General features: G+C 43.1%; 57 protein-coding genes (2 of these 57 only partly in view). 24 read left to right on the top strand and 33 right to left on the bottom strand.

Annotated features, from left to right (window positions below; translation table 11 throughout):
• A protein-coding gene (locus NST15_RS02310) for an FMN-dependent NADH-azoreductase (protein ID WP_024720223.1) crosses the window boundary here: on the top strand, positions 1–336 show its 3' portion. The gene continues 300 nt to the left of window position 1, outside the view; 336 of the gene's 636 nt are visible here — the last part of the coding sequence; its start codon lies off the left edge, out of view; it ends in the stop codon at positions 334–336.
• A gap of 34 nt (positions 337–370) precedes the next feature.
• On the opposite strand, the gene NST15_RS02305 is transcribed toward NST15_RS02310, so the two are convergent.
• From NST15_RS02305 to NST15_RS02270, 8 genes are all read right to left on the bottom strand, one after another.
• On the bottom strand, positions 371–1,144 hold the full coding sequence (locus NST15_RS02305) for an IclR family transcriptional regulator (protein WP_035703820.1): 774 nt from the start codon (positions 1,142–1,144) through the stop codon (positions 371–373).
• A 14-nt stretch (positions 1,145–1,158) separates the two neighbouring features.
• Positions 1,159–2,163: a biotin-dependent carboxyltransferase family protein gene (locus NST15_RS02300; RefSeq protein ID WP_342498810.1), complete on the bottom strand. Its 1,005-nt coding sequence runs from the start codon at positions 2,161–2,163 to the stop codon at positions 1,159–1,161.
• A complete protein-coding gene (gene pxpB / locus NST15_RS02295) occupies positions 2,160–2,906 on the bottom strand; it encodes a 5-oxoprolinase subunit PxpB (protein ID WP_035390432.1) in 747 nt (248 codons plus the stop codon). Before pxpB ends, NST15_RS02300 begins: the two co-directional genes overlap by 4 nt.
• A gap of 19 nt (positions 2,907–2,925) precedes the next feature.
• Positions 2,926–3,717 carry a putative hydro-lyase gene (locus tag NST15_RS02290; RefSeq protein WP_342498809.1) on the bottom strand — a complete coding sequence of 264 codons (792 nt, stop codon included), beginning with the start codon at positions 3,715–3,717 and terminating at the stop codon, positions 2,926–2,928.
• A gap of 4 nt (positions 3,718–3,721) precedes the next feature.
• Entirely contained in the window at positions 3,722–4,939 is a 1,218-nt protein-coding gene (locus NST15_RS02285) for an NRAMP family divalent metal transporter (protein ID WP_008347191.1), read from the bottom strand.
• 24 nt (positions 4,940–4,963) lie between these two features.
• Positions 4,964–5,722, bottom strand: a complete 759-nt coding sequence (locus NST15_RS02280) for a 5-oxoprolinase subunit PxpA (protein WP_008347192.1) — start codon at positions 5,720–5,722, stop codon at positions 4,964–4,966.
• A 173-nt stretch (positions 5,723–5,895) separates the two neighbouring features.
• Complete coding sequence (locus NST15_RS02275; RefSeq protein ID WP_008347194.1) at positions 5,896–6,651, bottom strand: Cof-type HAD-IIB family hydrolase; 756 nt, start codon at positions 6,649–6,651, stop codon at positions 5,896–5,898.
• A gap of 127 nt (positions 6,652–6,778) precedes the next feature.
• Positions 6,779–7,045 carry an excalibur calcium-binding domain-containing protein gene (locus tag NST15_RS02270; protein ID WP_008347196.1) on the bottom strand — a complete coding sequence of 89 codons (267 nt, stop codon included), beginning with the start codon at positions 7,043–7,045 and terminating at the stop codon, positions 6,779–6,781.
• 184 nt (positions 7,046–7,229) lie between these two features.
• Here NST15_RS02270 and NST15_RS02265 point away from each other — a divergent pair, with 184 nt between their 5' ends.
• From NST15_RS02265 to NST15_RS02255, 3 genes are read left to right on the top strand one after another with little or no spacing between them, the layout of a single operon-like run.
• A complete protein-coding gene (locus NST15_RS02265) occupies positions 7,230–7,607 on the top strand; it encodes a VOC family protein (RefSeq protein WP_342498808.1) in 378 nt (125 codons plus the stop codon).
• 25 nt (positions 7,608–7,632) lie between these two features.
• Positions 7,633–7,926, top strand: a complete 294-nt coding sequence (locus NST15_RS02260) for a DUF5316 family protein (RefSeq protein WP_019743141.1) — start codon at positions 7,633–7,635, stop codon at positions 7,924–7,926.
• A 31-nt stretch (positions 7,927–7,957) separates the two neighbouring features.
• Positions 7,958–8,200 (top strand): DUF2651 family protein, encoded by a 243-nt coding sequence (locus NST15_RS02255; RefSeq protein ID WP_065459858.1) that lies wholly within the window; start codon positions 7,958–7,960, stop codon positions 8,198–8,200.
• A gap of 243 nt (positions 8,201–8,443) precedes the next feature.
• Here the strand turns inward: NST15_RS02255 and NST15_RS02250 are convergent, their stop codons facing one another.
• Positions 8,444–8,836, bottom strand: a complete 393-nt coding sequence (locus tag NST15_RS02250; RefSeq protein WP_025206761.1) for a RidA family protein — start codon at positions 8,834–8,836, stop codon at positions 8,444–8,446.
• A gap of 342 nt (positions 8,837–9,178) precedes the next feature.
• On the opposite strand from NST15_RS02250, the gene NST15_RS02245 reads away from it, so the two are divergent.
• Genes NST15_RS02245 through NST15_RS02235 form a run of 3 tightly spaced genes read left to right on the top strand, consistent with a single transcriptional unit; the run spans position 9,179 to position 11,457 of the window.
• On the top strand, positions 9,179–9,643 hold the full coding sequence (locus NST15_RS02245; protein ID WP_007498114.1) for an FMN-binding protein: 465 nt from the start codon (positions 9,179–9,181) through the stop codon (positions 9,641–9,643).
• 15 nt (positions 9,644–9,658) lie between these two features.
• Positions 9,659–10,636, top strand: a complete 978-nt coding sequence (locus NST15_RS02240; protein WP_342498807.1) for an FAD:protein FMN transferase — start codon at positions 9,659–9,661, stop codon at positions 10,634–10,636.
• A complete protein-coding gene (locus tag NST15_RS02235; protein WP_342498806.1) occupies positions 10,594–11,457 on the top strand; it encodes an RnfABCDGE type electron transport complex subunit D in 864 nt (287 codons plus the stop codon). The genes NST15_RS02240 and NST15_RS02235 overlap by 43 nt, the downstream gene beginning before the upstream one ends.
• A gap of 46 nt (positions 11,458–11,503) precedes the next feature.
• Here NST15_RS02235 and NST15_RS02230 read toward each other — a convergent pair whose 3' ends face one another.
• The 4 genes from NST15_RS02230 to NST15_RS02215 form a co-directional block, all read right to left on the bottom strand.
• Positions 11,504–13,252, bottom strand: coding sequence for a methyl-accepting chemotaxis protein (locus NST15_RS02230; protein ID WP_108611485.1), 1,749 nt, complete (start codon positions 13,250–13,252; stop codon positions 11,504–11,506).
• A 96-nt stretch (positions 13,253–13,348) separates the two neighbouring features.
• Complete coding sequence (locus NST15_RS02225; protein ID WP_342498805.1) at positions 13,349–14,470, bottom strand: mannitol-1-phosphate 5-dehydrogenase; 1,122 nt, start codon at positions 14,468–14,470, stop codon at positions 13,349–13,351.
• A gap of 1 nt (position 14,471) precedes the next feature.
• Positions 14,472–14,906 carry a PTS sugar transporter subunit IIA gene (locus NST15_RS02220; protein WP_019743148.1) on the bottom strand — a complete coding sequence of 145 codons (435 nt, stop codon included), beginning with the start codon at positions 14,904–14,906 and terminating at the stop codon, positions 14,472–14,474.
• Positions 14,907–15,001: 95 nt separating this feature from the next.
• A complete protein-coding gene (locus tag NST15_RS02215) occupies positions 15,002–16,444 on the bottom strand; it encodes a PTS mannitol transporter subunit IICB (RefSeq protein WP_025206755.1) in 1,443 nt (480 codons plus the stop codon).
• A 506-nt stretch (positions 16,445–16,950) separates the two neighbouring features.
• Here NST15_RS02215 and NST15_RS02210 point away from each other — a divergent pair.
• The 3 genes from NST15_RS02210 (at position 16,951) to NST15_RS02200 (ending at position 19,943) form a co-directional block, all read left to right on the top strand.
• Positions 16,951–18,585 (top strand): copper resistance protein CopC, encoded by a 1,635-nt coding sequence (locus NST15_RS02210; RefSeq protein ID WP_046527415.1) that lies wholly within the window; start codon positions 16,951–16,953, stop codon positions 18,583–18,585.
• Positions 18,586–18,601: 16 nt separating this feature from the next.
• The gene (locus NST15_RS02205) at positions 18,602–19,216 is read left to right on the top strand and encodes a DUF1775 domain-containing protein (protein WP_017358509.1); all 615 of its coding nucleotides are present in this window, start codon (positions 18,602–18,604) and stop codon (positions 19,214–19,216) included.
• A gap of 130 nt (positions 19,217–19,346) precedes the next feature.
• Entirely contained in the window at positions 19,347–19,943 is a 597-nt protein-coding gene (locus tag NST15_RS02200; protein ID WP_025206752.1) for an NAD(P)H-dependent oxidoreductase, read from the top strand.
• 248 nt (positions 19,944–20,191) lie between these two features.
• Here the strand turns inward: NST15_RS02200 and NST15_RS02195 are convergent, their stop codons facing one another.
• From NST15_RS02195 to gabT, 3 genes are read right to left on the bottom strand one after another with little or no spacing between them, the layout of a single operon-like run.
• Positions 20,192–21,586, bottom strand: a complete 1,395-nt coding sequence (locus NST15_RS02195; RefSeq protein ID WP_342498804.1) for an NAD-dependent succinate-semialdehyde dehydrogenase — start codon at positions 21,584–21,586, stop codon at positions 20,192–20,194.
• A complete protein-coding gene (locus NST15_RS02190; protein ID WP_058214291.1) occupies positions 21,561–22,949 on the bottom strand; it encodes an APC family permease in 1,389 nt (462 codons plus the stop codon). The genes NST15_RS02195 and NST15_RS02190 overlap by 26 nt, the downstream gene beginning before the upstream one ends.
• A 21-nt stretch (positions 22,950–22,970) precedes the next feature.
• Positions 22,971–24,287: a 4-aminobutyrate--2-oxoglutarate transaminase gene (gene gabT / locus NST15_RS02185; protein WP_035390451.1), complete on the bottom strand. Its 1,317-nt coding sequence runs from the start codon at positions 24,285–24,287 to the stop codon at positions 22,971–22,973.
• A gap of 108 nt (positions 24,288–24,395) precedes the next feature.
• Between gabT and NST15_RS02180 the strand changes: the two genes are divergently transcribed.
• Positions 24,396–25,820, top strand: coding sequence for a PLP-dependent aminotransferase family protein (locus NST15_RS02180; RefSeq protein ID WP_025206750.1), 1,425 nt, complete (start codon positions 24,396–24,398; stop codon positions 25,818–25,820).
• A 66-nt stretch (positions 25,821–25,886) separates the two neighbouring features.
• Here the strand turns inward: NST15_RS02180 and NST15_RS02175 are convergent, their stop codons facing one another.
• Entirely contained in the window at positions 25,887–26,618 is a 732-nt protein-coding gene (locus NST15_RS02175; RefSeq protein WP_342498803.1) for a LysR family transcriptional regulator, read from the bottom strand.
• Positions 26,619–26,717: 99 nt separating this feature from the next.
• Between NST15_RS02175 and NST15_RS02170 the strand changes: the two genes are divergently transcribed.
• Positions 26,718–27,269 (top strand): DUF4865 family protein, encoded by a 552-nt coding sequence (locus NST15_RS02170; RefSeq protein ID WP_342498802.1) that lies wholly within the window; start codon positions 26,718–26,720, stop codon positions 27,267–27,269.
• Positions 27,270–27,349: 80 nt separating this feature from the next.
• Here NST15_RS02170 and NST15_RS02165 read toward each other — a convergent pair whose 3' ends face one another.
• The gene (locus NST15_RS02165) at positions 27,350–27,661 is read right to left on the bottom strand and encodes a metalloregulator ArsR/SmtB family transcription factor (RefSeq protein ID WP_007498144.1); all 312 of its coding nucleotides are present in this window, start codon (positions 27,659–27,661) and stop codon (positions 27,350–27,352) included.
• A gap of 123 nt (positions 27,662–27,784) precedes the next feature.
• Between NST15_RS02165 and NST15_RS02160 the strand changes: the two genes are divergently transcribed.
• The 5 genes from NST15_RS02160 to NST15_RS02140 all read left to right on the top strand — a co-directional run bounded on the left by NST15_RS02160 (position 27,785) and on the right by NST15_RS02140 (position 33,163).
• Positions 27,785–28,159, top strand: coding sequence for a hypothetical protein (locus NST15_RS02160; protein WP_282900396.1), 375 nt, complete (start codon positions 27,785–27,787; stop codon positions 28,157–28,159).
• Positions 28,160–28,297: 138 nt separating this feature from the next.
• Positions 28,298–29,164, top strand: a complete 867-nt coding sequence (locus NST15_RS02155) for a TetR/AcrR family transcriptional regulator (RefSeq protein WP_224559208.1) — start codon at positions 28,298–28,300, stop codon at positions 29,162–29,164.
• A 16-nt stretch (positions 29,165–29,180) separates the two neighbouring features.
• Complete coding sequence (locus tag NST15_RS02150) at positions 29,181–30,614, top strand: MDR family MFS transporter (protein ID WP_007498149.1); 1,434 nt, start codon at positions 29,181–29,183, stop codon at positions 30,612–30,614.
• 174 nt (positions 30,615–30,788) lie between these two features.
• Positions 30,789–32,165, top strand: coding sequence for an aspartate kinase (locus tag NST15_RS02145; protein ID WP_342498801.1), 1,377 nt, complete (start codon positions 30,789–30,791; stop codon positions 32,163–32,165).
• 152 nt (positions 32,166–32,317) lie between these two features.
• Positions 32,318–33,163, top strand: coding sequence for a GAF domain-containing protein (locus NST15_RS02140; RefSeq protein ID WP_007498153.1), 846 nt, complete (start codon positions 32,318–32,320; stop codon positions 33,161–33,163).
• Positions 33,164–33,348: 185 nt separating this feature from the next.
• On the opposite strand, the gene NST15_RS02135 is transcribed toward NST15_RS02140, so the two are convergent.
• Positions 33,349–34,776 (bottom strand): HAMP domain-containing sensor histidine kinase, encoded by a 1,428-nt coding sequence (locus NST15_RS02135; protein WP_007498154.1) that lies wholly within the window; start codon positions 34,774–34,776, stop codon positions 33,349–33,351.
• Complete coding sequence (locus NST15_RS02130; RefSeq protein ID WP_017358523.1) at positions 34,766–35,461, bottom strand: response regulator transcription factor; 696 nt, start codon at positions 35,459–35,461, stop codon at positions 34,766–34,768. The genes NST15_RS02135 and NST15_RS02130 overlap by 11 nt, the downstream gene beginning before the upstream one ends.
• A 146-nt stretch (positions 35,462–35,607) precedes the next feature.
• Here NST15_RS02130 and NST15_RS02125 point away from each other — a divergent pair, with 146 nt between their 5' ends.
• Positions 35,608–35,739 (top strand): hypothetical protein, encoded by a 132-nt coding sequence (locus NST15_RS02125; protein ID WP_255391292.1) that lies wholly within the window; start codon positions 35,608–35,610, stop codon positions 35,737–35,739.
• Between the two features lie 89 nt (positions 35,740–35,828).
• Here the strand turns inward: NST15_RS02125 and NST15_RS02120 are convergent, their stop codons facing one another.
• The 9 genes from NST15_RS02120 to NST15_RS02080 form a co-directional block, all read right to left on the bottom strand.
• Positions 35,829–36,377, bottom strand: coding sequence for a GNAT family N-acetyltransferase (locus NST15_RS02120; protein ID WP_017358525.1), 549 nt, complete (start codon positions 36,375–36,377; stop codon positions 35,829–35,831).
• Positions 36,378–36,649: 272 nt separating this feature from the next.
• A complete protein-coding gene (locus NST15_RS02115; RefSeq protein ID WP_191219149.1) occupies positions 36,650–37,984 on the bottom strand; it encodes an MmgE/PrpD family protein in 1,335 nt (444 codons plus the stop codon).
• Complete coding sequence (locus NST15_RS02110; RefSeq protein ID WP_342498800.1) at positions 37,975–39,132, bottom strand: amidohydrolase; 1,158 nt, start codon at positions 39,130–39,132, stop codon at positions 37,975–37,977. The genes NST15_RS02115 and NST15_RS02110 overlap by 10 nt, the downstream gene beginning before the upstream one ends.
• Before the next feature lie 33 nt (positions 39,133–39,165).
• Positions 39,166–39,912, bottom strand: coding sequence for an amino acid ABC transporter ATP-binding protein (locus tag NST15_RS02105; RefSeq protein WP_008347264.1), 747 nt, complete (start codon positions 39,910–39,912; stop codon positions 39,166–39,168).
• 12 nt (positions 39,913–39,924) lie between these two features.
• Positions 39,925–40,599, bottom strand: coding sequence for an amino acid ABC transporter permease (locus NST15_RS02100; RefSeq protein WP_007498163.1), 675 nt, complete (start codon positions 40,597–40,599; stop codon positions 39,925–39,927).
• A 24-nt stretch (positions 40,600–40,623) separates the two neighbouring features.
• Positions 40,624–41,418, bottom strand: a complete 795-nt coding sequence (locus NST15_RS02095) for an amino acid ABC transporter substrate-binding protein (RefSeq protein WP_342498799.1) — start codon at positions 41,416–41,418, stop codon at positions 40,624–40,626.
• Positions 41,419–41,440: 22 nt separating this feature from the next.
• Positions 41,441–41,944: a GNAT family N-acetyltransferase gene (locus NST15_RS02090; RefSeq protein WP_142153953.1), complete on the bottom strand. Its 504-nt coding sequence runs from the start codon at positions 41,942–41,944 to the stop codon at positions 41,441–41,443.
• A gap of 17 nt (positions 41,945–41,961) precedes the next feature.
• On the bottom strand, positions 41,962–43,287 hold the full coding sequence (locus tag NST15_RS02085) for an LLM class flavin-dependent oxidoreductase (RefSeq protein ID WP_342498798.1): 1,326 nt from the start codon (positions 43,285–43,287) through the stop codon (positions 41,962–41,964).
• 198 nt (positions 43,288–43,485) lie between these two features.
• Complete coding sequence (locus tag NST15_RS02080) at positions 43,486–45,270, bottom strand: right-handed parallel beta-helix repeat-containing protein (RefSeq protein WP_252224823.1); 1,785 nt, start codon at positions 45,268–45,270, stop codon at positions 43,486–43,488.
• A gap of 263 nt (positions 45,271–45,533) precedes the next feature.
• On the opposite strand from NST15_RS02080, the gene NST15_RS02075 reads away from it, so the two are divergent.
• Positions 45,534–47,027: a peptide MFS transporter gene (locus NST15_RS02075; protein ID WP_342498797.1), complete on the top strand. Its 1,494-nt coding sequence runs from the start codon at positions 45,534–45,536 to the stop codon at positions 47,025–47,027.
• Positions 47,028–47,071: 44 nt separating this feature from the next.
• Here NST15_RS02075 and NST15_RS02070 read toward each other — a convergent pair whose 3' ends face one another.
• Entirely contained in the window at positions 47,072–48,463 is a 1,392-nt protein-coding gene (locus NST15_RS02070) for an amino acid permease (RefSeq protein WP_046527513.1), read from the bottom strand.
• A 355-nt stretch (positions 48,464–48,818) separates the two neighbouring features.
• On the opposite strand from NST15_RS02070, the gene tcyA reads away from it, so the two are divergent.
• The 3 genes from tcyA to NST15_RS02055 are packed head-to-tail and all read left to right on the top strand — an operon-like array spanning position 48,819 to position 51,069.
• Positions 48,819–49,634 (top strand): cystine ABC transporter substrate-binding lipoprotein TcyA, encoded by an 816-nt coding sequence (tcyA, locus tag NST15_RS02065; protein WP_007498178.1) that lies wholly within the window; start codon positions 48,819–48,821, stop codon positions 49,632–49,634.
• Positions 49,621–50,313 carry an amino acid ABC transporter permease gene (locus tag NST15_RS02060; RefSeq protein ID WP_008347286.1) on the top strand — a complete coding sequence of 231 codons (693 nt, stop codon included), beginning with the start codon at positions 49,621–49,623 and terminating at the stop codon, positions 50,311–50,313. The genes tcyA and NST15_RS02060 overlap by 14 nt, the downstream gene beginning before the upstream one ends.
• Before the next feature lie 12 nt (positions 50,314–50,325).
• Positions 50,326–51,069 carry an amino acid ABC transporter ATP-binding protein gene (locus tag NST15_RS02055; RefSeq protein ID WP_007498183.1) on the top strand — a complete coding sequence of 248 codons (744 nt, stop codon included), beginning with the start codon at positions 50,326–50,328 and terminating at the stop codon, positions 51,067–51,069.
• Between the two features lie 39 nt (positions 51,070–51,108).
• Here NST15_RS02055 and NST15_RS02050 read toward each other — a convergent pair whose 3' ends face one another.
• The 3 genes from NST15_RS02050 to NST15_RS02040 all read right to left on the bottom strand — a co-directional run bounded on the left by NST15_RS02050 (position 51,109) and on the right by NST15_RS02040 (position 55,684).
• On the bottom strand, positions 51,109–51,393 hold the full coding sequence (locus tag NST15_RS02050) for an AbrB/MazE/SpoVT family DNA-binding domain-containing protein (RefSeq protein WP_008347289.1): 285 nt from the start codon (positions 51,391–51,393) through the stop codon (positions 51,109–51,111).
• A 109-nt stretch (positions 51,394–51,502) separates the two neighbouring features.
• The gene (locus tag NST15_RS02045; RefSeq protein WP_342498796.1) at positions 51,503–52,063 is read right to left on the bottom strand and encodes a class D sortase; all 561 of its coding nucleotides are present in this window, start codon (positions 52,061–52,063) and stop codon (positions 51,503–51,505) included.
• A gap of 6 nt (positions 52,064–52,069) precedes the next feature.
• Positions 52,070–55,684: an isopeptide-forming domain-containing fimbrial protein gene (locus NST15_RS02040; protein WP_255233592.1), complete on the bottom strand. Its 3,615-nt coding sequence runs from the start codon at positions 55,682–55,684 to the stop codon at positions 52,070–52,072.
• A gap of 548 nt (positions 55,685–56,232) precedes the next feature.
• On the opposite strand from NST15_RS02040, the gene NST15_RS02035 reads away from it, so the two are divergent.
• Both NST15_RS02035 and NST15_RS02030 read left to right on the top strand, forming a co-directional pair.
• Positions 56,233–56,877 (top strand): YitT family protein, encoded by a 645-nt coding sequence (locus tag NST15_RS02035; RefSeq protein WP_034324278.1) that lies wholly within the window; start codon positions 56,233–56,235, stop codon positions 56,875–56,877.
• A gap of 125 nt (positions 56,878–57,002) precedes the next feature.
• A protein-coding gene (locus NST15_RS02030; protein WP_342498795.1) for a 4'-phosphopantetheinyl transferase superfamily protein crosses the window boundary here: on the top strand, positions 57,003–57,671 show its 5' portion. Its footprint extends 33 nt past the window's final position; 669 of the gene's 702 nt are visible here — the first part of the coding sequence; the start codon lies at positions 57,003–57,005; its stop codon lies off the right edge, out of view.

Raw genomic sequence — 57,671 nt, 5'->3', positions numbered from 1 at the left:
CCACTTTGGAACTTCTCATTCCCACCAGTTCTTAAAGCATACATCGACTCTGTTGCTGTAGCTGGTAAAACATTCAAATACACTGAGCAAGGTCCTGTTGGATTACTAACAGACAAAAAAGCGCTACACATCCAAGCACGTGGCGGATATTACACTGAAGGTCCTGCTGCTGAACTAGAAGCAGGTCACCGTTACCTTGGAACAATTGCAAACTTCTTCGGTATTCCTTCTTTCGAAGGTCTTATTGTTGAAGGTCACAATGCTGAGCCTGCAAAAGCAGAACAAATTAAAGCAGATGCGATCGAACGTGCAAAAGCTTTAGGTAAAACTTTCTAATCATGAACACGCAAAAAGCCAATGATCTTAACGGTCATTGGCTTTTTATTTGTTCAGATGCAAAACCTAATTCTTTTGAAATGCCGCTGGCCGCTTTTTTGACCTGCTCAATTAAATAAGGAAGCCGTTCCTTTTGATAGCCGGCCTCAAACCCTGCAATACTAATGCCTGCTGCCACTTCTCCGTGATGATTGAAAATGGGCGCTCCAATAGCCGCAGTATAGTTTTCAAGCTCTGAATAGCTTAACGTATATCCGCGTCTGTTTGATTCTTCAATCATGTTTCGCAGGACATCTTTATCGGTAATGGTTCCGATCCCGATTTTCCCGAGCGCTACCGAATCAATATAGGCAAGTCTCTCTTCCTCTGGCAAAAAGGAAAGAATACTTCTCGCACAAGCTCCCGCATATAATGGGGATCTTCTTCCGACAGCGGTATAGAGCCGGACAGGCTGCGTTCCTTCCATTTTCTCCACATAAATGGCTTCATCTCCTTCACGAATAATGAGCTGAACAGCCTCACCTACCTCATCACGCAAGTTTTCCATAAAGGGCCTTGCAATTCTACGGATATCGAGGCGGTCGGCGACAAGCTGACCGTATTCAAGGAACATCAATCCTAATCGGTAAACACCTGAAGGATGCTTTTCTAATAATCCCATATCGGCTAACGAGTTGGCCATTCGGTGTACAGATGTTTTGGGCATGCTCGAGAGCTCAATCATGTCATTTAACGTTAATTGTTCGTGAGTGATAAAAAGCCGTAATATCTCCATTGATTTCACAACGGTTTTATTTGTGTTCTGCATGTTTCTCACCTTTTCTAAAACGAAAATGCTTCGAGTTTTAATCTTGCCGTCAGGTCCTTCATTTCTGCTTCTTGTGTGAATAAGGCTTGCTCTGCTTCTTGGCGGTCAATTTGTTGAAACGTGAGATTCGCTCCAGGCATCGCCTGCGCAATGAGCGGCAAATCGACTGTTGCCACCTCACCAATTCGGGGATATCCACCTGTCGTCTGACGATCTGCGAGCAGAATAATCGGCTGGCCGTCAGGAGGAATTTGAATAGAGCCAAAAGCAACCGCTTCTGAAATCAATTCAAGCTTTTGCTTTAAACGTATCGGTTCCCCTTTCAATCTGCATCCCATACGATCAGATTGGGGAGTGACCTGATAAGACCGTTCGAAAAAAGCTTGCTGCGATTCTTCCTGAAAATGAGATAGATGTCTGCCTGCCAGCACCCGAATGACTGGTGATTTCCCGAGAGGCAAAAAATGAGCATGATTGACTGTCCATTCTGGCGCACGTTCCCCTTTGCTTTTTAACATGTGAACGAGGCTCACCGCCAGTGGTGACGGTTCTCCAATCGGCAGGACGTCTCCTTTTTCTAGCGGACGCCCTTCTATCCCGCCTATCTTCGCTCTGACGTACGTACTTTTACTTTTCATCACCGGCTCAACATCAAATCCACCGGCTACAGCGAGGTAGGAGCGGCATCCCCTCTTACAAGGGCCAAAGGTGATCGTGCTTCCTGCTCGAATGAAGAGCGGTTTCCATAGAGGCACTTGTTCCCCGTCAATCTCAACCTCCACATCAGCACCGGTCACGGCGATCAGCTGATCCTTCTGACATGTCAACACTGGGCCGGGTCCCATTAATGTGATTTCCAGCACCGCTTCGTTTTCTTGATTCCCGGTGAGGATGTTGGCGATTCGGAGCGAGAGCGGGTCCATGCCGCCGCTCGTTAACACACCGTACTTCTGATAGCCTATTCTCCCTTTATCTTGAATGGTGGTGAACATTCCTGGCTTGATGACATGCATACTCAACGATCTTCCTCCTTCATGCTGAAAAATTCCTTTTCAGACAGTTGAACAAATCGAACCTCGTCCCCTGCCTTTAGAAGACTAGGTCTCTCAGCATTCGGCCGAAATAAGGACAAAGGGGTTTGTCCAATGAGCTGCCAGCCTCCCGGTGTAGATATCGGATAAACCCCTGTCTGCTTCCCCGCAATACCCACAGATCCTTTCGGAATCGACATTCTTGGTGTTTCTCTACGCGGAGCTGCAATTTTTTCAGAAAGTCCGCCTAAAAACGGGAACCCAGGAGCAAACCCAATCATATAGACAAGATACCTCCCGGATGTGTGAATGCGTACAACTTCTTCAGGCGTCAAACCATTGATACGGGCGACTTCTTCTAAGTCAGGACCGAGTTCTCCTCCATAACATACAGGAATGTCGATGATCCGGCGCTTTGCTTGATTCCCCTCCTGCCAGTTGTCTTCAAGGAGGTTTTCAATATAGTCTTTGACCCATTCATACGGAGAGATCGCACGTTGCTTAAGCTGAGCAGATTGATACACCTTATAGGGCTCATAAAAGACGGTCACGTTTGTAAAAGCTTGAACAGCTTCCACATATCCGTCAAATGGATGCTGTTCAATACATGAAAACAGCTGCTTCACACGCTCATGAATGTCTTCACTTATGTCAGTCCCGGCTTGGATGACAATGGCTGCGTCTCCTAGCGGGTGGAACGTGATCGTATCTTTTATCGTTGAAAATGCCACTTTTATGACACCTCTCTTTCTACAGGACACCGAGCTTTTGATCTCTTACATCTGTGATAAACATATGACCGGGTGCATGGGTGATCGCAATGTCTGGCTTAGTGTGCATGACGATGGCTTGCGGCGTCACACCACATGCCCAAAACACCGGAACTTCCCCTTCTTTGATCACAGATGGTTCTCCAAAGTCTGGTTGATCTACATGTTCAATGCCAATCACAGCTGGATCACCTATATGGATAGGACCGCCATGTACCGATGGGAATCTAGATGTCACCTGAACACTTCTTGTGACTTGATGCGCTGGGATCGGCCTCATACTGACAACCATCGGACCATGGAATACACCTGCCCTTTCACATGGAATGTTCGTTTGATACATTGGTACATTATGACCGTCTTCAATATGGCGGACAGGAATGTCATTCAGCATCAGTGCATGCTCAAACGTAAAGCTGCATCCGATGAGAAAGCCCACCATATCATCCTCCCAATAGGAAGAAATATCTGTTATCTCTTCTTGAAGAACCCCTTTTTTGTAAACACGGTATTTAGGGAAATCCGTTCGAATATCGGCAGCAGGTGCTGAACGCCTTGGCACTGGATCACCTGGGTCGAGCACATCAAGCAAAGGGCACGAAGCCGGATTCCGTTGACAAAATAAAAGAAAATCGAAGGCTAGCTCTTTTTTGACGATCATTAAGTTGGCTTGCGCAAATCCCTCAGCAAAGCCAGCCGTTGGTCCTGTGATCTTCTGCTTACGAATCAATTCCCTGATTTGTGACGGCTCATAGGTTTGATATGCTTTCATATGATCAGCTCCATAGTTTTGGAATTTCATTCATGATGGTATATCCGCCCATGATTGCCATGATGACAACAACAAACGCGCCTGTTGCTGTCAAAAAGAATGGATGGCGATAATCACCGACAATTTCTTTTTTATAGGCAGCAATCAGCAATGTTCCGAGTGCAAGCGGCAAGATCAATGCATTGATGGCCCCAACCAAAATCAATATGTTCACAGGTCTTCCAATCGTGATAAAACAAATGGTCGAGAGCGCAATGAATCCAACGATAATGCCTCGTTGATTTTTCTCGATTTTTGGTGAGAAGGTTTTAAAGAAGGAAACGGAGGTGTATGCCGCTCCAATGACTGAGGTAATGGCAGCAGCCCACATAATAATCCCGAACATTTTATATCCAACATTTCCAGATGCTAATTGAAAAACAGACGCAGGCGGGTTCGATGGATCAATCTGTAAGCCTTTTGAGACAACTCCTAGAACGGCTAAAAATAAAGCCACACGCATCACGGATGTGATCAAAATACCGAAAATGGAACTTTTCGTCACTTGTGGCAATGCATCCTTCCCCTTAATGCCAGCATCCAGCAGACGATGACCACCAGCAAAAACGATATAGCCGCCAACCGTTCCGCCGACAAGTGTCACAATCGATAACATGTCAATTTTCTCTGGCACGAAAGTTCTCATGACCGCTTCTCCAACTGGCGGTGCTGTGGAAATAGCCACATACAGCATCAGACCAATCATGACAAAACCAGCAATTTGTGTGAATCGGTCCATCGCTTTTCCAGCCTCTTTGATGACAAAAATGAGAATCGCAATGACTGCACTGACCCCAGCCCCTATGCGGGGATCGACGCCGAATATGACCTGAAAACCGAGACCCGCACCAGCGATATTTCCAATATTAAAGGCAAGACCCCCAATGACAATCAAACAGGCTAACACATATCCGAGCCCCGGCAGAACCATATTGGCAATGTCCTGTCCTCTTTTTTCCGAGACGGCAATGATACGCCATACATTTGTTTGCGCAAAAATGTCTAGCAAAATAGAAATCAAGATGACAAACCCAAAGCTAGCTGCGAGCTGCTGTGTGAACACCGTTGTTTGTGTTAAAAATCCCGGTCCAATGGCGGACGTTGCCATTAAAAAGGCTGCGCCCATCAGCATAGAACGGTTCCCTTTTGGAGCTTTCATCTGTTTGGCTTTCTCTCTTTTCATGCTGTTTCCCCCTTTGATGACGATTTATCGAAAGGCCTTGAGTTGAATAGTGGCTTCTTTTAACTTCGCTGTAATGGTTTTTGCAAATTGAAGCGCGTGACTGCCATCCCCGTGGATGCACACCGTATCTGCTTTGAGCTGAACATCTTCCCCTTGCACTGTCCGAACTTTCCCCTCTCTTACCATACGGATAACCTGCTGAACTGCCCTTTCATCCTCTTCAATGAGTGCATGAGGTTCACGGCGGGATGTCAGTGTCCCGTCTGGTTGATACGTCCGATCAGAAAAAACTTCATGTGCCACTTGAAGACCGATTCTTTCCCCTGCTGACGCAAGTTCACTGCCTGACAGCGCAAATAACACAAGGTTAGGATCAATATCATACACAGCCTTCGCAATTGATTCAGATAATTCAGTATTTTTAGCCGCCATGTTGTAAAGGGCGCCATGTGGTTTAACGTGCTGCATCGTACCGCCTTCTGCTTTCAGAAAGGCTGATAGTGCACCAATTTGATAGATCACAAGATCATAGGCTTCCTCTGCTGAGATAGCGATTGGACGTCTGCCAAAACCGACTAAATCTTGCAGACCTGGATGTGCACCAATTTGAACCCCTTTATCCAGTGCCATTTTAACCGTCTTTCTCATCACAGTTGGATCTCCCGCATGAAAACCGCATGCAATATTGGCTGAGGTAACATATTCAAGAATTTGTTCATCTGAACCGATGGTGTATTGACCAAAACTTTCTCCCAAATCACAGTTAATATCCACTTGATACATAGGACCCCTCCTTGTCGTTCCGAATTACGGAATAGAAAGTCCGAATATTCGAATTTATATTGATTATACCAACTTTGGATAGACTGCACATGAAATTGTCAGAAAATATAACAATAGAACTAGTAGAAAACAAAAAAAGTGAGAGGTCATATCCTCTCACTTTTTCTACTCATTTATTTAGACAGCACCCAATGCTGGATGGCTTTTGCTACCCCATGCTCTGTATTAGGAGCCGTAATCCAATCAGCCGCTTCTTTCACAACTTCTTGTGCATTGCCCATTGCGATGCCTAATCCGGCTTCTTGAATCATCGCCATATCATTCAGGCTGTCGCCAAGTGACATGACGTTGTCCATTGTACAGCCAATGCGTTCTGCAACTTTTGCAAGAGCTGCCGCTTTGTTAATGCCTGCTGCATTGACTTCGATATTGGTTGGACTGGAATTCGTGATTTCTAGCTGTCCATTTGTTTTCAATGTATGGAGGACTTCCTCACGAACAGCATCGTCATGAATATCAAAACCAAATTTCAGCCATTCGTGGTCATGAATGCGTTCTGGGAATTCTCCTCTCCACACTTTATCCACAGTAGATGCCCAGTAATCGGTTTCGTATCTGTTTTTTAGATCCCACATCATCTGAACGTGATCGGGATGCAGTAGTTCTCGTTCGATCAACTGGAAGTTTGAATCCCAAATTTCACTTCCGTTCGCTGTGACAAGATAGGAAGAGAGTTTCAGCGGCTCGACCAGCTCTCGGCATGTCATCAGCGTACGTCCTGTGCTAATCACCACATGGACCCCTTTGGCTTCTGCTTCTTTAATGGCTTGTTTATTTTCCTCAGGAATGACGTGCTCACTGTTTAACAGCGTGCCATCCATATCAATGGCAATCAATCGGATGTCTTTCTTATCAGCTTGTGTTGACAAATTGAGTACCCCACTTTGTATCATTTTTTGAATCTATCTTTATTTTAATATAAAGATGAAGATGGCACAAAGGGACGAGTTTGATCCCATAGAAAAAAGACCTTGTGACAGGTCTTTTTACTTCTTCTTAACGTTCACACGCAATGCCGTCTTTATCACGGTCAAGGTGTTTATTTTTTAAGTAAAGTGCTTTTGATGCATAAGGCTTGTACTTCGTTTTTCCACCTTTGTTTTTCGTATTTTTGCTTTTTGCCACGCCGCCTTTATATACTTTGTTGAGTGCTTTGCAGTTTTTGTACTTGACTGTCTTTGCATCCGCTGTGTGTGTGTCAACTTGTGTAAAGCTAAGTAAAAGACCGAAAGACAAGACAGCGACCATGATTTTTTTTAACATGTAAGTTCCCCCTATTTTTTCTCATTTTACATTTTTATCATATGTCACCACATTTTGTTTTTCAAGACGATCGAGGTGAAAATATTGGTTTTTTTGGAATTCAATGAATCTTATGACCTATGTGGTAAAATGAGTGGGAAACCTTTCCGGTTTTGACACGTATATGAAGAAAGGAGCTTTCCATATGAAAATGAAATATACCATTCTATATGTAAACGATGTTGAAGCAAGTATTCAGTTCTACCATCATATCCTCGGTTTCCCGATTAAATTGAGGGTTGAATCCTATGTTGAGTTTGATACAGGAGAAGTCACCCTATCGATTAATTCACGCCAAGATGTGAAAGAGGCACTTGAGCTGCCTGTTCCAGAGGCAGTCAGCTCATCACAAACGTTTGAGATTGGCTTTGTTGTGGATGATGTGAATGAAACCATTGCGTCTTTGAAGGAAAAAGGGGTACCTGTCATCAAGGAACCTGCTAAGAAGCCGTGGGGACAAACGGTCAGTTATGTGTCTGATCCTGATGGACATTTCATTGAAATATGTGATGCGGTCTCCTAATAGCTGTCCGAAGGAGTGAAGCGTAATGAGAAAGAAACATGCTTTTTTTGTTGGTGTTTGCTCCATGCTGGTGATTTGCAGTGCGGCGCTCATATTACAGCACCATGAATGGATTGGGTTTGTCAGTGGTGGAATCTCTATTATTGCATTCGTCGTGTCTGGATTTCTTATGGGTGCATGGACCAACGGGGACGAGGCACGAGCGGCCTATCACTCTGAAACAAAAGAACACCGGATGTTTCGTCTTGATACGGCTTTTCTTTTCATCATCTTTGCTCTTCCGCATATGGGGGCAGCACTGTTATATGTTTTTATGTAAATAGTTGATTTGGTTCAAAGGAGTAATTAACATGGCTGTTTTTGTCTTATTCGTTGTATTTGGTTTACCTATGATCTCTGTGCTGATTGGTATTTTCGGTACATTGTTTTTAAAGAACATTTGGTTTCCCACCTTGATTGTGCTGGTAGCGAGTGTGATTCTGATGTTCACCTCTATTGGTGGAAATGAATCTTTTCTCATTTGGATCATCATCTACACAGCCTGTGCATTTCTCGGTGCATTCATTACAAAGCGATTCCAAGTTGTTTCATAAATACTCATCAAAAAAAGAACAGTTTGCACTGTTCTTTCAGATTGTTGACAAAGGGCTAAAATGATTCTTTATTTTAGCCCTTTGTCTTCTTTTCAGCGTGATAGAAAACCTTTGCAGTCTAGGAAGGACGAGTACTGGAGCGGAGCGAATTTGACATTCGTGAGCACCAGCACGCAGGACTGACAAAGAATGCGAGGGTTTGGCTACACGCTGAAAGAACAGTTTGCACTGTTCTTTTTTTGATTAAATATCGGCACACCATAGCTCTATTTCGATTTTCAGCTCTGGCCACCCTAATGCAGTCACATAGGCAACGGTCATTGATGGATATGCCGTTTTGAAGATTGCATCCCACTGTGGATATAGATGATCCCAATCAATTTCTTCTGTTGCCCAAATATTGACTTTGATGACATGTTCTTCATTCAATCCTTCTGATGCAAGGATTTTTTTTATATTTTCAAACGTATTGGTTACTTGGTCGTTCAAGCTTGATGGGATCTGTCCATCCGCTCCTGTCCCTACTTGACCTGATGTCACAAATAACCCCGCACCCTTTGGCACCCTTGTGATATGACTGTAGTTGCCAACGGGTTTCGGCATACTTTCTGGATTTTTTCTCGTGATTTTCTCCATGTAAATCCCTCACTCACTATGATTTTTCTGCGTGTTTTTCTTCCTGTAGACAGACTTCACCAATTTTTGTCTACCTAAAAGAAAACAGCAGTGGAGTATCCGTAGCCACAAGGTAAGAACATCAATATTTTCTTTTTCATGGCCGAAACACTCCTTTTTGATTGCGTGAGCAAGGTTTAGATTTATTTCATCCTACCTGATAAATGAACCACAGTCAAAAATAAATGATAACGTGTAATATCTTGATTCTTATTGCCTATTATCTAAAATCGTTCTTTTCTTGTTCATGGTTTGTTCAAATTTCTTCTATATAGTAGATCGTAATAGGAGGTAGGATACATCATGGCAAAAATAAATAAGAAAATGATTAGTCTTTGCACCGCAGCCATCAGCAGCTTATACATCACTGGTTATGCAACTACCCATCACGCTCAAGCCGTTCAAACAGCACAATCAAATACACAAGCAGACGCTTCTTCAAACGATACATCTCTCACATCAGATACTACCGCCACTCAAACAGAAGATACCACTTCAGAAACTGAACTCAAGGATGGCACTTTCTCTGGTACTGGATCAAATGAAATTGGCTCTATCAGTGTATCTGTTACCATCAAACAAGGAAATATCACTTCTGTCGAGATTACGAGTGATAACACAAGATACGGGCAAAGCTCCATTTCATCATTACCTAATGAAGTGGTTATCAGACAAAGTGCTGATGTAGATACGGTGAGCGGCGCAACATTAAGTACTCAGGATTTTGAAACAGCCGTTGCTCAGGCTTTAGAGCAGGCAAAGGCATAGAGAGGAGACACTATGATGAAATGGTTAGGACAACAAAAACTCATTACTTTTCAAAAATCCATGCTGGCTATGGGAACTGTTATCAATATTCAAGTGGTTGCCTATGAAGAAGATCGACGGGCTGTTTTAGAAGACATCAACCGTGCCTTTTCCATTTTTTACGATATCGAGCATCGTTTTAGCCGTTTCCGCTCTGATTCTGAAGTCATGAAGTTAGCCAATCGTTCAAAGCAAGAGGTATTAGTCAGTGAAATGCTTTTCGATTTAACAGCCTATGCGCTAGAGTTAGCCGAGTTAACAAATGGCAAGTATGATCCAACCATCGGGAAAGTCATGGAACAAAAAGGATTCAATCGGTTGTACACGACAGGACAAACTTTTTCATCAGATGACGTACCACATACAGCCGTTCATTACCGTGACGTCCAGTTAAACGAGAAGAATCGGACTATTTATTTGAACAAACCGCTGATTTTGGATTTTGGTTCTATTGCAAAGGGATTCGCGTGCGATCTTGCCGCAAAAGAGCTTGAAGCATGGGAAGGCTTTATGATGAATGCTGGTGGGGATGTGTTGGTATCTGGATTTAACGAACAACAAGAAGAGTGGACAATTGGGATTCGGCATCCCATTCACAAACAGACCAACATCTCGGTCATTCAAACGACTAATTGTGCGATTTGTACATCTGGAAGCTATGAACGGATCAGCCGTAATGATCCTCATACGCACCATTTGATTCTCCCTCAAACGAAACAGTCTGAACAAAGTTTGTTAAGTTGTACCGTCATTGCACCACTCGGTATGCTCGCAGATAGTCTCTCTACAGCTGCTTTTTTATTAGGTAGAGAAGGAGGTTATTCTTTTTTAGCCGAACATGAAATACCTGCCGTGATGGTGGATCAAGATGCTGATATGACCCTAACACCGGAGATGAAGGAGGTTCCATCATGGAATTACAGCCAGCACCAACCACAGACCAAACATTTTTGAAATCATCGCCTTCACTAAAAACCTACATTCGGACGCCGAAACGGTATGTCATTGCCATTCTATTGGTTCTTCTAGCCGCCGGCAGTCTGCACACTGGATTTCTTAGTGGTCTCACTACAGTTGCCACCAGCATCGGGACAGCACTGATTCTTGACACTTTTATTACAAGAGTGATTCGGAAACGTCATAAACACACATTCCCTGATGGAGCTCTGCTCACAGGGCTGATTATTGGCATTGTTCTCAGTCCAGCCACTTCTTTTGCTGTATCTGCTTTCACAGCTGCAGCGGCCATTTTATCTAAGCATGTCATCACTTATCAAAAGAAGCCGATTTTGAATCCAGCTGCGTTTGGTTTATGGCTCTCAGTCATTTTATTTTCTTCCAATCAAAGCTGGTGGGGCGGTATGTCTCTTTTACCTTGGTGGACCATAATCCTTGTGGTGGCCTGTGGTTATTTGGTGACAAGCCGCGTACAAAAGTTCCCGCAAGTTTTCGCCTTTCTAGCCGCATACGGCCTGATCCACCTCATATTGGGATTCATCGGCCTAACGGATGCTTCATCTGCTTTTATGACGCCCTACTTAAATGCCGTCTTGTTCCTTGCATTCTTTATGTTGACTGATCCACCTACTTCACCAGCAAAGAATCGTGATCAAATCATCTTTGGTATCCTCTGTGCTGTCGTTTCATGTGTGGACTTCTATTTATTTAATAGCTTATCTTACTTACTCACAGGGCTTTTATGTGCCAATGCTTGGAAATCCTATCGAACGTACCAAACAAATCAAAAGCGACGGGCAATAAGGACGAAAGTCTAAATAAAAAAAACGGACATCGACTTTTCGACGTCCGTTTGACCATACCTTATAAACGATAACGTGCAATATCTTGATTCAATCGCATGCTTAGCTCATTGAGCCTTTCTGCTGCCTTCGCCACATTGGAGATGGCGGTGACTTGTTCGTCAGTAGATGCAGTGATTTCTTCAATCGCTGCGGCATTTTCTTGAGAAATATGCGCTGCACCATGCATCGCTTTTGTGATGAGGTCGTTTTGTTCCAGTAATGTATTCAGCTCTTTTGCCATCGCATTCGTTTCAACGATGGTTTGTGAAATCGATGTAGAGATGGAATTGAATTCTTGTTCTGTTGCATGAACCGCTTCATCAAGCTCGGCAAAACGATCCATTGTTTTGGACATCATGCCAGCTGTAGCCGTCGTTTCTTCTTTAATGCCTTGAATCATCTGCTGTATTTGAACAGCTGATTGCTTTGTCTGTTCAGCTAAATTCCGCACTTCACTCGCCACAACCGAGAATCCTTTGCCATGCTCTCCTGCACGAGCTGCTTCAATGCTCGCATTCAGGGCCAGTAAGTTCGTTTCGTTTGAAATGCTTTCAATGGTATCTGTGATTTGAGAAATATCTTGTACTTTTGTACTTAACTGCTCAATCCCTGATCGAATGCCTTGAGATGCCTGAATGGATTGCTCATTTGATTGTTTTAATTGCTGGACAATTTGCTGACCCTGCTCGGAAGATTGGTTCGACTGGTCTGAAATTCGTTTGATCTGGTCGCTTTGTTCTTTGACATTTTCAATGGATTGATTGAACTGAGTCATTTGTTGATTGGCTACCTCAAGGTCTGATGCCTGATGAAGGGTCCCTGTTGAGATGTCTCCAATCGCTCTGCCAATTTCTTCACTGCTAGCGGATGTTTCTTCAGAGATGGCGGATAGATCTGTCGCAGATTCGACGAGCTGGCTGCTCGTTTCCTGCAAACCGCTCACAAGTGTTCTGAGCTCTCCTGACATATGATTAAAGCCTTTTGCCAACTGCCCAATTTCATCCGAGGTTTCTTTTAAGCTGGTGCGTTCAAGATTGCCCGCCGCAATTTCTTTTGAAGCAGCCGTGACTTGCTTGAGCAGTCTCACTTTTCCTCGGGCTGCCAAATAAAAGACGCCCATACTTAAAAGAGCGACACCTGCTGTAATGAGAATAATATAGAGCTTCATCTGCTCTAGTTCTTTATAAAATTCATCCTGAAATACGGCGATTCCTATACTCCAATTCCACGGTGTAAACTGATTCATATAAGCGAGTTTTTGCTTTTCTTCCCCCGTGGCATCGTCTTTATCCATATAGGTGATATAGTGTGCATCTTCGCCTTTTGCTGTGGCGCCAGCGACCATTTTTTGACGGTTTGTCGTGTTATCTGGGATGACGCCGATGTCGTTAACCGGATGAACCTGTGATGAATAATCGGCTCCATATGCGACAAGGTAGCCTTTATTTTTATAGATAAAATCTGATTTTTGAAATTGGTACCCTTTGCCGTTGTCATTTTTAGGCCCGCTCAAGTAAATACGGGCTTGTTCCTGCGCCTGTTCAAGCGTCAGTTCTTTGTTCTCCACACGGTCGTTCAATTGTTCAAGAGTGGCCATCGCTCCATTTACGATGTGTTTTAAATCTGCTTTCCCTGCATCAATTAAGACATTTTTCGCTAAAAAATACCCCGTTGTTCCTACAAGTCCGCCTGTTAAAATTGTAATAACGATAATGGCTGACATCAATTGAAAAAAGACACTTCTTGAAGCAAACGCTTTCTTTTTCATGTTCTAATTCCCCCTTACTACATATATCGTCATGCTGGGGAAAGTATTAAAAAAGTCATAGAAAAATCCCTTTCACGTTAGAAAGGGATTTTTTGATTATCGCTCGGTTTCTTTGAGGATGGCTTGATAGAGATCGTCTTCAGGTTTGAGTCCACATACCTCTTGAAGCACACCTTCAATGCCTTTTTCTTTCCTTAATGCCTGCAAGCGAACCGCTTCTTCGTCTTCTGCAAAGTCGTAAGCCAAAGCAGCAGCGATCCCTTTGATTAAGTACACTGGCTGCTTGATCTTTTTCGCTGGACCGATTAAACGGTCATCTGCTCCCAGCTTTCTAAGAGGAGAGCGTGCGACACGAGTCACTTCATCGGAAATAAAAGCATTTTCAAATCGTTTGATGATTTTTTGAATGTACGCATCATGTTCTTCTTTTCGGAAGCCATACGCGTCAATTAAATAACTGCCCGTTTCATGAAGGGCACCTTCGACAACTTGACGAATGTCTGGTGTATCAACAGCTTCTTTAATGGTTTTTACGCCTTGCTGATACCCGACATAAGCCGCTAGTGCATGTCCTGTATTGACGGTGAAAAGCTTCCGCTCAATATACGGCGTCAAATCTCGGACAAAGGTCGCTCCGTCAATTTGCGGAACATCTCCAATAAAGCCCGTCTCATCAATGACCCACTCGAAAAATGGTTCAACCGACACTTTGAGAATGTCCTCATGGTGCTGAATCGGAACAATGCGGTCAACCGCAGCGTTTGGAAAGCCAACGGTTTGTGATATCACTGCTTGCTCATCTGCTGTTAAATGAGAGAACACCGCTTCTTTTAAATGAGCACTTCCCCCAATCATATTTTCACATGCCACGATGTTGATGATATGGTCTGGCTTTTTTTGTTTTAATCCTTCAGCAATCGATGAGGCAATGATCTTCAATACGGCTGGTCCAACAGCTGTTGTAATCAAATTGGCTGTGGCAACCGCCTCTGTTAATGCTGCTGGATTTTGCGAAGAATTGATCGCTGATACGGGCCCGACGATTTCTTGCTTCTGCCCTGGTGCTGCGAGTTCAACCGTGTATTCTCCTCTTTCATTCAGCTCATTGATGACCGCTTCATTCACATCGGTAAAGACAAGCTCAAAGCCCGATGTCTTTAACAAAGATCCGATAAACCCTCTGCCAATATTCCCTGCTCCAAAATGAAGTGCCTTCATGTTAGTTCACCTCGTTAAAGATGGCGATCAGTTCATCCTGATCCTTTGCATGAATGATCCGTTCTACATTTTCTTCTTCTGAACAGACAATCGCAATTTGAGACAGAATGTCAAGATGCTCGTTGTTTTTCCCAGCGATCCCAAAGACGACTTTCGCCACATTTCCTTCACCATATTCAACACCATCTGGAATTTGGATAATCGAAATCCCTGAATGAAGGACTGCCGCTTTCGCATCCTCTGTTCCATGAGGGATTGCAATGCCGTTCCCCATAAATGTAGAAGAAATCTCTTCTCTTTCAAACATTTTGTCGACATAATCACTTGTGACGTAGCCGTTTGCTACGAGGACTTCGCCTGCTTTTTTGATGGCTTCTTCTTTAGAACCTGCCTGTTCGTTTAGAAAAATATTGTCTTTAGAAAGTACTTGTTTCATACATGATCACACACCTTTTTTAGAATAAAAATCAGGAAAACAACCAAAACGGGGAGTTCAATTAGGAAAAATTGGACTCAACCCGTTTCGTCATGTTATTTTTTCAATTTCTCAATCAGCTCATCATATTTCGGGCTGTTTAAGAAATTATCCACTGAGATATGCACAGCGCCTGGCAGCTTTGCCTTTGCTCTGTCTGTTAAATCTTTATGAGTAAAGACCACATCCGCATCGTCTGGGATGTTGCTGATCGATGTGTTTGTCACATCGATATCAAGCTCTGCCTTTTTCACTTTGTTTTTCAGAATGGACGCACCCATTGCACTTGAACCCATCCCTGCATCGCAGGCAAAGATGATTTTGTTCACGTCATCTGGATTGACGTCACTTGGAGATGCTGCTTGCTCATTAGCTTCAGCATTTTCATTTTGTGCTGTAAGAGCAGCGGCTGCTGCACTTTTCTTGCCTTTCATGTCCTGCATCTTTTCTGTTGCTGCTGTTAAATCTTCGTCAACTTCTTTAGATGCTTTCAAAATGACCGATGCGACAAGGAACGATACGATAGCTGCTACGACAACACCTGCTAAAACGGCAAGGTGACCGCCTTTTGGAGACATCAGCATAAGCGCAATAATACTTCCTGGTGACGGCACAGCTTTTAATCCTGCATTTAATAATGTGAACGTCAGGACACCACTTGCTCCCCCTGCAATGACAGCCAAAATAAGTTTTGGTTTCATTAAGATGTACGGGAAGTAAATTTCATGGATTCCTCCTAAGAACTGAATGACAATGGCACCTGGTGCAGACTGTTTCGCATTTCCTCTTCCAAAGAACATATACGCAAGAAGAACACCTAAGCCTGGCCCTGGGTTTGTTTCAAGCAAGAACAGAACAGACTGCCCTGTCTTCGCTGCTTGCTCGACCCCTAACGGCCCTAAAATACCTTGGTTAATCGCGTTGTTTAAGAATAATACTTTTGCAGGTTCAATGAAGATACTTGCCAGCGGTAGTAAATGAGCATTGACAATGATATCTACACCTGCCGCAAGGGCTTTATTCAGACCTAGTACCACTGGGCCGATAGCATAGAATGCAATGGCAACAAGAATGGCACCGAGGATACCTGCCGTAAAGTTATTCACAAGCATTTCAAAGCCAGATTTGATTCGGTCTTTGAACAGCTGGTCGATTTTCTTAATAAGATAACCGCCCAGCGGCCCCATGATCATGGCACCTAAAAACATTGGAATGTCTGAGCCAACAATGACCCCAATCGTAGCCGTAGCACCGAGCACTCCGCCTCGATGGTCATAGACGAGTTTACCGCCTGTGTAACCAATTAAGAGCGGCAGTAAGTAGTTAATCATCGGTCCAACGAGTGTAGCTAATTGCTCATTCGGAAGATAACCACTTGGAATGAACAAAGCTGTAATGAGTCCCCATGCAATAAATGCACCAATATTCGGCATAATCATACCGCTTAAATAGCTTCCAAAGCGCTGTACTTTCACGCGGAATCCGCTTTTTTCCTGCATCTGTGAAAACCCCTTTCTTCTCTCCCTTTATTTCGGGCTTTATAGGTCAAAAGATATAAGAACAAGAGTCAGTGAAGCCCTTATACCTATCGTAAAACGCTTTCACTTTCCCTTCAATTGAAACTAAATGTCACTTTGTCACTTAGTGTGTGACAAAATTGAAAAATGATGTGACACTTCTCGGCATACCATAGATGATAGCGGGGTAAAAGTTGAATCTACTGTTGTTTTGGCGCAAAATTCATTGGAATTTCACAACTTTCAAATGGTCACTTCTTGTTTCCTCTACTTAAATCGAATAGGCTTATATTGATCAAACATTCAAGAAACGTCTGCGCAGACAAGACATGACACAGAAAAAGTGAACCATCTTGCTATTTGTTTCGTTTACCTTTTAGAGTGGGCGGTACAATAGAAAGAGCGGTTTTTTCTGTGACTCACAGTTTACTGCCGCTTTCTTTCTGATACATGAGACATTTTCATAGGTAGAAAGGCGGTTATTCACATTGTTGAAATATCGTAAGTGGCTTCTGCTGCTTCTCTTCATGTTCTCATTTTTCATTCCAAAAGAAGCATTTGCTCATGCATATGTGGTGAGCTCAAATCCAGTAGCAAATGAAGAGCTGGATCAGCAGCCTCCTGCAGTCTCGATCACCTTTAGTGAAGGGATCGAAAGTGGATTTCATGCCATTAAGGTGTTCAATGCAAAAGGGGATCGTGTGGATCAAGGAGATACGGTCATCAAAGAGCAAAAGATCATGGAAGCAGCTTTAAAAAAGAATTTACCAAAAGGCATTTACACCATTCAGTGGAATGCGGTATCAGCCGATGGGCACTCTGTGTCTGGCATGATTCCGTTTAGTATCGGAAAAGCGGATGGAGGATTTGATCAATTAGATCAAGGACAATCAAGTGAATCCATCGATATGGCTTCAACCATTGACAAAGCCTTTCTGTATACGTCATTTAGCTTATTTCTTGGAACCATTTTATTTGGGCTTCTATGGTTTAAAGCGGCCATAACCGACGTTTTAGCTCGGCGAATGAAGCGACTCTTAACTGTTTCATTGATCATGATGGGCGGAGCACTCTTGTTCCAGCTGCCGATTCAAACTAAGTCAGCGGCAGACGTGTCCTTTTTAGGGGCATTTCAACCATCACTTTTACAAGAAACCATTGCGTCGACTTCGGGCGGGAGTCTGTGGATGATGCTAATGGCGTCATTTGTTCTACTGTCGATCTGGACGATTGTGGCGATGAAAAAAGGAAACTTCACTTCCTTCCGGGTATGGCTGTTCCCGCTGCTCATTTTCACTGTGCTCCTATGGCTAAAAGCACAAATCGGTCATCCAGCCGCAACAGATAATAAAATACTGACAACGTCACTTGACTTCATTCATCTCATTTCTGCATCTATTTGGGTCGGCGGCTTAACAGCCATTGTCCTTCTTTTGATGAAGAAACTGCCGAATGAAGATCAGCCGCTCATACGCAGCACCCTGACAGCTTTTCATCCGTGGGCACTGCTCTCAGTTGGACTGATTGTGTTTTCTGGGTTTGTGAATGCGATTTTTATTCTGCAATCATTTGATGCCCTTTTCCAATCAGCTTATGGACGCACCTTCTTAATCAAACTTGGTTTATTTATCATCATGGGTCTTCTTGGGCTCGTCCATTATTTGATGCTGAGATGGGAAAAGAAGCAGAAACGAAACGTATCTTTACGAGCAGAGTGGATCATTGGGATCGCTATTTTACTATTAACAGCCGTATTCACCAATATCCCAAGTCCTCCGCCGCCTGCACCAGAGCCATTCTTTGGAGCCAATCAGGTGGAGCATCGTGACCTTGTGTCTTTGAGCATTACCCCGAATGCTCCAGGTAAAAACACGTTCGAGGTGGCATTTACGAAGAAGGATGGACAAACGATCACAGACATTCAATCAGTGACAGCTAAGATCCACAAAGTCTCCTTGTTCGGTGATGAAACGCCAAACGAATTTCAGCTGAAACGATTAAAGAATGGACACTTCTCGGCTGAAAACCTCTTACTAAATGAAAAAGGCACTTGGAAAATTGAGATTCATGCATTAACTGGTTCTTTTGACAACATCGATACGACATTCATTAGAAGAAACTAAAAGGAGTTCATATCATATGAAAAAATACGTTAAAGCTTTATTACCAATGCTTCTCGCTTCATTTTTACTGGCGATTCCTGTGAGTGCACACGTGACAGTCAAACCTGATACATCTGCAACGAATGCTTGGGAAACCTATACGTTAAAAGTACCTTCTGAAAGCGACAGTCCGACAACAAAGGTTGTCATCACGATGCCTAAAGGCGTAGAATTCCAGCAATACGAGCCAGTGCCTGGCTGGAAAACAACAACTGAAGAGAAAAACGGAAAAGTCACAAGAGTCACTTGGGAAGCAACTGGCGATGGTGTCCTTGCTGGCCAGTTCCAGCAATTCGTGTTTGTCGCAAAAAACCCTGAAAAAGCCGGCGAAGCGGCATGGGATGCGTATCAATATTACAAGGATGGAACAGTAGTTGAATGGACTGGCGACAAGGACGCTGATAAGCCTCATTCGATCACAAATATTGTTGCGTCTAATACCGTAACGGATTCACATGGTCAAGAAAAACCAAAAGAAGAAAAGGCATCTGAAACAGCCTCTTCTTCTTCTTCACCACTTGTTCTTGGTCTGTCCATTGCAGCCTTAGTTGTGGCATTAATTGCACTTGGACTTGCTTTTAGAAAGAAATAAGCCTTACATGAGCGATCGTTTTTTCAAGCGGTCGCTTTTTATTTTCCCAACCTATCATTTCCAATATAGGATTGAATAGGATACTCGTGCATGCCATAATGAGACACATGACCACCTAGGAGGCTATGAGATGAACCATCTAATCATATTTGCTCATCCCCAGCAAAGCTTAAATCAAACCCTATTAGATCTTGTTGTAAGCACTCTTTTGAACAATGGTCATGATGTGACGGTTCGTGATGTGTATAGCATTGGCTTTCCGCCAGAGCTGACAACAGCAGAAAAGGTTGCCATGAGAAACGGACATGTGCCGGCACCGGTTCAAAGAGAGCAGAAGCTGATTCAACAAGCTGATGTCCTCACGTTTATCTTTCCAATATGGTGGACAGGCTTGCCGGCGATGCTAAAGGGTTATGTAGAGCGCGTTTTTTCAGAGGGGTTTGCGTATGAGATCAATGAAAACGGAGTGGTGAAAAATCTGCTTCGAGACAAAAAAGGGGTCATTATTAATACGCATGATGCACCGAGGACCTTTCTTAATTCAAATATGATCATCACCCCCAGCCATCACATGACGACAGATACAGCCGCCTTCGATCTGATCGGCGTTGAGCCAGTCGAACGGCTCTTGTTCAGCAGCATGGAACAAGCATCTGCAGACGACATCCACGAGATTCTCAGAGAAACAAAAGAAACGGTGGATCAACTTTTCCCACCGGCTGTTTAACATAAAAAAGACTGCCGAAGCTTCTCGGACAGTCACAGATTGTTGATAAAGGGCTAAAATGAACTTGATTTTAGCCCTTTGTCTTCCTTTTCAGCGTGATAGAAAACCTTTGCAGTCTAGGAAGGACGAGTACTGGCGCGGAGCGAATTTGACATTCGTGAGCACCAGCACGCAGGACTGACAAAGAATGCGAGGGTTTGTCTACACGCTGAGACTACCGAGGCTTCTCGGACAGTCTTTTTCACATGTTATTCGTCTAAACCAATTGACACATACTTCGTTTCTAAATAAGGCTCGATGCCTTCGATGCCACCTTCACGGCCAATACCGCTCTCTTTCATACCGCCGAAAGGTGCCTGCACAGCGGATGGTCCGCCGTCATTCCAGCCAATAATCCCGTAATCTAGATTCTCAGATATATAGAGACCATTGCGGTAATTCTCTGTAAAGAAATAAGCCGCAAGTCCAAAAGGTGTATCATTTGCTAATTCAATGGCTTCATCTAATGTGCTAAATGTCGTAATGGGTGCCACTGGACCAAACGTCTCTTCATGCATAATGTTCATTGAAGGGTCGACATGAGTTAGCACCGTCGGCTGAACAAAATAATACGACTTCTCATCGTCAAAATGTGTATCGCCGCCGACAAGAACTTTCGCCCCTTTATCCACGGCATCTTGAATTTGTTCGACAATTTTATCGAAGCCTCGCTTATTGATAATCGGTCCGATGGACGTGCCTTCCTCAAACCCATTTCCTACTTTCAGCTTTTCCACTTCTTTGCTGAAACTTTGCGCAAATGCTTCATGAATTTCTTCATGGACAATTAATCGATTGGCACAAACACACGTCTGACCTGCATTACGGAATTTAGATGCCACTGCTTGTTTCACAGCCAATTCAAGGTTGGCGTCCTTATCTACGATCAGCGGGGCATGACCGCCAAGTTCCATAGAAACGTGTTTCACTGTGCTCGCACTGTTTTTGATGAGATGTTTTCCAACTGGTGTAGAGCCAGTAAATGTGATCTTGCGGATCAATGGACTATCTGTGAAGATTTCCCCCACTTCTTTTCCATCTCCAATCACCCATTGCAAGGCATCCTCTGGAATTCCGGCTTCATGGCCTAATTTGACAAGCTCAATGGCCGTAAGCGGCGTGTCTTCAGCGGGTTTCACGATAAACGTACAGCCCGCTGCAAGCGCTGGTGCAGCCTTCCTTGTAATCATCGCCGCAGGGAAATTCCACGGTGTAATGGCGGCAACAGGACCGACTGGCTGTTTTGTGACAAATAGGCGTTTGTTTGTCGTATGAGACGGGATCGTTCTGCCGTAAATCCGCTTTGCTTCCTCTGCGTACCATTCAATATATCCAGCGGCATAGACGATTTCCCCTAATGCTTCTTGATACGGCTTCCCGTTTTCTTCTGTGATGATTTTTGCAAGTCTTTCTTTATGCTCGATCATGAGATCAAACCATTTGCGAATGATATTTGCACGTTCATGGGCTGACGTTTTTGCCCATGTTTTGAATGCTTTGTGTGAGCGAGTGATCGCAGCTTCAATCTGTTCTTTTGTATGCTGAGCAACTGAGGCAATTTCTTCTCCGGTTGCAGGATTATACACTTTGAGTTCGTTTGTCATGCTCTACCTTCTCCTTCGTTCTTGGATTCATTACATATAGTATATACCCAATGAGTGCCCAACCTAAAAGCAAAATCCATTCAGCTGGCCATGATAAGGAAGCCGGCATCCCTGGAAAATAAAATGATAGAAAAAGGAGACTGAGTCCAATGGCAAAAACGCCGGTCGTCCGCCAATATTTAATGCGGTATGGACGCTCAAGCTCAGGTTCTGTCTTGCGAAGTCTCATAAAGGCAATGGACACAATCAAATACCCAACGATGATGCCCACACCGCCTGCATTAACAATCCACACGAGGGCAGGACGCCCAAGTAATGGTGCAAAAAATGCAAGTGCACCTAAGAACAAAATGGCATTTGTCGGAGTTTTATACTTCGGATGAATATACGCAAACCATTTGGAAATCATGCCTCTTTCCGCCATTGCATAGAGGATACGGCTTGCACCAATGATAAATGCATTCCAGCTCGTCACAATGCCTGCTACACCACCAATGACAAGCACAGTCCCAAACGCCTGATGACCAAGAAGCTGTACCATGGCATCTGCTGTTGCCAGTGATGAAGCCTCAAGCTGACCTTTTGACAACCCTGCCGCTACTCCAAAGACAATGAGCAGATAAAATACAACCGCACTCACAATGGAGATAATCAAAATTCTCCCGATGATCTTCTTAGGTGCATTAATCTCCGCCGCTACCTGCGGGATGACATCAAACCCAACGAATAAAAAGGGAATCATCACTAACACAGCCATCAGACCGCCAACCCCGCCCTGAAACATCGGCTCAAGGTTTGCAAAATCTCCATTAAATGTAGCTCCGCCTAATAGAAGAAAACCTGTCAGGATAATGGCCACTGTGAACACCGATTGAAAAATGGCAGCAGGCTTTGCGCCAATGTAGTTCAGAGCTGTTAAAAACAGCGCACCGCCAGATCCAATCAACACCCATGTAAAGTAAACATCCCATCCTCCTATATTCCATAGGAAACCAACATGCTGTGTTGGAATGACATAGTCAATGACTGTCGGAAGTGCGACAGCTTCAAACGTAATTACGGACACATAACCGAACAATACGCCCCATGCGGAGACAAACGCTGATTTGATCCCAAATGCCCGCTGGACAAAGACGAGTCCTCCGCCTGTTTCTGGAATCGCAGAGGAAAGCTCTGCATACGTTAGTCCAATAAAGATGACGAGAATGCCCCCTATGACAAAGGCAATCACACTTCCTAAAAATCCAGCTGTTAAAATCCAATCTCCCGAAAGTACAACCCAGCCCCAGCCAAGCATTGCACCAATGGATAAAAACAGTACGTCTGACTGCGACATGGTTTTAGCCATTTGTTGTTTTTGCATACAACCATCCCCCTTTGTTGTTTAGCGTGCTGTGAAGGCGTCTTCGATAATCCCTAGTCCTTCTTGCAGCAGCTCATCTGTGATGACAAGTGGTGTTAAAAAGCGAATAATATTCCCATTGATCCCTGCCGTTAATAAGAGTAGTCCGTGCTTGTTTGCATAGGCTGCAATCGCTGCGGCTGTCTTCTTATCTGGTGTACGCGTTGTTTGATCTTCCACAATTTCAATGGCCGCCATTGCCCCTAATCGCCGGACTTCCCCGATGAATGAGTACTTACTTCTCCACTCATTCGCTTTGTCCTCAATGACTTGTCCAATGTATTCAGATCGTTCATTCAGTTGTTCTGTTTCAATAATATCAAGTACAGCCAAAGCTGCCACACAGCCTAATGGACTGCCAGCATACGTTCCTCCTAGCTCCCCTGGGTCCGCTGCATCAAGTAATTCTTTTCTGCCAACAACACCGCTCAGCGGCAGGCCAGCTGCAAGTGATTTTGACACAGTGATTAAGTCTGGTACCACATCGTAGTGTTCAATCGCAAAGTATTTCCCTGTTCTTGCGAATCCTGTTTGGATCTCATCTGCCACGAATACGATTCCATGCTGCTGACAGAATGAAGCGACATGCTGGACAAAACGCTTCGATGGTACAATGAATCCGCCCTCCCCTTGAACTGGCTCCATCACTACACAAGCGACTGTTTCTGGTGCAACGGTTGCGACAAAGAATTGATTGAACTGATCGATGATGTATTCGTCGTAAGCTGCATCGCTTAATCCTTCAGGTTTTTGATAGTAATAAGGATACGGCGCTTGATACACTTCTGACGCAAATGGTCCGAATCCAAATTTATAAGGCTTGACCTTGCTTGTCATGCTCATCGTCATATTCGTTCTTCCGTGGAAGCCTCTTGTAAATGAGACAACCGCTTGTCTTTTCGTATATTTACGGGCAATTTTCACTGCGTTTTCAACCGCTTCGGCACCTGAATTTAAGAAAATGGCTTTTTTGTCGTGGTCGCCTGGTGTGAGGTGGCATAGCTTTTCTGCCAATTCGATATAGGATTCGTACATCATGACATTAAATCCTGGGTGAATCAGGCTGTCTGCCTGCGCTTTGACTGCTTCCACAACCTTTGGATGGGAGTGTCCTACATTTAATGTACCGATGGCGCCTGCAAAATCGATAAAACGATTGCCATCAATATCGAAAAGCTCGGCTCCCTTCCCTTTCGCTGCAAGATGACGGTTGCCATTACTTACGCCTCTTGCGACGTATTGATCTCTTTTCCCCTGCCATTCCTCTGTTGAAAAACGGTTTGTTGTCGTTTGACTCATTGTCATCCATCCCCTTTATGTCTTTTTTATTATTCTGAATATTTTTTGGTATGATAGAAAGTACCAATATCATTTTTTTCATGGTACCAGAGAGGATGACATGGCGAGATGCTGACAATTCAACTAGATCAAACAGGGGAAAACGGATTTATTTATCATCAAATTTATACAAAAATTAAAGAGGAAATTTTAAACCGTAACCTGCAACCACACGATCAATTACCATCTAAACGAGAGTTAGCAGATACTTTAAACGTCAGCGTCAATTCAGTGAATGGCGCCTATCAACAGCTGCTTGCCGAGGGATATTTATATTCAGTTGAACGGAAAGGTTTTTTCGTGGAATCACTGGAAACATTTCATGAATCAGGTCAACTGAAACCCTCTTCCCTTCCAGCGGATTTAAAAGAGAATTCGATTGAGCGAAATGACTGGTATTCCTTTTCACATATTTCTGTTGATACAGCCAATTTTCCTTTTAAAAGCTGGCTGAAAAGTGAGCAAAAAGCGATTCACCTCCACCAAGAAGCCTTTGGTGAGCTGCCGCACCCACAAGGCGTCTATGAGCTGCGGGAAACGATTGCCCGGCTGATTGGACTTGCACGAGGGGTCAAATGCTACCCTGAGCAGCTTATTTTAAGTGCGGGTACACAGTCGCTCATTCATTCGCTATCAAGCATTCTTCCAGCTGATCAAATATACGGATTAGAAAACCCCGGCTACCGCAGACTGTATCAAATGCTGAAAAACAATCATCACCGCATTGAAACGATTGGCATTGATCAAAAAGGGGTGCGGATGAGCGACATTCACAAAAAAAAGCCGAATGTCTTGATCATTACGCCTTCTCATCAGTTCCCAACAGGTGTGATCATGCCAATTTCCCGGAGGATACAACTGTTAAACTGGGCAGCTGATCAGCCAGACCGCTATATCATTGAGGACGATTATGACAGTGAATTTAAGTACGGCACAGACAGCATACCGGCGCTGCAAAGCCTTGACCGCTATGACAAAGTCATTTATATGGGGACCTTTTCGAAATCATTGCTGCCCGGCTTAAGGATCAGTTACATGGTGCTACCGCAGCATTTATTAAGACGCTATAAGGAAGAACAGCACTTTTTCATCCAAACGGCCAACCTTTTTACACAATACACCCTTCTTTATTTTATAAAAGATGGCGCCTATCAGCGGCATATTAAAAGAATGAATGGGCTATACGAGGAAAAACGAAAACAGCTCATTGGAGAGCTCGACACTGTCTTTTGTGACAACGTACGGATTATCGGGGAAAATGCAGGGCTGCATTTTATCGCAGAATTCCGCTCAGATCGGACGCAGCATGAGATTTTACAGCGTGCCAAAGACCGAAAGCTGAAAATGTACGGGATGGACCGTTTTACCCTTGATGAGCATGTGCCTGGTCACAAAGAAGGCTTTGTCCCGCTTGTCCTCGGTTTCTCTCATATGCGGCCAGAGGATATTAAGCCAGCGGTGAAACGCCTGTATGACTCGATTTATGGGAAATAAAACAGCTCATGTAGATGAATCGTGGCACTCCTTTGACGGGACTATCCCCATAGAGGAGTGTTACGATCACATTCTTTCATAAACGTAATAGTTGATGTGAATATTTTTTTCTAGCAATTTCACGAGTGTTTGAAGGCTTTTTAAGTTTGTTGGCAGTAACGCAATACCATCTCCCTGTTCAACGATTTTGATCATTCCTTCAAACGAATCTAACTCAAATAGGGTTCGATCACCCAGCATACGCGTGGCCTCATGTCTTAATGGGCAAAGCTGATCACGATTCACGACCAATGAAATATCATCATCGTATATTTCTTTAGATTTTCCATACACGTTCAATGCCAAGCTCTTTACCTCTTTTAATTGATATTCCGCTTTTTCCATTTGATTAAAAGAAATAATTTGATCATACACATCCTCTGTTAATTTTTTGTTGATCGTACTTGATGAAGCAATGATAAAATCAGTGGCTTGAATATCCTCTAAAACATGCTGCTCGTATAAAACGGTAAATAGAAGCTCAGAGCATAAAACGGTCTTTTTCTTTGAAGTCAATTTTTGTTGAATGGCCTTCGTTTCTTTTAAGATTTTTTGAGCGTATTGATAAAATAAATCCCCCTGTCCTGTTGAACTGATTCCATGATGATGCCGGATAAAAAATGTTGCATCATATAAAGTTTCAAGCGCTTTGATTCTTTGAGAAATATTGGATTGCGCATACCCTAAAGCTTTAGCCGCTTGATTAATCGATTCTTTTTGATACACCTCTATAAAAATAATCAAATCATTTATATTCATCATGATCACCTATCACTTTTTGTGATAACAATAACACAAATATGTATTATTCAACTGGTTTGAAGTCGATTATGATGGCTATTGAAAGGGAGTGTTTCTATGCATGCCATGCAATATCATGTGGATCTGCCTGCGGATTATGATATGAATATCATTAGAAAAAGAGTACTGAACAATGGATGGAAAACAGATGGATATCAGGATTTATTATTTAAAGCTTATTTGATCACTGAAAAAGACAAACATAGAAGTTTACACAATGGCTATTGCCCATTGTATATTTGGAAACAATCGGAGGGCATGACGGATTTTGTGTTTAAGGGGTCATTTGATCATATTTTACGTTCTTTTGGCTGGAAACAAATCAATATTGGCATCACGTATTCCGTTCATTTAACAAATGACTTTCATCGTAGCAAATTCGTTCTTGAAGAGTATGTGACGATTCATCCTACTGATTGCCTGGAAAACCTAGATATCGCCCATCTCTTTTCTCATTTTAACAACAATAAGGGTGAAGTCATCGTATATAACCCCGATAAATGGAAATGCGTCAAATATTCTTTTCTGGACTCATTACCAGAGAATATAGAGCAGCAGATTCACATTTATGACATTGTCCATCTGTCTATGGATCATTCAATGGCCTAATTCATTTTACACGAGACGCATCACAAATCCCCAAGGTTACAATGCCTTGGGGATTTGTCATTTGTTGATGCAAGATTCTCTTACCACCGCTCCTTGTCTACAGCTAAAACGGATGACAAGAGGCCTGGAAAAGCGGTATCAATGTCATCCTTTCTGAGAGAGTAGTAACGGTGCTTCCCGTCAATTCTCACTTTCACGATGCCTGCTTCTCTTAGTACTTTAAAGTGATGCGACAGCGTGGACTTGGCAATGTTCATATGATACGTACCGCATGTTCTCTCACCCGCTTCTGCTAAGCAGCGGACAATCTCCAGCCGAACAGGGTCAGCCAATGCTTGCAGCACAGAAATGAGTCTCATGTTTTCTTGGGTTGGATGATTTGGATTATTCATACGATAAATGTATCGTATTTTGTTCTAACATACAATCTCGTTACTCGCCTATGACATTGTAACGCGACAACCTATGGAAACGACTATGACTCATAGACACTATTTTGAAGGGAAGAACCTTATTTGACACGGACAATATGGACTTGCTTATTCATGCTCTTATTGGCAACGAGCTTATGCGCCTGCCAATCTGTTCAGCAATTTGAGTCAAAACCACCTAGTGCAGAAGAGTTATTAACTCTCGATCCAAAGGCAGATTTATTTCAATGGGAAGAAACGATCTATGAAACAAACATAGATTGGACAAAATCATTAAATGTAACAAAACACCTGCAAGTAGGTGTCATTCAGAAAACAGCTGCCAAACATTTTGAACATGGAACAGCTTCTCGGTTGAAAAAAGGAACACCTATTTACTCTGTCAAGGAGCGGAAAGACCTTTTGATCATCGAACGTAACGGACAAATCCACATATATGCCGCACATGCGGAAGGATAAATACCTGTCATTGGGGCAGGTATTTTTTTAAGTTCATTTTCTTGTCATGTGCCATTGGTTTTGTTATCATAGCAAAAGTGACCACTCGGTTTCCATTGTGACCATATGGTTTTGCCGATTCGGAAAGGACTTATGAAGATGAACGAAAAGCAAGAAGAGATTTTGCGGGTATCGAAGAAATTATTTTCTCAAAAAGGCTATATGAGTGTCTCCATGCAGTCAATTGCTGATGCCTGTAAAATATCAAAAGCGTCTATTTATAAACTGTTTGATTCAAAGGAAGCTCTTCTATTGGAACTGATTAAATACAATCAGCGCAAAATGAGAGAGATTTCTCAGATCATTCATTCCGAAACGACGCTGTCCAAAAAGGAAAAATTCACAAAAAAGATTAAGCTTGAGCTTGAAGAGTTTAAAGAGAATCATAAATTTTTGAATATGCTGTCCTTTGAAGCTTTTTCACAGCATTCGCCCATCGTCATTAAGCATTTACGTGAGACACGCTCCATTATCATGCAGCGGCACAGAGACATCATTTTAAGCACATATGGTGAATCTGTTGCGCCTTATGTGTGGGATCTTGTGATTGTCCTCAACGGATTAATGAGAGAATTCATCTTGATGTTGGCGATTGAGCACAAGAACATCCAATTAGAAAATGCCGCCGAAATGATCATCGGTGTGATGGACCGTGTATCAATAAAGCCTTGCTCCATTGAGCCTGTGCTAACAGATCAGCTGATGGACTCTTATTTGCTTTCCACACAGGAAGAATATGATGAAGAAAAGCTTGTCATCTCGTACTTAACAAAGATGAAACAAGAGCTTCACACACTATCAAACGGAGAAGAAAAGGACGATCTCCTCTCTGCGTTTGAACTGCTGAGTCAAGAACTGTCAAAGGACCAACCGAGAACCTTTTTAATTAGCTCATTGCTTGATTATTTAGGCAAACACAGCGTTTTATCACAAAACGTGTCACAGCTGAAAAGCATTATTTTATAGATAAAGAAGGGATAATATGAACCAATCAACAACATCGTATAACCGGTCTGTGATTGTTGGGATTTTCCTCGTTGGGGCGTTCGTTGCGATCTTAAACCAAACGCTTCTCATTCCAGCGATCCCACATATCATGGAAGAGTTCAATATTGATGTCAGTAAAGGTCAATGGCTGACCACAGCCTTTATGCTGACAAACGGGATTCTCATCCCAATTACGGCCTTTTTAATTGAGAAATTTTCAAGCCGTTCCTTAGTCTTAACGGCTCTCAGCATTTTTACAGCAGGTACCATTCTTGCTTCGTTCGCCACGAATTTCCCGGTGCTACTTGCAGCACGTATCGTGCAGGCAGCTGGCGCAGGGATTTTGATGCCGCTCATGCAAACGATCTTTTTAACCATTTTCCCAAAAGAAAAACGCGGGCAAGCCATGGGTATGGTCGGACTAGTGATTTCATTCGCACCGGCGCTTGGACCAACACTTGGCGGCTGGATTGTCGATTCCTTTAGCTGGAAGTTCTTATTCTATATTGTTCTACCAATCGGTATCATTGATCTCATTCTTGCTTTCTTCTTAATGAAAAATGTCACACAGCAAAGAGACACTCGTATCGATGTCTTATCGGTGATCCTGTCTTCCTTCGGATTTGGCGGACTGCTGTACGGATTTTCAAGTGTTGGAACGTATGGCTGGACGAGTGCCACCGTTCTTATTTCACTCATTGTCGGCGCTGTGAGCTTGTTCTTCTTTATCCTGCGTCAGTCGAATTTGAAAAGACCGATGCTTGAGTTTGGCGTCTTTAAGTTTGCGATCTTTAGCTTAACGACCTTCCTCGGTATGCTCGTCTTTGCTTTACTCATTGGAACAGAGACGATTCTGCCGCTCTATACGCAGAATGTCAGAGGGTTATCTGCCCTTGATACAGGGCTGATCTTATTGCCAGGGGCTCTCTTTATGGGATTCCTATCACCGATTATCGGACGAATTTTTGACAAAGTCGGCGGTAAAGGGCTGGCTCTAGGCGGGTTTACGATATTAGCTGTCACTTCCCTGCCATTTATGATGCTCAGTCTTGATTCATCGATTACCCTCATTACAGTGGCCTACACGCTTCGCTTAATCGGGGTTGGGATGATCATGATGCCGCTGACAACAGCCGGTATTAACTCGTTACCACCGCATTTGATTCCGCACGGGACAGCAATGAATAATACGATGAGACAAATGGGCGGCTCTATCGGGACGGCTGTGCTTGTCTCCATTATGAGCAGCTCTGCTGCCAATGCAGCATTATCCGATCCAATGAAGTCAGCCGTTCATGGCATGAATACGTCATTTATCGTGTCTGGTGCTATTGCGGTGATTGGACTCGTTCTCTCGTTCTTCTTAAAAGAAAAACGTAAAAACAAAGTGATGAAGCAGGAGCTATCTTCTTCGTCCTCTTCTTCATAAAGACAAAGAGCTCGGCATATCGCCGGCTCTTTTTTCATATATTCACACATAACGTCCTCCCCAAAAATACATTTGTTCATTCAGAGAAGAAAAACCTTGATAATTTGAAGAAAAGAGTTGATAATAGAAACTATTCAATTTGTGAGAAAATTTTTACTATAGGAGATGTATGCATTGAAGGTCGTTAAATTTGGTGGCAGTTCTCTTGCTTCTGGCAAGCAACTGCAAAAGGTATTTGACATTGTCACAGCAGATCCAGCTCGAAAAGCAGTCGTTGTTTCCGCACCAGGAAAACGGCATTCAACGGATACGAAGGTCACCGATCTATTAATTAGCTGCGGTGAACAATATTTACGTTTAGGTGAAGCACACGATTTACAAGAAGCTGTCATCGAGCGATATGCCTCGATTGCGGATGCGCTGGGGTTAGGTCATGACATTATTGACACCATCCGGCAAGATGTAAACACGTTATTACAGGCTGATTCTTCTCACCCTGAGCGTTATCTTGATGCGATTAAAGCAAGCGGTGAAGATAATAACGCAAAGCTGATTGCAGCCTACTTTCAGCATCAAGGCGTCGAAGCGCACTATGTGAATCCAAAAGAAGCCGGTCTATTTGTCAGCGACGAGCCTGGTCAAGCGCAAGTCCTTCCAGAATCGTATGATCATTTGTACAAATTAAGAGAACGCTCTGGCATCATTGTGTTCCCTGGCTTTTTCGGTTTTAGTCTAGCGGGTGATATCGTCACTTTTTCCCGCAGTGGATCAGACATTACCGGTTCCATTTTGGCAAATGGACTGAAGGCAGATGTGTATGAAAACTTTACGGATGTGGATGCAGTCTACGCCGTCAATCCAACAATCGTTCATGAACCAAAGGAAATCACAGAGCTGACGTACCGTGAAATGCGTGAATTGTCCTATGCGGGTTTTTCTGTATTTCATGATGAAGCACTTATTCCAGCCTTTCGGGCAGGCATTCCTGTTCAGATTAAGAACACCAATAATCCAACGGCCAAAGGTACGAAAATTGTAAATCAACGGGATCATACGAATGGCCCTGTTGTGGGAATCGCATCAGACAATGGATTTTGCAGTATTTATATCTCTAAGTATTTGATGAACCGAGAAGTGGGCTTTGGACGTAAGGTGTTGCAAACGTTAGAGGAATATGGCCTTACGTATGAACACGTGCCTTCTGGCATTGATGATATGACCATTATTTTAAGACAGGATCAGCTGGAGGAGCAGCAGATTGAACAAGAGCTTTTAGACCGATTAAAGCTTGTACTTGATGCAGATGAAGTGGTTCTAGAGCGGAACCTCTCGCTTATTATGGTCGTAGGAGAAGCGATGCGTCATAATGTTGGTACAACAGCAAGAGCGGCAAAAGCGCTGTCAAAAGCCAAAGTGAATATTGAAATGATCAACCAAGGCTCTTCAGAGGTGAGCATGATGTTTGGCGTCAAAGCGGCTCAAGAAAAAGAAGCCGTTCAAGCCTTATATGAGGAATTTTTCTCTATGTCCACGGTGCCTGTCTCCATTTAATCAGCAGACTGTCAGATCTCCGGATCGGCAGTCTTTTTGATCTCACACGATTTGCGCATTAAAGTATATCTATTTCTCGTTTGATTTTGTATGATAGAGACAAATCAACTATTGTTCCGTCCATTGATCGGAGCTACAAGGAGTCCTAATCCATGCCTCGTCAACAACTATTAAAACAGTTTCGCAATTTTCATGATGCTTCTACAAGTATTTTAAACATGATGAGTCAATTCATTCATGTGAATACACTGTTTATTGCTAAAAATGATCAAAACACCAATCAGATTGTGAAGGTGCTAAATCACGACGAGCAGCTTCTTGAAGAAGGGGAAGAAAATCCTTACGAGAAGACATTTTGCAAGCTGGCGGTCGATCATCGCGATACGCTGTTGATCCCTGATATCCGCTTGGACGAGCGTTCAAAAAACTTAGACGTCACGAAACAGCTGCAAGGCGGATCATTTATTGGGGTTCCCATCGATTTTACTGATGGTACGAACTATGGAACCATTTGTGGACTTGATCTAAGGCCGCAGCAATTTACAGAAGAGCATGTTCATATGTTTGAAACGATGGCATCTTTGTTGAGTTACGTCTTAGAACTCGACCAGGCCAATCGGCAGATTCAGCAATTATCTGTACCGATCGTACCTGTTGTTGACGGTGTCGCCGTGCTCCCTCTTCTTGGTGATATCGAAGAGACACGTGCGCAGCATATTTTAGAAACCATTTTACAGGAAAGCTACAGGCTGTCGCTCTCTCATTTGGTCATTGATGTTTCAGGGACAAAACGACTCAATGAACAAAGCATTCAATACTTGGTCAGCTATGCGCAAACGTTAAGACTTTTAGGCATTTCAGCTGTTTTAACAGGAATAAAGCAAGACCTTGCGCTAAATGCGATTCAATCGAATATTTCATTTAAAGACATCACCATTCGTAAGGATTTACCTCAGGCACTTGCTCATATCGGCCTAACGTTTTCCAAAACAGAATAAGTGATGATACACCAAAAAGGGCTAAACTGAGTTTAGCCCTTTTCTTCTTTTCAGTGTAATAGAAAACCTTTGCAGTCTATGAAAGACGAGTACCGGCGCGGAGCGAATTTCACATTCGTGAGCACCGGCACGCAGGACTGACATCGAATGCGAGGGTTTGTCTACACGCTGAGGCTAAACGGAGTTTAGCCCTTTTCTTGTGGTAGCGGTAAACGAATGATAAATGTTGTTCCTTTATGTTTTTCGCTTTTTAAATCAATCTGTCCGTCATGCAAGTCCACAAGCTGTTTGACAATTGACAGGCCAAGTCCGTATTCTCCGTATGGTGTATTCGTTCTCGAAATATCCGCTTTATAAAAACGTTCCCAAATGTGTTTGACTTCTTCAGGTGCGATGCCGATTCCCGTGTCTTCTACTTCAATGATCGTTTCCCCATTCTCTTCTTTCCCTCTCAAAGAAATACGGCCGCCTTCTGTAAATTGAATGGCGTTCTTTGTGATGTTGACGAGAATTTGAATGAGCCGGTCATAATCTGCGTATACCTTTTGTTCAGGGTGAACCTCTACCATGAGCTGATTGTTTTTCTCTTCAGCCATTCGGCTCAGCTGCTCCTTAATCACTTCAAACGTATCAATGAGTGGATAGTGAAATTTTTGAAGAGTGATTTGATTCGACCTGATTTTCTCATAATCCATATTTTCATTGACGAGACGCAACATTCGTTTTGTTTCATCAGTGATGAGCGCATAGCATTTCTCTTTCTCTTCTGCCGGCACATCCGCAGTATTCAGCCATTCGACCAATCCTCGAATGGTCGTCAGCGGTGTTTTCAATTCGTGAGACACATCTGCGATGAATTGTCGCCTACGCTTTTCGAGCCGGTCAATTTCCTCTCTTGACCGTTGAAGACGATTGGCCATCATATTAAAATCCTCACCTAGTGTACCAATTTCATCAAGGTGTTTGTTTTCAAGATGAATGTTGTAGTCACCATGCGCAATTTTCTCAGTTGCCTCTCTCAGTTTTTTGATACGATTCACATGGAACTTCGACAGAAACAGACTGAGAATAAAGGTAATCGTCAATGCCACAAACACGATGATATATAAATACCGATTCATTTGAGCAATCAGCTCTTCTGCTCCTTGAATAGGAGCTATGAGCACCACCCCGCCCTTCAGCTTTCCGTCTTCCATGACAGGAAGTGCCACAAGTGATGCTTCTTGATCAAGCCGGCGTGAATCACTTCGCTTGACAATAATTTCTTCTCCTTTTGCGAGCTTGGCCCACAAATCTTTTGTGAGTAACGCTTCATGCGGCGGCATCTCTTGCTGCTGAGATAGCACAGTCCCTTTTTCATCAAAGACGAAAAAACGGATTTGTCTCGTCGAGAGAATGTCTTCAAATGGACGCAAACGGAAGTTCATCTCGGCTTTCGACAATTGTTTAAAATTCTCCAAAATTTCATTCCCATACGAACTCATTTCGTCTACCCTATTTTGATAAGCAATATCTTTCACAAAATGAGACATCAAGGTGCTGATAATAATGATGGCAATGAGCAATAACCCAAGGTGACTAATCAGCAACTGGTAAAAATATTTAATCTTCATCGAACTTATACCCTACGCCCCATACCGTATACAGAAAGGGCTTAGGTCCGTCTCCGATTTTTTGGCGCAATCGTTTAATATGAACATCAACCGTTCGTTCATCACCATAAAATTGGTATCCCCAAATTTGCTCAAGCAATTGTTCTCGTGAAAATACTTGCCGAGGATGCTGTATAAAAAAGCACAGCAAATCGTATTCCTTTGGTGTTAAATTTTCGATCCGTTTCCCCTCTAGAAACACTTCTCTCGTTTTTTTATCTAACTGAAAATGTTCGGTCTCTAGCCGTTCACCCTCTTTCGCTCCTTCTTGAGTAGATGTTGTTTGAGCAAAACGTCGTTTCACTGCTTTGATTCTTGCCATTAAGGTGAGCGGACTAAAGGGTTTTGTCACATAATCATCAGCCCCAAGATCGAAGCCCAGCACCTGATCAGATTCCGTTTCCTTTGCTGTCAGCATAATAATCGGAACATCACTGATCTGGCGTACTTTTTGACAAATGGTCAGACCATCCATTGAAGGAAGCATGACATCTAAGATGAGCAGATCCCAATCCTCTTCTTGCTTAAATCGATTCAATCCTTCTAATCCATCATGGACGAATTCCGCTTGAAATCCTTCTCGTTGAAAAAACATATCCGTCATTGTACAAACACTCTGGTTATCTTCAATCATTAATATTTTCATCATCAGCCTCCGCTGTTGCCTTTGTTTTTCTTTATGTAGCTTTATTTTACATGTTCCTTCTCAAATCTCAATTGGATTGATACGATTTCATGAACTTATCATGCTTTGGTCATCTTTTATTCATACTTTTTGATGGAGCTGAAATTTTGGAGAATCACATTGTTCTTTTTAATATAGTAGAATGGAAAAATGAAGGAATTGCAGAGGATAGTCTAGATGAGGACAGTGTCATTTACGTTCTTTCAGATGAAGAAGTCTCCCCTGTAGTAAAAGAATGAAATGACACGCTTCCTGATCGTTATAAATGGTCTATATAAAACAGTTTGGAACTGGACATGCATATCGAGGGCGGTGTGCCCTAACGAAGCTAATTGTGATTTTCTATAAGGCACCCCATTTCGATGCGAATTTCCTTTTTCTTTATATCTTCATTTGAATAAGAGTTGACATTTAATCCAATCAGTTGAAAGCCATTTTTCAAATAAAACTGGATAGCTGGAAAATTGGATGATTGGGTTTCTAATACAATCATTCTAACTCCCAATTCACGAGCTCGTTTTTGTGCCATTTTAATGAAAGTGCTGCCAATACCTTTTCTTTTAAATTGTTTATCCACATATAAATCATGAATGAGTAATGTATTATTCCATTTCATGTGTTGAATGACTATAATTCCAGTTTCTTCACAATTCATCTCTGACACGTAAACCTCTGAACCCTCTTTATATGGATCGAAAATCTCCTCTTTTAGATTTTTTTTAACTGGCGCTTCAAATACTTCTTCTGTAAGGGAGATGTTCCAACCATTGTGACTGGTTTCCATATGAATTTCATAGTATTTTTCAGATGTATATTGATAATATACTTGTTTTCCTTTAGGATAATTTTTTTGATAGATACGACGAATAGTTAACATTTCATACTCCCTTCATTTCAATGATTTAAATCTTTAAACGTACTACTAAATTCGTCGATTTGCGATTTGATACCTTTAAAAATAAACCTAAAAGATAAAACTCGTTTTGCCTCTGTCATAGAATAGGGTCGTTTTTAAATGTGATTGTTGTAGATCAAGATCAATTGTTCACCTGACGAAGGAATATCTTCTTTGACGTCATAGAGTATATTCACTCTTATAAAAATAAGGACATTTAAAAAGCTCATCTCCAAAGATGAGCTTTTTTCATATCACACGAGCAACTTCAGATAGGCAGTGTCATTCCCCTCTTCAACCGCCTGTAATAGCTGCTTTGCCTGTGATGTGCTGGTGACGCTGCTTAATTTTTGTATGATGTCTTCTGTCGATAACGCACAGCCTGGTGCTCCCCGAGGGATATCGACCCGTTTGCTGATGGTGGTACCGTCAGATAAGGTGAGCTTTACAATCGTAAATCGTCCTTTTGGCACTGCGTCTGGATGGGGTTGTGTCGTTTGATCATACACTCTATTTACCCGCTTCATCCATGCCCGCAGCTCTGGTGAAATGGTTTTTTTCGTAAAAGCATCCAGTGATAAAGGTTGTCCAAACACTGCTAGTGCGATGACATACTCGACACTAAATCGTCCCTCTTCTCCCGTCAAAGGTGTCCGCTCCGTAAGTGCGGCATCTCCGCCAGGCGGAAACATGACGTCGACCTGTACGATCTTCTCCTGTAAGGAAGAGTGTTCTTGTACTAATGACTCGATCGCATCGGCTGCATGATGCGCCGCTGAACAGAACGGATACACTTTAAACCATAGACCTGGCGACACGATACGCCACGCAGTGCCATAGTCGTCTAGCAGACGTCTTTCCGCTAGTTTCTGATCCCCATAGAGAGAAAAGAAGCCCAACTCTCCATCCAGAAGCGATTCACTCCCGCCAAAACCTGAGCAAGCTAAATCCATGGACCATACGGCTGTTTGAGCGGCGAGGCCAGCTTGTAATGGTTTCATATCAGTCCCAAACTGCTTTCGCATTCCAGCTGATTGCGCACCTGCAAAGCCGATCGCTTTCGCCAGCTCTTTCTGTGAAACTTGTTTCAAATAACCAATCGCACAGACTGCTGCAATGGCTCCGAGAGTTCCCGTATTATGCCAGCCCCGCTCATAGTGCGACTTGCCGATGGATTCACCTAGCCTTGCCATTACTTCGACGCCAGTAATGTAGGCTGCTAGAAATCGATCACCGTACGCCTCCCCGTTGGTCAGCTGGGAAAGCAAGGCCGGGATGATGACCGCACTTGGGTGTCCTCTCACATCAGAATGCACATCATCATAATCAAGGGCGTGAATCAGGTAGCCATTTAGCATGGCTGCGGATTGACGGCTGACCTTCTTCCCTTGTCCAATGACGGGAATTTGAGCCGCGCCGCCTTCTTGTTCCACCAGCGCCATGAGCTTCTGAATCCCTTCATCCTCTTTTGCAGCAAGTGCTGCTGCCGCAGCGTCTAACAGACCGTTTCGAGCCATTTGAACGGCCTGTTGATCTTGCAGCGGATCAGCAGAGAGCACTGCCTCTGCGAGCTGTTTCGTTAGTTCCATGATCTTGACTCCAACGCCCGAACCGCAAGCTCGGCAAAGAAGGCAGCGGCAACAGGGATTGCCTCTTCATTTAACGTAAAGGCAGGGTGATGCCACTCCTTTGTACCGCTTGTCCCCATCCAGACGAAAAAGCCTGGAATGCGTTCTTGGTAAAGGGCAAAGTCTTCTCCGCCTGGTGACTGCTCTGCCTCTACTACTGCGAGATCAAGCGCTCCTGCCGTTTCTTCCACAACCTTTGTCAAACGCTCGTCATTCATCACAGAAGGCAAATACGGATGCCATTTCACTTCTGCCTTTGCGCCAAATCCTTCTGCGATACCGCTCACGATCTGTTTCATGAGATCTGGAATCATCGCTCTCACTTCAGGTTCAAACGTCCGAACGGTCCCTTCCATCTCGACGCGATCAGGTATCACATTCCATGATGTGCCGCCTTGAATACGTGTGATGCTGACAACCGCATGATGCAAAGAACTAATGCGGCGGCTGACAATTTGCTGTAGGGCGCTTGTGATCTGAGCGCTGATGGCAATCGGATCAATTGTGTGATTTGGAATTCCAGCATGACCACCCGTTCCTTGAATGTCAATTTCAAAGCGATCGACGCTCGCCATTAATGCTTTTTCTCTTATCCCGATGGTGCCAACTGGCAGGTTAGGTTTATTGTGCATACCAAATATCGCATCCACTCCATTTAAGACGCCTGCCTCTATGACGTGTTTCGCTCCTTGCGCCACTTCCTCAGCCGGCTGGAACAAAATGCGCACTGTTCCCTTGAGCTCATGTTTCCGTTCGTTTAATAGGACGGCTGCACCAAAAATCGAAGCGGTATGGAAATCATGACCGCATGCATGCATTTTTCCTTGTATCTTTGAAGAAAATGGTTCGCCAGATGCTTCTTCAATTGGAAGTGCGTCAATATCGGCTCTCAGAGCAATCGTTGGTCCCCCTTGTTCTCCTTTGATTTCACAAACGACTCCTGTTTGAAGATCTGGGAAATTGAGTACTGTGATCCCTTCCTCTTGTAACCAGCCTCGTAGTTTTTTGGTCGTTTCATATTCTTCAAATGCCAGCTCTGGATGCTCATGAAGCGCTCGGCGTATGTTAATTAAACGTTTGTTTAAAGCTTGATTTCCTAATGATTTCACTGATACTCACCCCTCTAAAGAGTAAAAAGCAGCTTATGCTTCTTCAGCCGCTGCTTCTTTTTGGATAAATCGTTTTGTTCGTTCATTCTTCGTTTCGTCAAATAGTTCGGTTGGCGTTCCCTGCTCAATGATATGACCATCTGCCATAAAAATCACATGATCTGCTACTTCTCTTGCAAACGCCATTTCATGTGTCACGATGATCATCGTCGTTTCTTGAATGGCAATGGATTTAATCACTTGAAGCACACCTGAGACAAGCTCTGGATCTAGTGCTGATGTTGGTTCATCTAGCAGAATCGCATGTGGATCAACCGCTAAGGCTCGGGCAATCCCGATTCGCTGCTGCTGACCGCCGGATAGTGTGACCGGGTAGCTGTCAGCTTTTTGTTCTAGCCCTACTTGTTTCAATAGCTCCATACCGATTTCATTTGCCTGCTGTTTTGTCATTTTTTTCGTCACAAGCAGTGACTCTGTAATGTTTTGCAGGGCTGTTTTGTTTTTGAATAAATTATAGTTTTGAAACACCATGGCCGTTTGCTGACGCAGGTGATGGGCTTCTTTACGTGTATATTTAGACGCATTCAGCTTCGCATCGCCAATTTCAATCGTACCTTCATCTGGCGTTTCTAATAGATTTAGACAGCGCAGCAATGTTGATTTACCGGAGCCAGAAGGTCCGATAATGGCCACAACCTGCCCTTTTTGCACGTCAAGATTAATTCCGTCTAAGACGACAAGGTCGCCGAATGATTTTTTCAAATTGGTGAGCTTGATCATGTCCACACCTCCTTAATTCCGGTAAGGTTTGCTGATTTTTCGTTCAAATAGGTCTTGCAGGAAACTATAAATGATGGTGAGCACCCAATACACAATGCCAACCGCTAAATACGTTTCAAAGTACTTATAGTTGGCCGATGCAATCATTTTTCCTTGCGCAAACATTTCTGCCACCCCAATGGTAAAGGCAAGCGATGTTTCTTTTAAAAGACCAATAAAGGTATTCCCCGTCGCTGGAATGGCATTTCTAACGGCCTGCGGGAAAATAATTCTGACGTAAGACTGCCATCTTGTCATGCCGACAGATAAACAGGCCTCAAGCTGCCCTTCATCCACTGAATTAAGAGCCGCTCTAAAAATTTCTGCTAAGTACGCTGAGTTTTTAATACTTAAACCGATAATGACCGCTGTTAAGGCATCCATTGAGGTCATCGCAGGGAATAGCTGCGGAAGACCAAAATAAATGAGAAAGAGCTGAACCAAAGTTGGAACCGCTCTGAAAAAAGAAATATACAGCTTGGCAAATTGGTATAAGACAGGTATCCGGTTTTTCGTTATAAGCGCGAATACCACACCAATGATAATGGCAAATACCATGGAGACAATCGCCATGAAGATCGTTATCGGCAAGTATTGAATCAAGGTTGGAAAAACCGTCACCATATACTGCCAATCAATGTGATTCATGTCTGCTTTTCACCGCCGCTGTTGTTATTTTTTAATCGGCACTGTGACATCGTCTTTGAAATATTTCTCAGACAATTTCTTCAGTGTTCCGTCTTCTCTTAATTCTTTGATCGCTTTATTGAATTCTTCTCTTAGCTTGTCGTGCTTTTCATCTTTGGCAAATGGGTAGCCGACTTCTTCATATACGATTGGGTTGCCGACGATTTTGAGTGGAAGTCCTGTTTTTTCAATTTGAGCTAACAAGACACTGCGTCCGTTGACGTAAGCATCTACACGGCCATTTGCAACTTCATTTAAGACACCGTCTTGTGTTTCATATGTTTTGATGTTGATTTTCTTGTCTGGGTCTTTGCTCTCTAGGTTTTTGGCATGGTTTGAGCCAAGAACAGCCGCCACCGTTTTTCCTTTTAAGTCGTCAAGTCCTTTAATGTCCTTGTTGTCCTTCTTGACAATGATTTGTGTTCCTGCGTATGCATACGTATCTGTAAAGTTGAACGTTTGTTTACGCTCATCTGTAATCGCAACTTGGTTTGATACGGTATCCAGCTTACCAGATGTCAGCTGGCCCATCAGTCCGCTGAATTCACTCAGCTGCCAGTCTAGTTTGTAGCCTAGTTTTTTCGCAATCGCTTCTGTGACTTCGACATCAAATCCTACTAGTTTGCCGTTTTCTTTATAAGCAAATGGATAGCTTTGGCCTGTAGCGCCCACTTTAAGCACTTTCTCGTCTTTGCCTTCACTATGATTACCCCCGCCGCATGCTGCTAACACCGCAAGCATTGCCGCAAATAAAACAACTAGCCACTTTTTGTTTTTCATGTTCGTACACCCTTCTTTCCTCTTATGGTTGTGTAATATCTGATCGTAATTGTTTTTTAAAATAAATGGTGATATGGCCTTTGCCTAGATCCTTTTCACCTGCTCTGACATAGCCTTTACGCTCATACATGTCCATGAGCCACGGATGCTTATCAGCTGTCCCAAGAGAGACAAACGGTACCTTTAGTGTGTCCCTTAGCACTTCCGTTTCAACCCACTCAAGCAAGGCTGAGCCTGTGCCTTTTTTTGCCGCTGGTTCTGAAGCAAACCACCATATATGCGGAACGCCGAATGGTCCTGGCTGTTCTCCCCAAGGCATACGGAGTGATAAGGTCGAGAGAAGCTCTCCGTTTTCTTCCATTACATAGCAAAGGTTCTTTTGTACATTTTTCTGAACGAGGGCGACATCTGCATGTGCTGCTTGGAACTGGATGCCGAGCTCACGAATCGGCTCGTAGGCTCTTATTGTCAGTTCCAGAAGCGCTTCTATATCTTCCTCAGTTGCCAGACGAAACGTATATCCCAACGTTAGTCACCTCACCTTTATGTCGTGTAGCGATTTTTTGGCTGTTTTAATCCGAGATTTTCTCGTAAAGTTTGTCCTGTGTATTCTGTTTTGAACAGGCCTCTTTCCTGAAGGATCGGAACGACGCGATCTACGAAGGCATCAAGTCCTTCTGGCAATAATGGCGGCATCACGTTAAAACCGTCGGCTGCTTCCTCAACGAGCCATGTCTCCATCACATCTGATAGCTGCTCTGGTGTTCCAATGAAGATATGGTGCCCACGGGAACCTGCAACAGATTGGTAGAGCTGGCGAATGGTCAGGTTGTCCTTTCTCGCCATATTCATCACAAGGTCAAAGCGGCTTTTCACGGCATTTGATGCGCTTGGATCAATCTCTGGAAGCGGTCCGTCTAGTGGATACTGCGAAAGATCAATACCCCCTAAGTAGTTTTGTAAAATGCTAAGGCCGATCTCTGGAACAATCAGCTCTTGTAATTCTTCATACTTCGCTTTTGCCTCTTCTACTGTATCGGCAATGATTGGGAAGATGCCCGGCATGATGCTGACATCCTCTCTAGCTCGTCCAGCAGCCTCTACTTTTCCCTTCAAGCTTTGGTAAAATTCCTTCGCTTTGTCGAGATCGTTTTGTGCCGTAAAAATAAGCTCAGCCGTTTTAGCTGCAAGCTTTTGACCATCTTCAGAAGACCCTGCTTGAATGATCACCGGCTGTCCTTGAGGGGTGCGTGATACGTTAAGCGGACCCCGTACGGAGAAGAATTCACCTTTGTGCTGCAGCTCATGAAGCTTACTAGACTCAAAGAATTCTCCTGTTTCTTGGTTTCTGACAAGTGCGTCCTCTTCCCAAGAATCCCACAGACCTTTGACGACATCGACGAATTCTTCAGCTCGCTCGTATCGTTTGTGGTGCGCTAAATGCTCTTCTCCGCTAAAATTTTTCGCTGTTTCTTCAATAGAAGATGTGACCACATTCCATGCTGCTCGTCCGCCTGATAAATGATCGAGTGAGGCAAACTGTCTCGCAATATGGAATGGCTCACTGTATGTAGTTGATGCTGTTGCTGCTAAACCAATTGTTGAGGTAGACTCTGCAATCGAAGAAAGCAGGGTGAGCGGTTCAAATCTCGTTAATACATTTGGATGAGATGTATGATTAATTGATAAGCTGTCGGCTAAAAAGAGCAAATCCAGCTTCCCTTCCTCGGCCTTTTTCGCTAATTGTTTAAAGTAATCAAGATTCATGGCTGCGTCTGGTACTGCTTTCGGATGTCTCCAAGAGGCGACATGATGTCCAGTTCCTGCGATGAATACGCCTAGCTTGAGCTTCCGTTTCGGCTGTGACACTTGTTCTTCATCCTTTCTATATCTTCCTTGTATCAAGTTATTATTTTACAAGATACATTTTTCTGATTGAATTAATCGGTTTTATCCATAAAAAAAGGGCAAATGTTGTGAAAAATGAAAAATAATTATTACTATATGCCCTTTTTACATGATTGTCAACCGCCTTCTGAACCTCCAAAAAAAGGGTTTTACAGGCGTTTACGGCGGATCAATTTCAATATTTCCGATGAGCCGGTCCGTGGAGTGTGTCATCAATTGACTGCGCTCCAGTACGTTATGGGCAATCACCGAATGAGTGGAAGATATGGTGCGGACAGCAATCGCTTTTTGAGGAGAGAGATTAATGATGTTATTCCGCAGCACACGTGCTGAGACAACCTCATCAAGAAAAACGGCTGTCGGCTGTCCGATTGAACGATTTAAATAAAAGCGGTTATCACCAATTTGGGGTGAGCCATTTTTAATATACATCACCACATATAAGGACGTTTCTTCAAAGGAATTGTCTTTAATCTCTAAAGGAGCGGTCGTATTGCTGTAGACGGCATAGTTTTGATAGTGCTTAAAACGATTCTGCCATATGAAAGCCTTTGTATTTCCTGTCACGCTGATCGTATACGAAGATGCGAGCTGTGAATGTCCTTCTTGAATAAAGTGATTGCCGTTGATCCCCGCTTCTCCCTCCTGCACCCATATCCCTCGGCTGAATTCCTTGAATTGATTATGCTGAATTAAGATATTCGTTCCTCTGACCATCGCCGCATCAATGACAGAGTAGACGGTATTGTTTGAAAAGACAATGCTGTCTGATTGATAAATACGCAGCGATGTACTTCTAAGCCGTGTGTTTGTCCCTGACTCAATATGATTTCCTTCTATTAAAATACGATTGGCCATATAGACAGACACAGCCGCATCTTCAAAAAGACTGATTTTATTACCTGTGATGTGCACGCTGTCTCCCCTCACATCAATCCCCTTTTCAAACCCTTCAATCATATTGCCAATAATGATCACATTGTTTTCCGATTGATCAAGCGGCACGCCTAAGCTCGTAATCCCTGCTTTTGTCACGCCCCCTCCCACTGCACGAATCAAATTATTCGCAATGATCATTTCAGTGGCGAAGCCATAGGAGATACTGCTGTCCGTTTGATTGCCTTCAATGATCACACCATAGCCATTGAAATTATAGATAGAGCTGGCTGCGCCGCCTCTGACTATGTTGTTTCGAATTTGAATATTCAGCGGTTCCTCCAAGTTGGTCGCATTTTCTCCGTATCCTTCAATATCAATGCCCATTTTTGGCTCGACCCCGTTTACCCCTGCCCTTTCAAGCAAACAGTCTTCCACAATGACACCATCACAGCCTGTAATAGAAATATTGTTTCGCCTTGAGTCAGTGATGGTGCAGCCAGAAATATGAATAGACGAAGCAGGCGAGTACGATTCGATATGGGTCAATAAACCGTGCGGACTGACAATGATGCCGTCTCCCGTACAATTGTTGATTTGAACACGATCGATATTCACATGGGAAGCACCTTCAATACACACCCCGAAGCCCCATTCATGTGTTTTTCTTTCTGGCGGGAGTGCCTTGTACACATGCTCATCACGGTCGCCTTCAATCCGCCCGCCCCGAATGGTCACATGCTCTACCTCTCCAATATAGAAGGCTGCATATCCCCACGAATCATTTGGTTTCACTTTGATAACGGCATCTGATGCCATCTCAATACAAATATGACTTGGCACTCGTATGCCGGCATTACGAAAAGGAAAAAATTGATCCCCCCTGTACACCGCATCTATTAGATACGTTCCACTCGGCAACCAGACGTGGGAGTAGCCCTGTGCTTTTGTCCATTCCAGGCATTCGTTCAGTTTCGCTGTACAGTCCGTTTTCCCGTCAGCAATCACGCCAAAGTCTATTACATTGACAACGGGTTTCTTCAGATCAGATTTATTTACATCCCCCAATGAAAACCCCTCCTTTTTACACATGTCCTCTTGTCATCCTATGCATGTGGGAAAGGTTTGCTTGTACGATATTTCAAATTTTATATAAATTCTTCCGAAATAACTTTCCGATGATTTTTACTTGAGCGAATTTTTCATCTTTTTGAGTCTTTACGCCTATTGAACTAACATTTTCCTGTTTTAGAATAGTTTTATATTGACACAAGAACTATACAAGAATATCATTTTTCTCATATCTCTTTTTTTAAGAAAGGATCTATGCCATGTCTACAATTGACCACGATAAAATTGTTAAAAGTGTTCCTCAAAAAGGGTTTTTTGGACATCCTAAAGGGCTTTACACACTGTTTTTCACTGAATTTTGGGAGCGTTTTTCTTATTATGGCATGCGTGCACTGCTTATTTATTATATGTACACAGAGGTGACAAAAGGCGGTCTTGGCTTCGACCAGACAACCGCTAATTCGATCATGTCTGTCTATGGTGCGCTTGTCTATATGTCAGGCATTATTGGCGGATGGCTTGCCGACCGGGTATTTGGTTCATCCAGTACGGTCTTTTATGGCGGGGTATTCATTATGCTTGGTCATGTCATTTTGGCACTACCTAGCGGTGCAACAGCGCTCTTTATTAGTATGGGGCTGATTATTATTGGGACAGGTCTCTTAAAGCCGAACGTGTCAAACATAGTCGGTGACCTGTATACAAAAACAGACCCTCGCAGGGATTCTGGATTCAGTATTTTCTATATGGGGATCAATATGGGTGGTTTTATCGCCCCATTAATTGTCGGAACACTCGGTCAAAAAGTGAATTTCCACCTTGGTTTCTCACTCGCTGCCGTTGGTATGCTTGTTGGACTGATTACGTTTGTCATCACGAAAAAGCCGAATCTTGGACTTGCCGGCACTTATGTCACAAATCCACTACCAGCTACTGAACGCAAGAACTTCAAAATTTTCGGTACATTGATCGTGATTGTACTTGCTGTTTTTGCTGTCATCGGTATTCAAACAGGAGCGCTCACGATTAATCTATTCACTTGGTTTGTCAGTGTCCTTGGTGTGCTGATTCCAATTGTTTATTTTATTGTGATGTATTTTAGTAAAAAAACGAGTGCAGTGGAGCAGTCGAGGGTACTCGCTTATATTCCATTGTTCCTAGCTGCGGTGATGTTCTGGGCCATTCAAGAACAAGGCTCAAATATTTTAGCCACATATGCAGATCAGCGAACAAACTTGAATTTCCTTGGCATGACATTAGCCTCTTCTTGGTTCCAATCATTGAACCCAATCTTTATTGTGCTCCTGTCACCAGTATTTGCTTGGTTATGGGTCAGACTCGGTAAGAAACAGCCGTCTACCCCGATTAAATTCTCACTTGGCCTTCTGTTCGCAGGATTATCCTTTATCATCATGATCATTCCTGCCTACATGTCTGGACCACATACACTTGTAAGCCCACTATGGCTCGTTCTAAGCTTCTTCCTTGTCGTCATCGGAGAGCTTTGCTTATCACCAGTTGGGCTGTCAGCCACAACAAAACTGGCACCTGCTGCCTTCTCAGCGCAAACGATGAGCCTTTGGTTCCTTTCAAATGCAATGGCACAGGCGATCAATGCACAAGTGGTCAAGCTGTTTGATAAAGTGCCAGAAACCGTCTATTTCGGGATCATCGGCATGCTCGCTATCGTTTTATGTGGCGTTATGCTTCTGCTTACACCGGTGATTAAGAAAGCGATGAAAGGCGTGCATTAAATTGAAAAAGAAGCCTCCCAAATGGGAAGGCTTCTTTTTTTGAATTAAAACCGAATCTCATCATCTCCGTGGATTTGCAACTGGAGCGGTTCACTTTTCACCTGATGTTTTTTCACATAGCGGTGATAGACAACATATCCAATGATCATGAGCGGTACGCCGACATACAGCCCAATCCGCTGCTCCGCATCAAAGGCAAGACTGATTAGCACAATCGAGTTCAGCGTGATCGCAATGATCGGCAGTACCGGATAAAGAGGGGTTTTAAATTTTAGGTTTTCCAGCTTCCCGCCTGCTTTCAAATATCTTCTGCGGAAAAGCAGTTGTGATAATGTAATCGTAATCCAGCCGGTTTGGGCGCTCATGCCTGCAATAGACACGATCCAAGCAAAAACGGTTTTCTCTGCAAAGAAGCCTGATAATAATGAAATACCTGTAAACAGGAAAGTGAGCAGTAAGGCATTCATCGGGATGCCCCGCTGATTGACTCGTCTAAACGCCTTGCCTGCCATTCCTTCCTTCGACAAAGAGTACAGCATTCTCGTAGAGGCATATAGGCCAGAGTTCGCCACAGATAATAAAGCAATGATAATGACAAAATTCATGATATCTGCCGCATAAGGAATGCCCGTTCTCTCAAACACAGTGACAAATGGGCTTTGCAGCACACTCGCTTCTTTCCAAGGAACCATACCCGCTAAGACAAAAATAGATAAAACAAAAAAGACAAGTGTGCGCCAAACCGTCTGATGAATCGAGCGAGGCACGGTTTTCTCTGGATTTTCACTTTCTCCTGCCGCAATCCCGATCAGCTCCGTCCCTTGAAACGAAAAATTCACCGTGATCATCGTGACGACAACGGCCAGCAAGCCATTCGGAAACAGACCGTCACTCACAAAATGACTAAAGTAAGGAGCTGGTTCCCCGCTCGTCGTTTGAATAAAACCAAACATCGCCGCTCCGCCTACGCCAATAAATAGTAAGATGGCGACAATCTTAATGGTTGAAAAGAAAAACTCCGACTCCCCGAACGCTTTCGCTGATCTGGCATTTAATAAGAACAAACACAGCCCAAATATGAGACACCAAATCCACACATCCACTTGTGGAAGCCAGCGTCTCATCAGCTGCCCTGCTGATAAAAATTCCAGCGCCACGGTGGCTGCCCAGCCAAGCCAATAAATCCAGCCAACAGCAAATCCTGCTGCAGGACTCACAAATTTCGTCGCATACGTATGAAAAGACCCCGACACAGGAAGCGCGACTGACAGCTCTCCCAAACACAGCATGGTTAAATACATGATCAATCCGCCCACAATATAGGAAAGAACAGCTCCGACTGGCCCTGCTTGTCCAATCGTATAGCCTGTTCCAAGGAAAAAACCTGTCCCAATGACACCGCCAAGAGAAATCATAAATAAATGGCGGGAGGTCATCGCCCTTTTCAATTGTTCGGGCTGATTTTGTCCAACATCCACAATGATGCCCTCCTTCTTCTAAGATGTTCTGTTATCAAAACATGTCTCCATGTGATTATTCCATTTTCAAAACAACCTACTAATTATACATCTTTTATAATAAATATGCTTCCTTCTATGGTCACTGTCTCAAAGTCTTTATTTTAGTAATGTTCGCACAAATAAGATGAATGACTTTTTAGGTTTGAAAGAAATGGGTTGCGGGCATAAAGTTGGTGAGATTCGCTCAAGCTAGTTTCAAATGCTTTACTTTTAGGTTGCTTCTCTGTAAGATCATATGTTGTAAATACCAACAAGAAAAGTGGGGAATAAAATGAAAAAAATGTTCTTTGCCATTATTTTAGGCGCTTGTGTTGCATTGATCACAGCATGTGGATCAGCTGCAAACGACAGCGCAAATAAACAATCTGGGTCTAAGGAATCAGGTGACCTTTGGAAGTCCATTCAGGATAAAGGCGTATTAACCATCGGTACAGAAGGTACATATGCTCCTTTCACCTTCCATGACAAAAAGACAGATAAATTAACTGGCTATGATGTCGAGGTCATCACAGAAGTCGCAAAACGTCTTGACTTAAAACCAGAATTCAAAGAAACACAATGGGACAGCATGTTTGCTGGTCTGAATTCTAAACGTTTTGATGTGGTAGCGAACCAAGTTGGTAAAACTGGACGTGAAAATCAATATGATTTCTCTGATAAATACACAACGTCTCAAGCCATTGTTGTGACAAAGTCAGATAACAATGACATCAAGAAACTTTCTGATGTGAAAGGCAAAAAAGCAGCACAATCATTAACAAGTAACTATAACAAATTAGCTACAGATGCTGGCGCTAAAATTGAAGGGGTTGAAGGTCTTGCACAATCCATTCAATTGATTCAGCAAGGGCGTGCTGATTTGACGTTCAATGATAAATTGGCTGTCTTGAATTACTTGAAAACAAGCGGTAACAAAAACCTAAAAGTTGCATTTGAAACAGGAGATCCACAAGAAACGTATTTTGCCTTCAGAAAAGGCAGCGGCGAAGTCGTTGACAAAGTGAATGGCGCACTAAAAGAAATGAAGAAAGACGGTACACTCGCTAAGATTTCTAAGAAATGGTTTGGTGAAGATGTTACAAAATAATATCCTCGGAGTCGTCATTCCGTGGGATCTTCTTCAGCAATCTTTTTGGCCAATGGTGATGCAGGGAATTTATTATACAATTCCCCTCGCCATCATTGCCTTTATCATTGGTCTTTTTATCGCGCTTGTGACAGCTCTTGCTAGAATGTCTAAAATCAAAGCGCTCAGATGGATTTTTTCTATCTATGTGTCGGCTGTTCGCGGAACGCCGCTTTTTGTGCAATTGTTTATTATTTTCTATTTCTTTCCGACATTTAATATCACACTAGATCCATATCCAAGTGCTATCATCGCTTTTTCTTTAAACGTAGGTGCGTATGCTTCGGAAATTATCCGTGCATCCGTCCTATCTGTTCCAAAAGGACAATGGGAAGCGGGGTATTCGATTGGGATGACCCATCGCAAAACGCTCGTCCGCGTGATTTTACCGCAGGCAGTGCGTGTATCGATTCCGCCGCTGTCTAATTCTTTCATTAGTTTGGTGAAAGATACATCGCTTGCTTCCCAAATCCTCGTGGCAGAGATGTTCCGTAAATCACAGGAAATTGCTGCGGCGAACTTGGATCAAATTTTATTCATTTATATGGAAGCAGCCCTGATCTATTGGGTATTCTGCTTCATTCTATCGCTCGTTCAACACCAAATTGAAAAACGACTTGATCGATATGTCGCAAGGTAAGGAGGGAACGACATGCTAACAGTCAAAGGCTTAAACAAATCCTTTGGTGAAAATGAGATTTTAAAGTCGATTGATTTTACGATCAACAAAGGGCAGGTTGTGGCGATTCTTGGTCCATCAGGTTCAGGAAAAACAACGATGCTTCGCTGTTTAAATGCACTTGAAATTCCAAATGCAGGCTCCTTTACCTTCGATGATTTCTCGATTGATTTTTCTAAAAAAAATAAACAAGCTGATTTGCTCAAGCTTCGCCGGAAGTCAGGCATGGTGTTTCAAGATTATCATCTGTTCCCACATCGCACTGTTCTTGAGAATGTGATGGAAGGTCCAGTCCAAGTCCAGCGTCGTCCAAAAGAAGCGGTGCGAAAAGAAGCGATTCAGCTCCTGCAAAAGGTAGGACTTGAGGATAAAAAAGATTTGTATCCCTTCCAGCTGTCAGGCGGTCAAAAGCAACGTGTCGGCATTGCCCGTGCACTTGCCATTCAGCCAGAGCTTATGCTTTTTGATGAACCAACCTCTGCGCTTGATCCTGAGCTTGTCGGGGAAGTCTTAAAGGTCATGAAAGATTTAGCGAAAGAAGGCTGGACCATGGCGGTCGTTACACATGAAATCAAGTTTGCCCAAGAAGTGGCAGACGAAGTGATTTTTATTGATGGCGGCGTGATCGTCGAACAAGGTCCTCCTGAAGAAATCTTCAAACGGCCAAAGGAAGAACGAACAAAGCAATTTTTAAACCGGATTTTGAATCCAGTATGATCAAAAAGGCTGCTCTCACTTGATGAGAACAGCCTTTTTTTATATCTCTTTTTTCAGGCGAAGCGCCAATAAGTCTTGAAGGAGTAATCTCGCTCCCTCTGGACTGATCACCACTCCACCCGATAGCACTTTGTTGGAGTTTGTCACTTCTCCTGTGACGATACAGGGCTTGTCCTGCCAATACGGCTTCATCACAATGTGACCTTCTTCTTGATAGATCTCCACCATATCTCGGGGATGAATTTTCAACCTTTTTCTTATATCTGTTGGCAGGACAATTCTTCCGACGTTATCTATATACTTTACATAGTCTTTACTTAACAAATTGACCCCCCCTGCATCTCTAGATATGATATAGACGATTCCCTGTTTATCCAGGGATTAAGCGCTCTAATCGGTTAATGAAAGAAGGAGCTGCAGGCTGATCCAATGGCTAAACACGCTTCCCATATATGATATATCTGTTTGGTGCAGGCCCAATGAAAGAAAAAGGATAACATGTTGTCAGGACAAGTTCTTCCTTTTCCTGTTGTAGTGTAATAATACTTTGATCATCTTTTTTCACAATCTTTGTTTTCTCAATTTCATAGGTAAATCGACCGTATGAAAGCTCAATAACGAGTTGATCCCCTTTCACAAGTTCTCCTGTTCGTCTAAACACAGTATCACGATGCCCAGATAAAACGATTTGTCCCTGTTCATTAGGAAAATAGCTCTCGTGATAATGACCAACTCCCTTTGCCAAATCCTCCGCCGCTGTTCCTTCGACGATCGGCAGCTCAGCCTTTAGTTTTGGAATGTGCAATAGCCCAATGGTTTCACCAGCCTTCGGCACAAAAGGGGAATCCGCTTTCCCCTTTTGCTGGATGGCTGCTTGTGCAGACTGGAATGACTGATCTACTTGTCTTTGTCCATCAACGATTTTCATATATCCTACAATCACAAGACAAATACCTGCTGTAATCAATAGAGCTGAGATGATTTTTTGAAACATGGACGATTATCCGTTTCTTTTTCTTCTTTTCCATCCAATAAGGGATGCACCTATTAGTACAAGTGCAAATCCTGCTAGTAAAAGGTTGTACATCTCTGTTGCAGTGTTCGGAAGATGATGACCAGGTGTATCCGGTTCTGAATGAGAAGGCTGCTCTGGATTTGCTGGCACCTCTGGCACATGCGGCGGTACTACCGTTGTTGAGTTTTCAGGTTTGTCTGGTTCGTCAACATTATCACCCTTCACAACTGCGATGTTTTGAATGGTTTTACCTTCAGATCCTTTCGTGAACTTCGCTTCAAAAGTAACCGTATGCCAGTCTGTGTCTTTAATATCACCAAATTGACCGGTCACTGTGCCTTTTGTGTAGTCTCCGTTGTCATCATCTTTTGCGTCTGTGACGGCTTGGTCATCTACTTTTAGTGACCCTTCGACGTATTCAAGACCTTCGGGCAGTTGATCTGCGATGACTAAATCTTTGATGATACTGTCTTCTACACTATTTTTTGTTTTGATGGTGTAAAGAAGGGTGTCGCCTACCTGAACTTGTTTTTCATTTGTATTGCCTTCTGCTTTTTGAGAGATCTCAGATGTTTTTTCTGATTCAAGCTTTGGATCTCTTGGATCAATATTTGTTTCGGTTGTCGGCTCATCTGGCGGCGTGTTTTCGCCTGTTACTTTCGCTGTGTTTTGAATGGTTTTACCTGCTTGTCCTTTGGCTACTTTCGCCTCAAACGTCACAGTATGCCAGTCCGTGTCTTTGATATCACCAAATTGTCCGGTGACTGTGCCTTTTGTGTAATCTCCGTTATCGGCATCTTTTGCGTCTGTGACGGCTTGGTCATCTACTTTTAATGACCCTTCGACGTATTCAAGACCTTCTGGCAGTTTATCTGAAATCACGAAATTTTCGACGATGCTGTCCTCTTCAAGATTCTTTGTTTTGATCGTATAAAGAAGGGTATCGCCTACCTGTGGTGTTTTTTCATCTGTGTTCCCTTCTGCTTTTTTCTGAATGCTCGCTGTCTTTTCTGATGCTAGTTTTGGATCACGAGGATAAATTTCTGTCTTCGTTGTTGGATCATCTGGCGGCGTGTTTTCACCAGTTACTTCGGCAGTGTTTTGAATGTCTTGACCAGCCTGTCCCTTTTCAACTGTCACTTCAAACGTCACGGTATGCCAGTCTGTGTCCTTCACATTACCAAAATAACCGGTGACCTTTCCATCTGTGTAGTCACCGCTATCGTCGTCTTTCACATCTGTAACGGATTCTCCATCAATTTCAAGAGACCCAGCGACATACTTCAGCCCTTTTGGTAATTGATCTGAGATCACTAGATTTTCCACAAGGCTGTCTTCTATCGTGTTCTTTGTTTTAATTGTATAAAGCAGGGTATCTCCCACTTCTGGATGCTTCTCATCTTTGTTACCTTCTGCTTTTTTCTGTAAAACAGCTGTTTTTTCTGAATCGAGCTTAGGATCACGAGGATAGATTTCTGTTTTTGTTGTCGGATCGTCTGGAGGTGTGTTGTCACCTGTGACACTGGCTGTATTTTGAATATCTTTACCAGATTGTCCTTTTTCAACTGTGACCTCAAAGGTCACTGTATGCCAGTCTGTATCTTTAATGTCACCGAATTGTCCTGAGACGGTTCTGTTTGTGACATCACCATTATCTTGATCTTTCTCATCTGTGACCGCTTGTCCGTCTACCTCAAGGGAATTCGGCACATACGCTAATCCTTCCGGCAGTTCGTCTGAGATCACTAAATTTTCAACGAGACTGTCTTCTATCGTATTCTTTGTTTTAATCGTATAAAGAAGGGTATCACCAACCTCTGGATGCTTCTCATCTGTATTGCCATCTGCTTTTTTCTGCAAGACGGCTGATTTTTCAGAAGTCAGCTTCGGGTCACGAGGATAGATTTCTATATTCGTTGTCGGCTTGTCTGGCGGTGTATTGCCGGTTGTGACATTGGCTGTATTTTGAATGTCTTTGCCTGCCTGACCTTTTTCAACTGTGACTTCAAACGTCACGGTATGCCATTTCACATCTTTCACTTCACCGAACGTTCCAGTGACAGTTCCATCTGTCATATCACCGTTGTCGTCATCTTTTGTATCTGTGACTGGATTCCCATCTACCTGAAGTGAGTTTGGTACATATGATAACCCTTGAGGTAACTTATCAGAAATCACAAGATCTTCAATCACGCTATCTTCAATAGCGTTACGGGCTTGAATCGTATACAGCAATGTGTCGCCTACTTCTGGATGCTTCTCATCTGTATTACCATCTGCTTTTTTCTGTAAGACCGCTGATTTTTCCGATTCAAGCTTTGGATCACGAGGATAAATTTCTATATTTGTTGTTGGTTTGTCTGGTGGTGTATTATCCCCTTCGACATTCGCTGTATTTTGAATATCCTTGCCAGCTTGACCTTTTGCTACTTTCGCTTCAAATGTCACGGTGTGCCAATCAGTGTCTTTCACATCACCTATTTGACCTGTCACAGTGCCGTTTGTATAATCACCTTTGTCTTGATCTTTGGCATCAGTTACGCTTGTACCATCTACCTTAAGAGATCCAGAAACATAGGTTAAACTACTCGGAAGATTATCTGATATGGTCAGATTCTTAAGAACGCCGTATTGCACCGTATTTTTTGCTCTAATTGTATAAAGCAAAGTGTCGCCTACTTCTGGATTCTTTTCATCTGTGTTGCCTTCTGCTTTTTTCTGTAAAGCAACCGATTTTTCTGATTCAAGGTTAGGTGGATATGGATCGAATTCGGGCTTCACCCTTGAAGCTAAGTCGTAAGATAATGAATCACCTGCAATGCCTAAATATGTTGTACTTAATGTTTTCGCATCAAGTGTAAAAAGAGTGGAATGACCAATGGATTCATTTAATCCTGACTGTAATAGCATCTGCCCATTTGGCAAGAAGCTAATTCCCCGCACGCCTCCGTCAATCGTTTTACCATCCGCATTTGTAATCGGAATGACACGAATGACTTCAGCTGTTTCAGGATTCATTTGCGCAACGGCTCCACTGTTATTCGATGCAAACCAAAGATAGCCATCCTTATCGACTACAAGATCTCCGCCAATGTCACCACCAATGCCAGAGCCAGCGTCATAACCGACGATTTTTTTGGACGTTTTTTGACCCGTAACTAAATCGTACGTTCCAAGGAAAGAATCACCATTAGAAAAATAAGAATAAATATATTTATCTTGATGCACAACGGCATTAGTAGCGCCTTCAGGTAGTTTCGTTACGACTTGTGCTTGCCCTGATGTCGCATTTATTTTATATAGAGTAAGGCTAGTGCCATTTGCAGTTGCATACACTACATTTTCTCGATCGCTAACAGCAACACCATTCACTGCGCCTATATCGATTCCTTTCACCTCTACACTAGCTTTAACATTTGTTGGATCATTTCCATCGAGTTGCTGAAGAACTAGTGGCCTAGTTCCAATCATATAGGAATCCGTATTGTTCACGACCACCGTCCCAGCGGCTTTCGTAACAGGTGGCGAAACTGTTAATAAATTCCCAGCAATCAGCACCAATATAAGAAATAATTGACTCGTTCTTTTTATTATGTTCATTTTTTTTAACATCCCCTTTTCCCTGCTCTAAATCATAATGGTATGTACCAGTTCACCTCCCACACTTTGGTAAAGAATATCAGTAACATTTCAGAACCCTCAACATGACCAAAAGACTATTTTCGACAAAAATAGCCCTTTGGTCATATACAGCTTTCGACATCTGATCCATCTATGTTTTTTCCAATAAAACAAGTTTTTTTATCGTGTATCAAATATTTTATCTATCAATAAAAACAGGCCTAACGACGCAATTTACATACAATCTATTCTATTTTATCTTGAATATTCTTTAATTGGATAAAGGTTGGTTTTTTGTCATTTTATATTGAATTTTTTTCTTGTTTTCATAAAAATTGTTAATTATTGGTTCGCTTTGTTAAAAAAAACAATTCAAAAGTCTTGCTCCAACATTTGATGTTTTCTGCTCTTTTTATGGAAAAAATTCTTTTTATCGAGTAAGCGATTACAATTGAGCAAAGCCATTTAAAGGGGCGTGCGAGTATGTTACGATTGAAATCGAGTGTTTAAGAAAGAAGGGAAAGCTTTTGAAGCGGGAACATCTTTTACGTTGGTTTTTTTATTTTGTTGGATTGATTGTACTTGCTTTTGGACTTTCGCTGACAGTGAAAGGAAAGATCCTTGGCATTGGTCCTTGGGACGCTTTTCATTATGGACTGTTTCAGCATTTTGGTTTAACTATTGGACAATGGTCCATCATTATTGGTGCACTCATTGTGACACTGACATCTGTTTTCACGAAATCTTTTCCAAAGATTGGCGCATTACTGAACATGGTGCTGATTGGTATGTTTATAGATTTCTTTAATGCGGTATTGCCTGCACCACATGGGTATTTACCCGCTTTATATGTGTTTATTACGGGCGTTGTGGTTTCAGGGTATGGCGTTGGCATTTATGTCTCAGCTAATCTTGGCGCTGGGCCAAGGGATTCATTAATGCTGCTCATCTCAGCAAAAACGGGGCTGAACGTACAGTGGGTTCGAAATGGTATTGAGTTAACCGTGCTTCTATTTGCATGGATGCTCGGCGGACCGATTGGCATTGGAACGATTCTGACCGCCATCTTTACAGGACTCGTCCTTCGCTTTTCCTTGCCGCAATCAACTCGGCTTCTGCAGCTGCTCATTACAAAAACAGCGGAGAAACCTGTTCAAACCCTTACCCGATAAGAACAAGCCATTCTATGAAAAGAATGGCTTTTCTTGTGCAGACCAACTTTACCCTTCTATTGAAAAGGATGCTTCGCAAGGTGTTCATCCAATGGTACAATAAATGTAAAAAATTGAGGTCCGTTATGAAGATTTTCGCTATTCAATTACAACCTTTAGATGATAAAAATGCACGAAAACAAATAGAACAGCTGAAGCCTCTTGTGTCACTTGAAAAACGCGCCGCCGCTGAGCGCTTTCGTTTTTTGATCGATGCAAGAAGAACGCTTTTAGGTGAGGTACTGATTCGTCACATCATTCATGAGATGTACGCACTGCCTATGGAACAGATCATTTTTGAAACAGAAGGGAATGGAAAGCCTGTTGTCCGGCAAATTCCTTCTTTTCATTTTAATCTTTCTCACTCTGGTGATTGGGTCGTCGGCGCAGTAGATGATGCGCCTGTTGGCATTGATATTGAAGAGATTAAACCGATTGATTTAGCCATTGCCAAACGATTTTTTTCAGCTGACGAATATCAAGATTTACTCTCACAGCCAGCAGAACGGCAGGAAGCCTATTTCTTTCATTTATGGTCCATGAAGGAGGCTTTTATCAAGCTGACAGGGAAGGGAATATCCTATGGTCTTTCATCCTTTACCGCTCGCTTGTCAGAGGATGGACAGGCTACTTTGAGATTACCTGATCACGAAGCCCCTTGCGTTGTCCAAACATATTCACTTGATCCTGCCTACCAAATGGCGGTTTGTACAAGAAAACCCGCTGCGGCTGAGCACGTCGAGATACTCACTTGT

The organism is Bacillus sp. FSL R5-0820, assembly GCF_038593385.1.
Lineage (GTDB): Bacteria > Bacillota > Bacilli > Bacillales > Bacillaceae > Bacillus > Bacillus altitudinis.
The sequence above is the reverse complement of the archived record's forward strand: the minus strand, read 5'-3'. Positions and strand labels throughout refer to the sequence as shown.

Excerpts from the sequence above, each read along its gene's own strand:
- NST15_RS02305 (WP_035703820.1), bottom strand. The coding sequence starts at position 1,144 with ATGCAGAACACAAATAAAACCGTTGTGAAATCAATGGAGATATTACGG.
- NST15_RS02290 (WP_342498809.1), bottom strand. The coding sequence starts at position 3,717 with ATGAAAGCATATCAAACCTATGAGCCGTCACAAATCAGGGAATTGATT.
- NST15_RS02285 (WP_008347191.1), bottom strand. The coding sequence starts at position 4,939 with ATGAAAAGAGAGAAAGCCAAACAGATGAAAGCTCCAAAAGGGAACCGT.
- NST15_RS02280 (WP_008347192.1), bottom strand. The coding sequence starts at position 5,722 with ATGTATCAAGTGGATATTAACTGTGATTTGGGAGAAAGTTTTGGTCAA.
- NST15_RS02270 (WP_008347196.1), bottom strand. The coding sequence starts at position 7,045 with ATGTTAAAAAAAATCATGGTCGCTGTCTTGTCTTTCGGTCTTTTACTT.
- NST15_RS02265 (WP_342498808.1), top strand. The coding sequence starts at position 7,230 with ATGAAAATGAAATATACCATTCTATATGTAAACGATGTTGAAGCAAGT.
- NST15_RS02260 (WP_019743141.1), top strand. The coding sequence starts at position 7,633 with ATGAGAAAGAAACATGCTTTTTTTGTTGGTGTTTGCTCCATGCTGGTG.
- NST15_RS02255 (WP_065459858.1), top strand. The coding sequence starts at position 7,958 with ATGGCTGTTTTTGTCTTATTCGTTGTATTTGGTTTACCTATGATCTCT.
- NST15_RS02250 (WP_025206761.1), bottom strand. The coding sequence starts at position 8,836 with ATGGAGAAAATCACGAGAAAAAATCCAGAAAGTATGCCGAAACCCGTT.
- NST15_RS02245 (WP_007498114.1), top strand. The coding sequence starts at position 9,179 with ATGGCAAAAATAAATAAGAAAATGATTAGTCTTTGCACCGCAGCCATC.
- NST15_RS02240 (WP_342498807.1), top strand. The coding sequence starts at position 9,659 with ATGAAATGGTTAGGACAACAAAAACTCATTACTTTTCAAAAATCCATG.
- NST15_RS02235 (WP_342498806.1), top strand. The coding sequence starts at position 10,594 with ATGGAATTACAGCCAGCACCAACCACAGACCAAACATTTTTGAAATCA.
- NST15_RS02230 (WP_108611485.1), bottom strand. The coding sequence starts at position 13,252 with ATGAAAAAGAAAGCGTTTGCTTCAAGAAGTGTCTTTTTTCAATTGATG.
- NST15_RS02225 (WP_342498805.1), bottom strand. The coding sequence starts at position 14,470 with ATGAAGGCACTTCATTTTGGAGCAGGGAATATTGGCAGAGGGTTTATC.
- NST15_RS02220 (WP_019743148.1), bottom strand. The coding sequence starts at position 14,906 with ATGAAACAAGTACTTTCTAAAGACAATATTTTTCTAAACGAACAGGCA.
- NST15_RS02215 (WP_025206755.1), bottom strand. The coding sequence starts at position 16,444 with ATGCAGGAAAAAAGCGGATTCCGCGTGAAAGTACAGCGCTTTGGAAGC.
- NST15_RS02205 (WP_017358509.1), top strand. The coding sequence starts at position 18,602 with ATGAAAAAATACGTTAAAGCTTTATTACCAATGCTTCTCGCTTCATTT.
- NST15_RS02200 (WP_025206752.1), top strand. The coding sequence starts at position 19,347 with ATGAACCATCTAATCATATTTGCTCATCCCCAGCAAAGCTTAAATCAA.
- NST15_RS02195 (WP_342498804.1), bottom strand. The coding sequence starts at position 21,586 with ATGACAAACGAACTCAAAGTGTATAATCCTGCAACCGGAGAAGAAATT.
- NST15_RS02190 (WP_058214291.1), bottom strand. The coding sequence starts at position 22,949 with ATGCAAAAACAACAAATGGCTAAAACCATGTCGCAGTCAGACGTACTG.
- gabT (WP_035390451.1), bottom strand. The coding sequence starts at position 24,287 with ATGAGTCAAACGACAACAAACCGTTTTTCAACAGAGGAATGGCAGGGG.
- NST15_RS02180 (WP_025206750.1), top strand. The coding sequence starts at position 24,396 with ATGCTGACAATTCAACTAGATCAAACAGGGGAAAACGGATTTATTTAT.
- NST15_RS02175 (WP_342498803.1), bottom strand. The coding sequence starts at position 26,618 with ATGAATATAAATGATTTGATTATTTTTATAGAGGTGTATCAAAAAGAA.
- NST15_RS02170 (WP_342498802.1), top strand. The coding sequence starts at position 26,718 with ATGCATGCCATGCAATATCATGTGGATCTGCCTGCGGATTATGATATG.
- NST15_RS02165 (WP_007498144.1), bottom strand. The coding sequence starts at position 27,661 with ATGAATAATCCAAATCATCCAACCCAAGAAAACATGAGACTCATTTCT.
- NST15_RS02155 (WP_224559208.1), top strand. The coding sequence starts at position 28,298 with ATGAACGAAAAGCAAGAAGAGATTTTGCGGGTATCGAAGAAATTATTT.
- NST15_RS02150 (WP_007498149.1), top strand. The coding sequence starts at position 29,181 with ATGAACCAATCAACAACATCGTATAACCGGTCTGTGATTGTTGGGATT.
- NST15_RS02140 (WP_007498153.1), top strand. The coding sequence starts at position 32,318 with ATGCCTCGTCAACAACTATTAAAACAGTTTCGCAATTTTCATGATGCT.
- NST15_RS02135 (WP_007498154.1), bottom strand. The coding sequence starts at position 34,776 with ATGAAGATTAAATATTTTTACCAGTTGCTGATTAGTCACCTTGGGTTA.
- NST15_RS02130 (WP_017358523.1), bottom strand. The coding sequence starts at position 35,461 with ATGAAAATATTAATGATTGAAGATAACCAGAGTGTTTGTACAATGACG.
- NST15_RS02120 (WP_017358525.1), bottom strand. The coding sequence starts at position 36,377 with ATGTTAACTATTCGTCGTATCTATCAAAAAAATTATCCTAAAGGAAAA.
- NST15_RS02115 (WP_191219149.1), bottom strand. The coding sequence starts at position 37,984 with ATGGAACTAACGAAACAGCTCGCAGAGGCAGTGCTCTCTGCTGATCCG.
- NST15_RS02105 (WP_008347264.1), bottom strand. The coding sequence starts at position 39,912 with ATGATCAAGCTCACCAATTTGAAAAAATCATTCGGCGACCTTGTCGTC.
- NST15_RS02100 (WP_007498163.1), bottom strand. The coding sequence starts at position 40,599 with ATGAATCACATTGATTGGCAGTATATGGTGACGGTTTTTCCAACCTTG.
- NST15_RS02095 (WP_342498799.1), bottom strand. The coding sequence starts at position 41,418 with ATGAAAAACAAAAAGTGGCTAGTTGTTTTATTTGCGGCAATGCTTGCG.
- NST15_RS02075 (WP_342498797.1), top strand. The coding sequence starts at position 45,534 with ATGTCTACAATTGACCACGATAAAATTGTTAAAAGTGTTCCTCAAAAA.
- NST15_RS02070 (WP_046527513.1), bottom strand. The coding sequence starts at position 48,463 with ATGACCTCCCGCCATTTATTTATGATTTCTCTTGGCGGTGTCATTGGG.
- tcyA (WP_007498178.1), top strand. The coding sequence starts at position 48,819 with ATGAAAAAAATGTTCTTTGCCATTATTTTAGGCGCTTGTGTTGCATTG.
- NST15_RS02060 (WP_008347286.1), top strand. The coding sequence starts at position 49,621 with ATGTTACAAAATAATATCCTCGGAGTCGTCATTCCGTGGGATCTTCTT.
- NST15_RS02055 (WP_007498183.1), top strand. The coding sequence starts at position 50,326 with ATGCTAACAGTCAAAGGCTTAAACAAATCCTTTGGTGAAAATGAGATT.
- NST15_RS02045 (WP_342498796.1), bottom strand. The coding sequence starts at position 52,063 with ATGTTTCAAAAAATCATCTCAGCTCTATTGATTACAGCAGGTATTTGT.
- NST15_RS02040 (WP_255233592.1), bottom strand. The coding sequence starts at position 55,684 with ATGAACATAATAAAAAGAACGAGTCAATTATTTCTTATATTGGTGCTG.